The organism is Rhizobium centroccidentale (genome assembly GCF_030182565.1).
Taxonomy (GTDB): domain Bacteria; phylum Pseudomonadota; class Alphaproteobacteria; order Rhizobiales; family Rhizobiaceae; genus Rhizobium.
This window is the reverse complement of sequence record NZ_JAQJCG010000028.1, coordinates 1-57,098: the sequence shown is the minus strand read 5'-3', so window position 1 is coordinate 57,098 and position 57,098 is coordinate 1. Positions and strand designations below refer to the sequence as shown.

Sequence of the window (57,098 nt, the reverse complement as noted above, 5' to 3'; positions counted from 1 at the left end):
CCCTTGTCTGGCAATTCATGGTGATCGACAAGATCGGCGTCGTTGGTCAGACCATGGCGAACCTCGGTCTTCCCGCTATCTCATTTCTCGGCGATCCGAATTTCGCTTTGATCACCGTCGTGCTTGTCAGTGTCTGGTTCCTGATGGGCTTCTATATGCTGATCTTCCTGGGTGGCCTGCAGGATATCCCGAAGGAATATTATGAGGCGGCGATGATCGACGGTGCTGGCCCGGTCAAACGCTTCCGATACATCACGCTGCCGCTGCTGAAACCCACCAGCTTCTTCGTTGTCATGGTCTCGATGGTTGCTGCCGTTGCCGGCGCCCAGGCCTTCGATATCATCTACGTCATGACCAAGGGCGGCCCTGCCAATTCGACGGCGGTGCTGATCGTCTACATCTATCAGCAGGCCTTTTCCTTCGGTGCCTTCGGCTATGCGGCCGCAATGTCGTCGATCCTGGTCGTCGCGCTCATGGCCGTTACCGCGATTTTCTTTGCCGTCACGCGCGGAGGGCGTTTCGATCATGCGGAATGATGCCTCCAACGCCTATTTCGCGCGATCGCAGGTCACGCTGGTGCGCTGCCTGTGGATGTTGATCGCTGCCATCCTGGCACTGATGACGCTGTTTCCGCTGCTCTGGATGGTCTCGATCGCTTTCAAACCAGCGGCCGAATCCTTCTCCTCATCGCTGATACCGGAAGCACCGACGCTCGACAATTTCATATACGTTCTGACCGGCGTGCCCTTCATCCGCTACATGCTCAACAGCTTCTTCGTCTCGGCGACGGTGACGATCGTCGCGCTGTTCTTCCATACCATGGCGGGTTATGCGCTGGCGCGTCTGCGCTTTCCCGGGCGTGAGATCATCTTTCTGGCGATCTTCTCGACCTTTCTCGTCTCACTTCCGGTCGTGATCGTCCCGCTCTTCATCATCGTCAAGGCAATGGGCATGATCAATTCCTATGCGGGGCTCATCATTCCCGCGATCTTCAATGCCTTCGGCATCTTCCTATTGCGGCAATATTATCTCTCTTTGCCGCGCGAGATCGAGGAAGCGGCGGTGATCGACGGCGCCGGCTATTGGCGCATCTATTGGAGCGTCATTCTGCCCCTGAGCCGACCGATCATGTCGGCTCTTGCTATCCTGTTCTTCCTCGCCAACTGGAACTCCTTCCTCTGGCCGTTGACGATTACCTCCAATCCGAACCTTTGGATGGTGCAGGTCGGCATCGCCAACTTCAAAAGCCAGTATTCGGCATCCTGGAACTACATGATGGCGGCCTCCACCATCGTCGCCATTCCCACTCTCATCCTCTTCGTGATTTTCCAGCGGCAGATCATGGATTCGCTGAAGACCAGCGGCCTGAAATAGCCGCCTTCATTCAAGACAGGAGACACTTATGAGCAATCTCGGCCTTTCACCCCTGCGCGGGCTTGCGAAGCTGCGCGAAGCAAGAACGCGCCGCTTTTCGAGCTATGATCGCACCGGTGGCAACGACGATCGCTTCCATATCGAGCCGGGAAAGACGGAGGTGATCGCCGAGCACTCGGGCGCCGGCATTATCACCCATATCTGGGCAACGCTTGCCTGCGAGAGCGAGAATTTCCTGCGCAAGATCATGTTGCGCGCCTATTGGGATGGCGAGACGGAGCCGAGCGTCGAAGCGCCGATTGGCGATTTCTTCGGCATGGGCCATGGCCGCACGGCAAACTACGCCAGCCTGCCGATGCAGGCGAGCCCTGAGGACGGCAAGGCGTTCAACTGCTACTTTCCCATGCCCTTCGGCTCGCACATGACGCTGACGGTGACGAACGAAGCCGAACACGACCTGCTGTTCTACTACTATGTCGATCTCGAGCTTCATCAGACGCTTGAAGAGGACATGGGACGTTTCCACGCGCAGTATCGCCAGTCGCAGCCCCAGGGCATGAGCGATACGGGTCTCACCAACGAGGAATATCTCTTCGGCGGCGAGAATGTCGACGGCAAAGAGAATTATACGATCCTGGAGGCAGAAGGCCGCGGTCATTATGTCGGCGTTCTCTATAGCGTCTATTCGCGCCGTCGCTCTGACGTGTGGGACTGGTACGGCGAAGGCGACGACATGATCTTCATCGACGGCGAGCAGGGGCTTTCCGTGCCTGATACCGTGCGCAAGCCCGATCCGCGCATCGGGCCGAAGGCAGCGCTGATCGAACCTCGGCCGGAATCTGCGCCTGGTGCCAATGACGCCTGGCCGCCAACGCTGCACGGCACCGGCACGGAGGATTATTTCAACACGGCGTGGTGCCCGACACAGGAATATAGCGCGCCCTATCATGGCATTATCGCCGCCGGTGGTCCGAACTGGACCGAGCCCGTCACGCTCTATCGCTGGCATATCGAAGATCCGGCGATCTTCCAGAAGAGCATCCGCGTGACGATCGAGCATGGCCACGCCAACCGCCGTTCCGACGATATTTCCTCGGTCGCCTTCTGGTATCAGGCCGAGCCACACAAGCCGTTCGGCGCTTTTCCTTCTGTTACCGAGCGCGTGCCCACCTTTCGCCGTCCGTTCAAGGAAATGGAGATAGCGGTCAAGAAGGCGAGGGAATGAATGGCGGGCTTCTTTGCTCCGTCGGTGGCAGCGATGTGAACGTCACGGCAACCCATGTTCCTCGCCTTGATTTTATACAAATACGCTCCTAAAAGTAGTCATAAGTGACCTCTTTTAGGAGCTTACCATGACAACGATCAGCTTAAAGGATAGCCAATCTCAAACACTTCCTGCCGTTTGACATTCCCGTCCAATCGCCGGACCAAATCGCGCGCTGATGCTCCGGTTTGAATAGAGCGTCCTGGTGGTTGCGCAAACAGCAAGCTGGAGTACATGGCTTGGTAAGCATGCGCTACCGGCATTTCCCCCTCCTGCATCGATGGGACCCTGTGAATTCAACCTGAAAGCGGGATGCTTTCGTGCGAATGGATGAATTGAAAAGCTGGCGTGTTAGGGCGCTTTATGTATCGGGCGCGAAACGTAAGAGGACGGTTTCTTTCGCTGCGCCTGGTTAATGCCATAGGCGAGTTGCTGTTCTCATGCGTCTCATACTTGTCAATGATGTTTCGACCGTTCGCGGTGGCGCAACCAAGGTGGCGCTGCAATGTCTTGAGGCAAGCAGAGATGCCGGGCTGACATGCGCCGTATTGGTCGGCGACGATGGCGAAGGCCTCAAGCCGCGCTTTGCCGGTATCCGGACGGTTGCCTTGGGCGAGCGTGCCCTTCGAGAGGGGCCGGCGACCGCCGATATCCTTGCGAAGAACTACAATCGGCGAGCCTATGAGGCGATGGAAGGCCTGCTTCGGGAATCGGATGAGGAAACCGTTGTCCATGTGCATGGCTGGTCACAGATCCTCTCGCCCTCGATTTTCTATGCGCTTGCCAGGCATCGGGTCAAAGTCATAGTCACGGCGCATGATTTCTTCCTGACCTGCCCGAATGGCGGCCTTATCAATTTCCGCAGCGGCGAGGTTTGTGACATCAAGCCGCTATCTCTCGCCTGTCTGACGACCAATTGCGACAAGCGCAGTTATCTCCATAAGCTTTGGCGCTTCCGTCGTACCCTGACACAGCAGGGGGTCGGCGAGGGATTTTGGAGCCGGGTGGGCATCGTCCTGGCGCATGAGAGCATGGAAGCGTTTCTGCGCACCGGCCCCTTCCAGCATTTCACGACACTGCGCACGCCGACGCAGCCATTGACGCCGGCGCCTGTCGAGGCGTGGCGCAACCGCCGCACTGTTTTCCTCGGCCGCATGTGCTGGGAAAAAGGGGTTCATACTCTGGCGGATGCGCTCAACAAGACCGGCAGGACGGCAACGCTGATCGGGCGCGGGCCATTGCTTGCCGAGATGCAGCGGCTGTTGCCGCATTGCTATGTGCCTGGCTGGTTAAGCGACGAAGAGGTGACCGAGATCGCCGGCAGCGCGCGCGTTTTCGTCATGCCGTCGCGCATGCCCGAGCCTTACGGCCTGGTCGCCGCCGAAGCATTGATGTCCGGCATCCCGGTCATCGTCAGCAGCAATGCGCTGATTGCGACGGAGGTCGAGGAGAATGGCGCCGGTTTGGTATTCGATAGCGGCGATGCGGATTCGCTGGCCGAGAAATTGGTGGCGACGGATGACGACCACTTGATGCGGCGGCTGAGCGAAGGGGCGTTGGCCCTTGGCCGCCGCATCGCGCCGAGCAGAGCGGAATGGGGGCGCCGCATGGTGGATATCTATCTGGGACGGGGTGATTTTTCTGCATAGTGGTGGGGGGAGACAATGGGACGCGCGTTAGTGACTGGGGGTTGCGGTTTCGTGGGCCGGCATCTTGTCCGGCGGCTTCTCGCCGAGGGCTTGGATGTCGTCTGCGTCGATTCACTGGTCGCGGGAACGGGGGCGCTGCATCCGGAACTGTGGCAGCGGCTTCAGCGTTCCCGCTTCACTTTTTGCGAAGAGGATTGCCGGACGTTCTTCGCGCGCCCTCCCGAGCATTTCGACTATGTCTTCCATCTTGCCGCGCTCGTTGGCGGTCGCTTGACGCTCGAGACGCGCGCGCTCGACGTTGCCGAGGATCTGGCAGTCGATGCGGAACTGTGGCAGTGGGCATCACGCGCCAAACCCGGTTCAGTCATATTCTTCAGTTCCAGTGCGGCCTATCCGGTGTCGTTGCAGACTATCGCCAATCATCGGCTGCTGTCGGAGGACATGATCAATTTCGACGCCGCCGTCGGTGTCCCCGATCTCAGCTATGGCTGGGCAAAATTGACCGGCGAATATCTGATGAAACTCTATGTCGAACGGTACGGCCGGCGGGCCATCGCCTACAGGCCGTTCAGCGGCTATGGCGAGGATCAGGATCTTGCCTATCCTTTTCCGGCGATCTGCCGTCGCTTGCTTGCGGAAAAGGGTGCGCCGGAAGTCTTCGTCTGGGGCTCGGGCCATCAGTGTCGGGACTTTATCCACATCTCGGACTGCATCGACTTCATCTGGCAGACGAAGGAGCTGCTTCCCGACGGGGCAAGCCTCAATCTATCGACCGGCACCGCGACTTCCTTCATCGCGTTGGCCGAGGCGATCAGTCGGCAGATCGGCTGGCAGCCGGCCGTCACCGGGCGATCGAACCATCCGGAAGGTGTCTTTTACCGCTGCGGCGACACGGCCCTGCAACGCTCCTACGGACTGACCCCCTCGGTCGGTCTGGAGGAGGGGATTGCACGGACGCTCGCATATCTTCAGGCCGAGCGGGCGTCATACGCGCTCGCCATGTAACCCATCACCAAACATACCTGTCGCGTCCCGTCGATGAGGTCCGAGGCCGACCGGCTCTGCCCATCTGAATTCGGCGACCCTGCTGCAATCGTTCAGGTCATGAGTTGGCGCGGGTCAATTCAGTATCGAGATCATCCACAGATCCGAGAGTACGAAATAATGCTTGCGCGTCTCCCATAATTAGGTAAGTTACCTAACAAATGGATCGGGACGCATGATTGCTGGAATTGATATTGGCGGAACCAAAACGCAGCTTATCGCCGAGATGAATGGCGAGACGGTTGGCGAAAGGACCGTCCACACGGCCGAATGGCGCGCTCGCGTCGACCATGATGTGGATGCGCAAGCCCTCGTTTCGCTGCTTGTCGCAACGACCGCAGCGGCACCGAAGATCACGGTCGTCGGCGCGCATGGCTGCGACAGCGACGAGGATCGGCTTGCGCTGCAAACAAGGCTTGCCCGGCATTTGCCCGGCGCCGTGCTCGTTCTCAACGACTCCGAGCTGTTGCTGCCGGCGGCGGGCAAGTCGAGCGGCATTTCCGTTATCAGCGGTACCGGTTCGATTGCGGTCTCGCGCGACGCTGCGCGTAGGATGATCGCATCCGGCGGCTGGGGTTGGTATCTGGGCGACGAAGGAAGTGCGAGCGGTCTTGTGCGGGAAGCGGCGCGGACCATCCGCTTTGCGCTTGACCAGGGACAACCGCTTGATCTTCTCGGTCGCAACCTCATAGAAGCGCTTGGCATATCGTCGCCGATCGAGATTGGGCGGGCGTTGGGCGAGATCGGATCGGCAGCCGGCATAGGCCGGCTCGCACCCTTGGTATTCGACGCAGCGAATGCAGGTTCGCGATATGCCGACAAGGTCATCACGGAGGCGGGTGCCTCACTTGCCGTGCTCACAGCGCAATTGCTGGAACGCGGCGCGCCGCGTGGCGATGTCGTCACCGGCGGCGGCGTCATTGCCCGTCAGCCGCGGCTTCTCGCGGCTTTCAAGACCGCCCTCGGCGATCGTCTGCCCGATCTGACGCTGACCCTTCTCAACGAGGCGCCGGTGGCAGGGGCGATGGTGCTCGCCCGCAAGCTCAGCCGTGGTGACCTGCCGGCCACCTTGCCGCCGCCGCATATCGACGGCGAGTTGAAAACTGCCGATGATTGGAGAGCCGCATGACCTCCCAAAAAATCATTCCCGCACGAAACTGGGGGCAGCGCGTGATCGCGGTCGTGCTGATCGCTGTCGTCGTATTGCTGGTGTTCATGGTCGCCGCCAGCCGCCACATCGCCTGGTCGGCCATACCTCAATATATCTTCGACGAGACGATCCTGGATGGGATCAAGCTGACTATCCTGTTCACCGTCTTGTCGATGATCATCAGCATCGTTGCCGGTGCCATCCTTGCCACGATGCGGCTCGCGTCCAATCCGGTGCTGTCCGGTTTCGCAAGCCTCTATATCTGGTTCTTCCGCGGCACGCCGCTGCTGGTCCAGATCATCTTCTGGTTCAATATCCAGCTTTTCATTCCGAGCATCGATATCGGTTCCATCCACATCGACACCAATTCGATCGTCACGGCTTTCGTCGCAGCGCTTCTTGCCCTCAGCCTCAATGAGGCGGCCTATATGGCGGAGATCATTCGCGGCGGACTGCTCGCTGTCGATAGCGGCCAAAATGAAGCCGCCAAGGCGCTCGGTTATACGCCCGCCCAATCGATGCTGCGCATCATCTTTCCCCAGGCGCTACGCGTCATCATCCCGCCGATCGGCAATCAGACGATCTCGATGCTGAAGACGACCTCGCTCGTTTCCGTCGTCGCAGCCCAGGACCTGCTGACGCGCGCGCAGAACATCTACGCCCGGAACTTCCTGATCATCGAACTGCTGATCGTTGCCAGCATCTGGTACCTCGTAATGACCACGATCGCCTCAGCCATCCAGCTCGTCATCGAAAGCCGGCTTGGAAAATCTACGAACCAGGCGCCCGGCCTGCTGCAAGGCGCCCTGCGCCTCATGGGCGCGGAAGGGAGAAACGGATGAGTGCTCCTGCAACATCGTCCTCGGCAAGAGCTCTCGTCCAGGCGATCGACGTCCACAAATCCTTCGGTCCGCTGGAAGTGCTGAAGGGCATCAACCTCTCCGTCGACAAGGGCGAGGTCGTCTGCCTGCTCGGTCCCTCGGGAAGCGGAAAATCGACCTTTCTCAGATGCATCAACCACCTGGAACGAATGACAGCGGGCCGCATTCTCGTCGATGGCCAGTTGATCGGCTATCACGAGCGGGGCGATGCCTTGCATGAGATGAGCGGCAAGGAACTGGCCGTGCAGCGGCGCGACATCGGCATGGTGTTCCAGCGTTTCAATCTTTTCGCCCACCAGGACGTGCTGACGAACATTTCTCAGCCGCCGATCCTCAATCGCGGAAAGTCGCGCGAGGAGGCGGTATCCAGAGCACGAGAGCTCCTGAAGATGGTGGATCTCGAAGGCCGCGGCAGCGCCTATCCCTATCAGCTCTCCGGCGGGCAGCAGCAGCGCGTAGCGATCGCCAGAGCGCTGGCGATGAACCCGAAGCTGATGCTCTTCGACGAGCCGACATCCGCACTCGATCCCGAACTCGTCGGCGAGGTGCTGAACGTGATGCGCAAACTCGCGGCGGACGGAATGACGATGATCGTGGTGACGCACGAACTCGCCTTCGCCCGCGATGTCGCCGATCGGATCGTGTTCATGGATCAGGGCGTCGTCGTCGAGGAAGGGCCGGCACGCGAAGTCCTCGACAATCCGCGACAGGAAAGAACGCAAGCGTTTTTGAGACGGATGCACTGACCGGCAGGCACCGCAATGAGGCCGCACGTCCTTCACGTGCACCAGGAAAAAAGGGGAATGACAATGACAGGGAAGACCAAACTGACAATCACCTTCGCCTTGGCGACGATGCTCGCAACCTCCACGGCCTGGGCCGCGGGCGTCGACCAGAAACTGCACGCCATGCTGCCCGAAAAGATCCAGTCTTCGGGCGAGATCAAGGTGGGCACGGAACCGCAGACACCACCTTACGATTTCTACGGCGAGGACAACAAGACGATTATCGGCCTCGAACGCGAGCTTCGCGACGAAATGGGCGCCCGTCTCGGCGTGAAGTTTACCGACGTGCCGGCGCAGTTCGCCAGCATCATTCCCGGCATTCAGGCTGGCCGTTTCGATATGGGCATGTCCGCCTTCGGCGATTTTGCCGAGCGCGAGAAGATCGTCGATGTCGTCAACTACATGCTCGAGGGCACCAGCATCATCGTGCTGGAGGGCAATCCGAAGGGCGTGCATAGGCTGAAGGACGCCTGCGGGCTCAATGCCGGCGCGGTCCAGGGCTCGATCCCGCTTCAGCTCCTCGACAAGCAGAAGACGCTTTGCCCGGCCGATAAGCCGCTCAATGTCATGCAGTTCCCATCGAACGACCAGATCAAGATCGCCTTGCAGAGCGGTCGCGTCGACCTTTCCATGGACACGACAGGGGTAGCGGCCTACAGCCTCCAGCATCAGCCGGCGGGTAACAAGAAACTGGAGCTCGTGACCGGTACCCAGTATGCGGTAGGCTACCAGGCAATGCTCGTAGGCAAGGATGATCCGAAGCTGCGCGATGCGCTGGCGGCCACCATGCAGTCGATGATCGACGATGGCTCCTATGCCAAGATCTTCGAGAAATGGGGCCTCGGCGAAAACAAGCTCGACAAGGTCACCATCAACGATGCCGCGCGATTCGCCGACTACATGAAGCTGGATTGAGATCGGCCAAACCTCGGGCGGCCGTTATTTGCGCGGCCGCCTTTCCTTGCAAAGATACGGGAATGATCATGACAGACAGAGTGCCTTACCGCGAAGCGATCGCATTGCAGCCCGCTGCCCTCAATACCTGCTTCGGCGCCGTCTCCACGCGGCTGGAAACCCTCGATCTGGAGCCGGTAAGGCGTGGACCGACGGTCCTCGTCGGGATCGGTGCCAGCCTCTATGCGGCCGTCGTCGCCGCGGCGCAGATGCGCGCGCAGGGCCTGCGCGCCTTCGCCCTGCCGGGTACCGATCTCTATGACCCATCGGTCGATGCCGGCGAGGCCTATATCGCCTTTTCCGCCTCCGGCCGCAGCGAAGAGCCGGCGCGCGCGATGGAACTGCGTCCCAACGCCCATTCCTACGGTATCGCTAAGGCGGACGGCACGCCGATTTCGCGGGTCGTGAAGCATATGATCGCAACCGAGAGCGGCGCGGATAGCGGCCCGAACACGACAAGTTATCTCGGATCGCTGCTGAGTGCAGCCTTGCTCATCGATAAGGCCGGTCGCCCGTCCGGCACGAATTGGCAGGAACTTTCAGGTCGCGCCGAGGCTGTATTGACCGAAACGCGCGCTCAGGCCGACAAGGCCGCCAAGTTGCTGGCCGGCAAGACGTCAATCGATTGCGTTGGCGCAGGCGCAGCTCTGGGCACGGCCGGCTACGCGGCGCTCCTGATCCGCGAAGCCGCACGTGTCGCTGCCCAGGATTGGGATACGCTAAACTTTCTCCATGGGCCGATGGAGCCGAACGACCGGGATAGCGGCGTGCTGCTGTTCGGTAATGGCCGCGAGGTGAAGCTGGCGCAGGATCTCGCCGGCTTCGGCATTCCCTCGGTTCTCGTCACCGCGCGGACCGATGTTGTAGATACCGACAATCTCGTCGTCATTCATGTTCCGGCCTTCTCCGAAGGCATCGGCGATGCCATTCTGCAGGCTATTCCCGCACAATTGCTGATTGCGACGCTCTCGGAGGATGCCGGCCTGCCGGTCTGCGAGTTCCGCTACCGCCAGACCGATACCAAGCGCGACATCTGAGCCTTGCTCAGATGCTGATTTGGTTGACGGCGAGCGCGCTCGGATAGAGGAAGGCAGTCTTGCCTTCCTCTCCCAAAAGTCTCGCCATGGCGAAGTCGATGGCGAGACGCACGGCCCCAAGCACGGTCGCCTGGTTCGATAGCTGGCCATTGACCACTTCCACCGGCCAGCACAATTCCTTCACCATATCCCTCACACCTGGCAGCAATTGCGGGTTTTGCCCGACGCCGCCCCCAAGCACGATCAGTTGCGGATCGAGCACGCTGACGCAGGCGGCAGCGAGGTTTCCGACATCGCGGGCATGCTGCTCAACAATGGCGCGCGCCGTCGGAGATTGTTCCACGCGGTCAAAAAGTTCGCTGGCACTCTTCGGTGGGGCGCCCTCACCGGCGGGCCATTTTGCTGCGGCGCGCTCCAGGAGGGCTGCAGATCCCATATAGGTTTCCACCTGTTGCCATTTCGGCCGTTCGTATTCCGACCATGGAAAGGGCAGGTGGCCGATTTCGCCGGCGCCACCCTTGAAGCCCCGGAAAAGCGTGCCGTCCAGCACGATGCCCATGCCGGTCTTCACGCCGATCTGCATGTAGATTACGAAGGAATACTGCTTCGCCGATCCTTCGTGATATTCGGCAAGGGCGGCGCAGTTGACGTTGTTTTCAAGCAATACAGGCGCGCCGTAGGTGGCTTGCAAATGCTCCAGAACGGGTATCAAGGTCTCGCGGCCGAACATTCTCTCCAGCGATGCGGAAATGATGTTCGGCAGGGCGATCGCGATTGCGCGCAACGGCGTCGATCGCGTTTCGAACTGGGAAAGCAACCTTGCGACAACATCTTCTATCAGAAGAAACCGTTCATCGGCGGATTTGTCGACAAGCGGCATTTCGACGGTTCCGAGTGTGGTGCCGTCGAGGCCGCGGGCAATGGCGTTGATATGGGTCGTGCCGCAATCGACGCCGATGACGAAGCCCGCCTTTGGCCCTAGGCCGTAGGTGACGGAGGTTCGTCCGACCGAGCCGCGATTGATGCCGGCCGGCGCGAGCAGGTCGTGCCGTTCAAGTTCGCTGACGGCCGCCGACATGGTGGGTTTCGAAAACATCAGCGACGCGCTCAATTGCGGTCTCGTCGCAGGGCCGCTGCTTGCGATGGTTCGCAGCACTGCCCGCGCACTCTCCGTCAGCGGCGGCGCCTCAATTCCGGTCTGTTGCCAAGCTGTACTCAAAGGACACCCGGGGGCAGTGAAGTCATTCGTAAAGCTCCCTTACCATCGGGGTTACGAAATTGACAGCCATATCCTATTGAAAAATATCGACTTGCTCGGACGATGCACTGCTATTTGCGATCAGATGGCGGTAAAGCCATTGTCCACGAACAGGTGGATGCCGTTGACGAAGTTGGACTCGTCGGAGGCCAGATAAAGGGCGGCGCGGGCCACATCCTCGGGCTCCCCGATCCGCCCTTGCTGGGCCGCGATCGCCGCATCCGAGACATCGACGCCGAGGGCCTGCAGCTCGGCGACCTCGCGCAGCCCGTGTGGCGTGCGGATGAAGCCGGGGCAGACGGCGTTGCAGCGGATATTGCGATCGCGGAACTCGACGGCGATAGCGCGAGCAAACATATGCACCGCCCCCTTCGTCGTGTCATAGAGCACCTCCATCGGGGTTGCCGCGACGGCGGAGATCGACGAGGTGCAGACGATGGAGCCGCCGCCGACAGCGATCATGCCCGGCAGCACCGCCTTGGTCATGAGGAACATCGAGCGGACGTTGACGCCGTGCAGCCACTCCCATTCCTCGAGCGTCGTTTCGAGGAACGGCTTGATGACGATGGTGCCGGCATGGTTGAAGAGCACGGTCACGGCGCCAAAGCGGCCCTCGATGTCCTTGACCGCGGCATTGACGGCCGCTTCATCCGAAACATCGGCAACCCAATGGTCGGCGATGCCGCCGGCATCGCGGATTTCGCGCACGGTCTCAGCCGCCGCATCGCCATTTCTGTCGATGATCGCGACCTTCGCGCCTTCGGCCGCAAACAGGCGCGAGGCCGCACCGCCCATGCCAGTGGCGCCGCCCGAAATGATTGCGATCTTGCCCTTGAGCCTGTCTGTCATGTCTTCCCCCATCCGCCGCATGCCAAAGACCGGCGCCTTGCGACCTTTTGCCGATGCCCTTCAAAATCCTCGAGCCCGTCGAGCTTATCGCGAAAGATGCGCTCGGTTCCATGGTGAGGCAAGGGCAATCAGGGGGCCGATTCCGGATTATCTCATCGTAGATAGTGGATATGCGGCCGGGAGTGGTGAGGAGAGGTTTCGACTCTTGCCTCGACAGCAAAGACGTTTCTCAGCAGATCTTCGGTCAATACGCCTTCCGGGGTGCCGGAGGCGACTATCCTGCCTTGCTGCATGACAATCAATTGATCGCAGAACATGGCGGCGTGATTGAGATCGTGAAGAGCGATGATGCTGGTGACCGGCAGGCCGGCGACTAGCCGCATCAGGCTGATCTGATGCTGGATATCGAGGTGGTTGGTCGGCTCGTCGAGGATCAGTTCCTTCGGCGCCTGTGCGAGGGCTCGCGCGATGTGGGCACGCTGCTTTTCGCCACCCGACAAGCTCTGCCATCGGTCTTTGCGTTTCTCTCTCATGCCGGCGCGTGCGAGAGCATCTTCGACCGCCTCGTCATCTGCCGACGTCCAGCCGGAAAACATCGATCGGTGCGGAAACCGGCCGAGCTTCACGACATCGATGACCTTGAGATTGGCGTTGGTGGTGCTGTGCTGCTCGACGAAGGCGACGCGCCTTGCGATCGAACGGCGGGACATCCGCTGCAGATCCTTCTGTTCGAGCGTGATGCGACCGGAATTCGGCCGTTTCAAGCCGGCAAGCAGACGTAGGAGCGAGGTCTTGCCGGAGCCGTTCGGTCCAAGCAGGCCGAGCATCTTGCCTGCGGGTGCCTCGAACGAGACGCCATCGAGGACGGTCTTTGTGCCGATTTTCCAGGTGATGTTGTCGGCCTTGATGCTCATGATGCGCGCTGGAACCGGTAGAGAATAATGGAGAAGAAGGGAACGCCCACCAGCGCCGTGACCACGCCGATCGGCAGAACCTGCTGCGGGATGAGCGCGCGCGAGGCGATATCCGCCAGCACCATGAAGATCGCTCCGACAATGGCGCAGGCCGGCAGCAGCCGGATGTGGAGCGGGCCGACGAAGAAGCGGGCCGCATGTGGCACGACGAGACCGACGAAGCCGATCGATCCGACCATGCTGACGATCGTCGCAGTCATCATCGCAGTCAGCGCGAAGAGCCAGATCCGCGCCTGCCCGACATTGACGCCGAGAGACGAGGCGGCCTCATCACCAAAGGCGAACGCATCCAGCACGCGCGCATAGAGCAGACAGACCGCGAGTCCGAAGCCGACAATGGTCGCAACCAGCACGAATTCCGGCCAGCGGACGCCACCGAAACTGCCGAGCAGCCAGAACATCACATCCCGCGCCTGCTGTGCGTTTCCCGATGTCGTCACGATATAAGATGTCGCAGCGTTGAACAGTTGGGAGGCGGCAACACCGGCAAGGATCGTGCGGTCGGCGCCGCCTCGCGTGCCGTTTGAAAGCAGAGCGACGAAAAAGAAGGCCGCGAATGCGCCGGCAAAGGCACCAGCCGAGAGGGAAATCGCTCCGGCACCGATGTTGAGTATGACGATAGCGACCGCGCCGGTCGAAGCGCCCGCCGAGATGCCGAGCACATAGGGTTCGGCAAGAGGGTTGCGAAGGAGCGACTGCATGATCGCGCCTGAGAGCGCCAGGCCCGCTCCGCAGAAAGCGGCCACGAGTGCCCGGCTGAGACGATAGTCCCAGATCACCGTTTCGTGGATGCGGTTAAGTTCGATCCCCGTCCATCCTAGCCTGTTGGTGATGGCGTAGAAGGTCGTTGAAAGCGGAATCGGCAGGTCGCCGATGCCGACGCTGACACCGATCGTCAGGCTGATCGCCGCGAGAGAGGCAAAAAGCAGCAGGCCGATGATGGCGAGCTGCCTCAGGGTTCGATATGTGTCGGTCACTTCAGAAGACCAAGCGCCTTAAGCTGCTGGGCGACCTGCTCGGCGCCATAGATCGTCCGGATGGTCGGGTTCATGGCCTGGCCGTCCATGACGAGGATCGCCTTGTTCTTGACCGCGGCTAGCTGGCTGACGGCAGGATCGGTGGTGAGAAACTTGACCTTGGCTTCCGGCTTGTCGAGCTCCCAGCGATTGCGATCGAGGCTGGCAACGACGATGACGTCCGGATTGGCGGCGATGATGCTCTCCCAGCCGAGCGTCGGCCATTCCGCTTCGGTGGTAATGGCATTGCGGCCGCCAAGCAGGTCGGCGATATAACCCGAGGGGCTGTTTTTTCCGCCGACATAGGCATCCGCAGATGGCGAGGGGCTGGAGAACCAGAAGACATAGGAGAGCTTCTTGCCATCCTTCGGCGCATTTGCGCGCAGTGCCTCTTCCCGCTTTTTGAAATCCCCGATCAGCGCCTGGCCCTTGTCGCGGACATCGAAAATCTGCGAGAGTTCGTCGATTTCCTGGTAGAGCGTGCTCATGTTCCAGATCTGGCTACGGGCGGCATTGCCATATTTGTCTTGAGAGGCACCTTGGGCCGGGCAGATACTGGGGGAAACATAGGTGGGAATATTGAGCTTTTCGAAGTCCTCGCGCTTTGCCACCTTGCTGCTCGGTCCCATAAGGGTCGGCAGCGCGGCGGTGACGAAGTCAGGATTTTCCGAGAGGATCGATTCAAAGGTCGGGAACTCGACCGTCAGCAGCTTGACCTTGGAATTGGCTTCCGCAAGCTGCGGCAGAACCTTGTTGGGCCAGAAGGCGGTGCCGACCATTTTGTTTTCGAGGCCAAGCAGTAGAAGAATTTCGGCGCTGTTCTGTCCGAGCCCTACCGCCCGTTCCGGAGCCTTCTGGAATGTGACCTTGGTGCCGCAATTGTCGATGGTCAACGGATAGCTGGTGGAGGCGGCGGAGGCTGTCGCCGTGGCAAATCCGAACGCCGCGCAAAGAGCTGAAACGGTCAAAACTGATTTCAATATGGTCACGAATATATCCCGGTGGCTATTGTCAGCGCGATCGGACGAAAGCGCCCGCGCGATATAGCCTTGTCACTCGGTCAAAAACAAGAGAAAAAAAGTCATATTTCTCTACGCCAAAAGCCTCTCGTCAGGCGATGTCTGGGGCAAGCATGTTGTACAAAGGCATGTAGCGGTTTCGCGGCATTGACATGCGCAAAAGACGATTTTGAAGTCGCGATGCGGTTTGACCGGCGTCCGAAGGGCAGACGCCGGTCATTGCACGCCGAAATGGCGACGAAGAGGGTGGCGAAATGCGATCTCGCGCCTATTTCAGCAATTGGGAAACGGAGAGCAGGAGGATCAGAGTAATGGCGAAGAACACAATTTGCTTGTGGTACGACAAGGATGCGGAGGCCGCGGCCAATTTTTATGTCGGGACTTTTCCCGATAGCGCCATGGGTGCCGTCATCCGCGCGCCGGGAAACTACCCGGAAGGTAAGCAGGGCGACGTGCTGGTCGTCGAGTTTACGGTCGCGGGTGTTTCTTGCGTCGGCTTGAATGGCGGTCCGGTGTTCAAGCACAATGAAGCCTTTTCGTTTCAGATCTACACCGAAGACCAGGAAGAGACGGATCGCTATTGGAACGCCATTGTCGGCAATGGCGGCCAGGAAAGCGAATGCGGCTGGTGCAAGGACAGATGGGGCGTATCCTGGCAGATCACACCGCGTATTCTGATGGAAGCGCTGCGTGAGGGCGGTGATCCGGCAAAGCGGGCTTTCGACGCGATGATGACCATGAAGAAGATCGATGTGGCCGCGATCGAAGCGGCTCGGCGCGGCTGAGGACTGAAACGGCTTGCCCGGCGCGCATCCCATCCCAAGGTCGCCGATGCCATGGTGATTTGGGATGGCTGTCGTGCGCCGGGCCATGATTGCTTTTATTCAAGACTCCATTAAATATGCATTCTCGCATATGAAATCGGCTGTTGTGGATCGGATAATAACAACTTATCCTTGATCGAATGCAGAGGCAGGCCAATGGCGGTTGACTGGTGAGGTTTGCAGAGTATGGCCGCACGGAACGCCGCCAGCTGGAATCATTGCAAGGTCACCGCCGTCCTCAGCGGGCGACGTGCACGATCGCGTTATGAACGCCTTGGCCAAGGAATTTGGCTGATCGAACCTGCCAGTCCCCACAAAAGTCGCTTTCCACGCAAAGATTGGCCGCAGGCTGCCATGTGCTTGCGACTGCCTCGGTGCGGGCGGGTTTCTGATAGAATTGCCGTGAAATCCCGTTGTGCCGACACCGATAGAATTTCTCCCGACCTGTTCCCGAAGAGTAGAGCTGACACTCATGATAAAACGCATGATCATCATGCTGATCGTCATAGGCCTGATCCTTGGCGGGATCTTCGGCTTCCAGGCATTCAAGAACCGCATGATTGCGGCCTACCTGGCTAATCTCAAGTCGCCACCGCAGACCGTCTCGACAATCACCGCGGCAATGAGCCCGTGGCAGACGACGCTGCAGTCGATCGGTAGCTTCAATGCCGTCGAAGGCGCCAATCTTTCGGCGCAGGTCCAGGGTATCGTCCAAAAGATCGGCTTCGAGGATGGTCAGGACGTCAAGAAGGGCGATCTCATCGTGCAGCTGCTTGCCGATCAGCAGATCGCGACGCTGGAACAATACAAGGCGACGATGGCGAATGCGCAGATCGCCTATGATCGCGATTCCAGGTTGATCAAGGCGAACACCATCGCGCAAAGCCAGGTCGATAGCGATCTGGCGACGTGGAAGGCGGCGCAGGCGCAGGTCGCGTCACAGCAGGCGTTGATCGATCAATATTCGATCCGCGCGCCCTTCGATGGCCATCTCGGCATCAGGCTGGTCAGCCTCGGTCAATATCTATCGGCGGGAACCGCCGTCGTGACCTTGCAATCGCTCGATCCGATCCAGTTCGATTTTTCGATGCCGCAACAGGCTCTGTCGCAACTGAAGGTCGGCCAAACGGTAACGGCGACGGTCGATGCCTACGGCAACCAGACTTTCGACGGCAAGATCACGGCGATCAGCCCGCTCGTCGATACACAGAGCCGCAACATCACCATTCGGGCAACCTTCCCCAACCCTGACCGCAAGCTGTTGCCCGGCATGTTCGGCAACATAACGGTGGTGGTCGGGGAGCCGAAGGATTATATCTCCCTGCCTCAGACCGCCGTCACCATCAATCCTTACGGCAATGTCGTCTATGTGGTGACCGACAAGGGCAATGGCGCGGACGGAAAGCCGCAGCTCGTCGCCAATCAGAAGTTCGTCAGCACCGGGCAGGCGCGGGGTGATCAGATCTCCGTGACCAAGGGCTTGAATGCGGGCGAAGTGGTGGTCACGTCAGGCCAGCTGAAACTCAACAACGGCTCGCCCGTCATCATCAACAACGAGGTGCAGCCGTCGAACGATCCTAATGCGAACCCGGCAAACCCCAACTGAGGTGTGGCGATGAATATCACCGATATCTTCATCAAGCGCCCCGTTCTTGCTCTCGTGGTCAGCGCGCTGATCATCGTGATCGGCTACCAGTCGTTCCGTTCGCTTACCGTGCGGCAGTATCCGCAGACCCAGAATGCCGTCGTCACGGTGACGACCACCTATCCCGGTGCGGCGCCCGACGTCATCGCTGGCTTCATCACGACACCGCTTGAAAACGCCATCGCGCAGGCCAACGGCATCGATTACATGACCTCGACGAGCACTAGCGGCACGTCGACCATTACCGTCAACCTGCGGCTCAACTATAGCGCCGATGCGGCGATGACCGAAATCAACGCCAAGGTATCCTCCGTTCTCAATCAGCTGCCTACGGGCACACAGCAGCCGATCATGACGGTTTCCATCGGCCAGTCGATCGACGCCATGTATATCGGCTTCCGAAGCGACGTTCTGGCCAGCAACCAGATCACCGATTATCTGACGCGCGTCGTCCAGCCGAAATTGCAGGCGGTCAACGGCGTTCAGACGGCCGAAATCCTCGGCGCGCGAACCTTTGCCTTGAGAGCCTGGCTGCAGCCGGATAAACTTGCCGCCTATGGCCTGTCGGCCGGCGATGTCTGGACCGCGCTTGGCGCCAACAACTACATCTCCGGCATCGGCACCACGCGCGGCCAGATGACGCAGACGGTGCTGACGGCGCAGACCGACCTGCATTCTGCGGATGAATTCAAGGAAATGGTGGTCAAGCAGATCGGCAGCACGATCGTGCGGCTGAAGGATGTCGCGACCGTTGCCCTCGGATCCCAGAATCCCGACGTCCAGATCGGTTTCGATGGGCAGGACGGCGTATTCATGGGTATCCAGATCGCCCCGACGGCCAACCTGCTCGACGTGATCGCCGGCGTGCGCGCAGTGTTTCCGAGTATTCAGGAGCAATTGCCGCAGGGGCTCGAAGGCTACATCGTCTATGATTCCAGCACCTTCGTTACCACCTCCATCGATGAGGTCGTAAAGAGCCTAGTCGAGGCTCTCGTGATCGTCATTTTCGTGGTCTTCGCCTTTCTCGGTTCGCCACGATCGGTCGCCATTCCCGTCGTCGCCATACCTCTGTCGCTGGTCGGCACTTTCGCGATGATGCTGATCTTCGGCTTCTCGATCAATCTTCTGACGCTGCTTGCCCTGGTTCTGGCGATCGGCCTCGTCGTCGACGATGCCATCATCGTGGTGGAGAACGTCAACCGTCACATCGAAGAGGGATCGACGCCCATGCGGGCCGCGCTCGATGCGGCGCATGAACTGGTGGGGCCGATCCTGGCCATGACGGTGGTGCTGATCGCCGTTTACGTGCCGATCGGTTTCCAGGGCGGCTTGACGGGCGCATTGTTCACGGAGTTCGCCTTCACGCTGGTCGGCGCCGTTACCGTGTCCATGATCATCGCGCTGACGCTGACGCCAATGATGTGCTCGCGCATCCTGAAGCCGCACCTGACCGATCGCAGCGGCTGGGAAGAGCGTATCTCCGACTTCATCGACCGCCGCTTTTCGGAAATCCATCGACCCTATGTGCGCATGCTGCACGGCAGCCTGAACACCGTGCCGGTGGCGTTGGTCTTTGCCGTGATCGTGCTCGGCAGCATCTATTTCCTCTATACCAGCGCCAAGACCGAGCTGGCTCCCAACGAAGACCAGGGCTTCCTGGCCGCCCAGGTGACGAACCCTCCCAATGCAACGCTTCAACAGAAGCTGCTCAATTCCAACCAGGTCACCAAGATCTTCCGCAGTTTCCCCGAAACCGACAAGACCCTGCAGGTCGAGGTGCCGGGCACGTCCTTCGAGGGCATGGTGCTGAAGCCCTGGGACCAGCGCACTAGAACGGCGGACCAGCTGCAGCCACTGGTGCAGGCAGATCTGGCAAAGATCGCCGGCGGACAGTCCGTGGTCTTCCAGATACCACCGCTGCCCGGCGCCAGCGGTCTGCCCGTGCAATTCGCCATCGGCAGCACCAGCGGCTTCGAACAGCTCAACGAGGTTTCCACCGCCTTCCTGCAGGAAGCACAGAAGTCAGGCGAGTTCATCTTCCTGACGAAGGATCTTTACGTCGATAATCCGCAATATTCGATCCAGATCGACCGCAGCAAGGCTTCGGCTCTCGGCCTGTCCATGAACAATGTCGGTTCGGCGCTCGCTTCCATGCTGGGCGGCGGCTATGTCAACTATTTCAGTATCGACAACCGCTCCTATCAGGTCATTCCGCAGGTGGAGCAGCGGTCGCGCCAGACCATCGACCAGATCATGAACTATCCGATCGCAAACGTGAACGGCAACAAGATCCCGCTTTCGGCGATCGCGACGGCGAAACTCCAGGCGACGCCACGCTCGGTTGCGCACTTCCAGCAATTGAATTCGGCCACCATCTCCGGCGTGCCGGCACCGGGCGTGGCGGTCGGCGATGCGCTGAATACGCTGAAGTCGATTGCAGCGCGGACATTGCCGCAGGGCTACTCAGTCGACTACGGCGGGCAGTCGCGTCAATACGTGCAGGAATCGAGCGGCATGGCGACCACTTTCGCGCTCGCCCTGATCATCGTGTTCCTGGCGCTTTCGGCGCAGTTCAACAGCTTCCGAGACCCGTTCATCATCCTCGTGTCCGTGCCGATGTCGATCGCAGGCGCGCTCGCCTTCATCAGCCTCGGCATCGGCGGCGCGTCGATGAACATCTATACGCAGGTGGGATTGGTGACGCTGATGGGGCTGATCAGCAAGCACGGCATTCTGATCGTCGAGGTGGCGAACACGCTGCAGGCCGAAGGAAAGACCAAGCGCGAAGCGATCGAAGGCGCTTGCGCCATCCGCTTGCGGCCGATCCTGATGACGACGGGCGCCATGGTTCTCGGCGTCGCGCCGCTGATCCTGGCGACCGGAGCAGGGGCTGTCGCCCGCTTCAACATGGGCCTGGTGATTGCCGCCGGTCTCGCCATTGGAACGCTGTTCACGCTCTTCGTCGTGCCCGCTGTCTATATGCTGCTCGCAGCCGATCATCACAAGAAGGATGCGCCCGAAACAGAAGCAGAGCCGGCTCCCGCGCACTGAGTGCGCCGGCCGGCGGGCCGCGGGGTTACAATCAAACCCGATCGGGTTCATTGGGAGTTCGTGTCGCCTCTGGTATCTCTTGCGTGAGCGCTACTCTCGGAAAGTGCAGGCAGGCGCGCAAGCCCGGCTTGTTGTCTTCCAGCATGGCGGATGCACCATGGAGATCGGCGATTGCCTTTACGAGACTGAGTCCCAGTCCATTGCCCGGCGTTGTGCGGCTTTTATCCAGGCGGTAAAGGCGCCTGAACACCAGCTCACGTTCTTCCTCGGGAATGCCGCTGCCGTTATCTGCTACGCATGCGCGATAATGTTGTTCTTCAGGCATCAGCGATAGGGTAATGATCGTGCCGGCCGGGCAGTGCGTGATTGCGTTTTCGATGAGATTGACGAAGAGCTGCGTGAGCAATTCCCGATCGCCATTTATCGTGTAGGAGCCCGCCGCCGATGGCTCCAATGAAAGGCTTTGCCCGTTATCTTCGGCGACATCAGCGTAGATTTCAGCGACCGCCGTCATGACGGCTTGGAGATCGACCGATTTGAAACGTGTCTTTCGGGCGCCTGCCTCGATCTGCGAGATGCGTAGCAGGGCTTCGAAGGTTGCGTTGATCCTGGCCGTCTCATCACTGGCGTCAAGAAGCAGGTCTTCTACATTTTCAGACCGCTCCAGACGCTGCAGCGCTCGTTCGATGGTCAATCCGAGCCGATTGAGGGGTGTCTTCAGATCGTGTGCTATATCCGTGCTGACCTGCCGCATGCCTTCGACGAGCGCGGAAAGCCGGGCAAGGGCCTGGTTCATATGCGTGGAAACGACGTCGATATCGTCGCCATTGCCGCGGATCGGAATTCGCCGTGCCAGATTCCCCGCGGAGACGTCGATCAGAGTTCGCTCGATCGCTTCCAGTCGGCGCTGGGTGCGCGTCGCAAGCACGGTTCCGCCCAGGACGATTGCCCCGACGATGATGACCGAGGCCCAGGCGAAGCTCATCAAAGCAATCTGCTCGATCCGATCGGTTTCACGGTAGCTCTGGCCGACGATCAGGCTGTTGCCGCCGACATTGCCGGCGACGAGACGTACCGGATCGTCGTCACCAAGTCCGAACAGCGCTGCGGGAACGGTCGAAAGTCCGGGTTTGACAGTCGCGGCACGAACATTTCCGGCGAGCCTTGCTCCCTTGTCGTCGAGCAAAAGGAAAACCTGGTCTTCCGGGCGCTTGAGGATCGAATAGGTATCGACCGCCGCGATGAGGTCCTCCAGGTCGTTCGAGGAATAGGTCGAGGCTACGACCGAATATGTGTCCTTGATGGATACGTCGAGCGACCTCGCCAGTTCACGCGTCATCAGGCCGTAGGCGACAAAGCCGGCGATGAGAAAGGCGACGATGAAGAAGAGCCCGAAGGATATCGCCAGCCTGAACGGCGTGCTGCGCAACAACCTATCGCGGTGCATGTAGGCAATAGCCGGTGTTGCGGACCGTGTGGAGGAGGGGAACATCGAACGGCTTGTCGATCTTTGCTCGCAGCCGGCTGATATGGGTCTCCACCACGCTCGTCTTCGGATCGAAGTGAAAATCCCATACGCTTTCCAAAAGCATCGTGCGTGTCAGTACGCGGCCTTCGCCCCGCATGAGCGCCTCCAGCAAGGTGAACTCCCGCGGTTGCAGATCGATGGCAATTCCGCGCCTATGTACCTGGCGCTTCACCACATCGAGCTCGAGATCGGCGATCTTGAGTACCGTCTTCCGATCCTGGACCGGCGGCCGGCGCGCCAGGGCGTTGACGCGCGCCAGAAGCTCGGAGAAGGCAAATGGCTTGGTCAGATAGTCGTCTCCGCCGGCTTCAAGCCCTTCGACTCTGTCGTCGACGCCGCTGACCGAAGTCAGGAACATTGCCGGCGTCTTGATCTTTGCCGCTCTTGCAGCCTTCACCAGGGAAAGGCCATCAAGCCCCGGAATCATCCGGTCGACAACCAGCACGTCATATTGCTCCCTGGTGACTTGAAAGAGCGCATCGGTCCCGTCTCTAAGGACGTCACAGATATGGCCGGCTTCGCTGAGCCCGCGCGCGATGTATTCGGCGGTCTTTAGATCATCTTCCACCACTAGGATCTTCATGCCAATCCAGGCTCCGTCAATTCACCACGACTGCCTAGATGCCTCAAGAAGGTGTCTGCAACCTGAACGGCTTCTTACAAATGCGTAAGGATGAGCGGTTGGCAGCGTCGGCATTTCTTACGAAACGGTATTGTTCGGGCAAAGGCCGCGTAAAGGCGGCCGCATAGAACATGGAGGCGTTGGTTGCATGTTCGATGCGGCCGACGACCAACCCAAGCGGCAGTCCGGCCGCCTATCGGAGCCCCTCCCATGACCAAGCGTAACGTGATCCGCCTCTTGAACGCCGCCGTTTTCTCCTGTCTGGTCGCACTTCCCGTTGCCAGCCACGCCGCCGCCGCCCGCCCATGCGAGGACGCGCTCAAGGAGATGCGCACGGCGAAAGCATCCGCAAAATTGACGTCCGATGCCAAGTCGAAGGTCGATGCGCTGGAGGCGAAAGCCGTCGAGCGCTGCAATGCAGACGACGACAAGCGCGCCGATGCCTTTCTCCAAGAGGCAATGACGCTGATGGGCAAGTAAAACGGGGGTATGTCATGAACTCGCTGTCATATGCCATAGGAAGCAATGTCCTCAATCGGGTTCCGCGGGTCACCGGAGACTTCTGGTTGATCAAGCTGCTCGCCGTCACGATGGGAGAAACGGCCGCCGACTATCTTGCCGTCAACATGGGCCTCGGGCTGGTCGCCACATCCGCGATCATGACGGCGGTGCTCATCGGTGCGCTTACCCTGCAGTTTCTGCAGCGGCGCTACGTGCCATGGGCCTATTGGACCGCCGTCGTGATGATCAGCGTTGTCGGAACGCTTTTGACCGATAACCTGACCGACAATCTGGGGGTACCTCTTCAGGTGTCGACCATCGGCTTCACCATTGCGCTCGCGCTCACCTTCTTCATCTGGTGGAAGAAAGAAGGCACGCTGTCCATTCACTCGATCTTCACGGCAAGACGCGAGGGGTTCTACTGGCTCGCGATCCTCTTCACCTTCGCATTGGGCACGGCGGTCGGCGATCTGATCGCGGAAGTCTTTGGCCTGGGATATGTCATGACCGGGTTGATCTTCCTCGGCATCATTGCCGTCATAGCGATCGGCCATTTCAACTTCGGTATGAACGCTATTCTGGCTTTCTGGCTGGCTTATATCTTCACGCGGCCGCTCGGTGCGTCTTTCGGAGACCTTCTTTCCCAGCCGCTGGAATATGGCGGCCTGGGATTCGGAACGATCTATACGAGCGCCTTGTTTCTGGGGGCAATCATACTGACCGTCATGTATATGACGGCCACTTACGAGCCCGAAACCGCGTCGGACGCCGAACAGGATCGTTTCTAGAACGGAGTTCGTGAGGCACACCGTCGAAGGAGGCCGCTCGTATCTTCGCTGCGGCAAACGGCTTCAGGCAGGAAAACCTTTTGACGTTCCCCGGCTCCATTTGCCAGCGGATCGCCGGAGGTTTCCTGCCTGAAATTGCGCTGTTCGGGCAAACTTTGCCAGACGATGACCAAAATCTCTGCCGATGTCCAATTTGTAAGAATCCGGCAAAGTGCAGGGAAAGATCTCTGCTTAGCTTTCCAAGCGGCCGGCGGTGTCGGCCAATGGCCAATCAGGCCCCAAACACGTTTGCAAATCAAAGGAGTGAATTATGCTGAAGAGATATTTGGCGATCGGCGTTCTTGCAACCTCGACCCTGGCGGCGGGTATCGCGCTTGCCCGTGATGAGACCGGAACCATCACCAATATCGATGCGAAGGCGGACCAGATCACGCTGTCCTCGGGAACAACGGTAAACTTGCCGGAAAATATCGAAGTCGAATCTTTCAAGGTCGGCGAACGGGTTGCTGTCCATTACAGTGTCCAGAAGTCCGGCGCGGCGCTCGCATCGAAAGTGAGCCCGGTGAAATAGTATGGCTCACCAGGGCCGTTGCCTCCCGGCATGGCCTCGACGGGACCGGGCGACATTCGCCCGGTCCCGGTCGCGCAAGTCGATCTGCTCCTTATGGTTTTCCAGTGCCGGGTGGTGGCGATCCGGGATTGCTCAGCATCGAGTGGCTCCAATCATCTATGAAGCGACGCCGTTGCGCCTCGTCCTGGGCGGCAAGCAATGCGGGGCCGATGCGGATCGGCTGAACGAAGCTCAGTTCACCGAGGGTCGACGGCCCGTCGACCCCTTCGGGAATATTGCCTTTCTCGGCAAAGAAAAAGGCCTTACGCCGTGCCAGGTCCTGGCCGCGTTTGGAGAGTAGATAATCGAGAAAGCGGCGGGCAAGGTCCGGCCGCCGCGCTGTTTTCGGTATCAGCACGCCACGGCTCAGGATCAGCGCGTAGTCGCGCGGAATGACAACCCTCAGATCGGGATTGGCCTGAGCAGCGGCATAGGAGTAGGACCCGATCATGTTGTAGGCGAGATAGATCCTTCCGCTGGCGATCTCCTGCAGGATGGTCCCGGTGCAACAGCTGACCTTCACATCGGCACGGCTCATGCTTTCGAGAAGACGGCCATAGGTCGCGGTCGCCTGACGGGCATCGCTGAAGGCGAGGAGATAGCCGACGCCTGACGTCCTGATGTCGAAGGTACCCACTCGCCCCTCGTAATAGTCGAGCCTGCGCCGCAGCAGATCGGCAAGCTCGGCGCGGGTGCGCGGTACGTCGCTCGATGGTACGTAGCGCGCGTTGTAGACGAAGACCGCCGGTTCGAAGGTGAAGCCGAAGACCTCGTCGCGCCAATTGGCCCATTTAGGCACCTGGGCGGTTTCCGATGAACTATAGGCCGACGCACAGCCATTATTGGCCAGGCTGACCAGCTGATCGAGCGATGAGGAAAGCCAAAGGTCGCCAAGCGACGTGTTCTGCTCGCAGGCAGCGCTTGCCTTCCGATGCAGCTCATTCGTGACATAGTCGGAATAGTCGATCGTAATATCCGGCGATATCTCCTGAAAATCCCGGATCAACGGCTCCATGGCCTGGAGATCGGCAGCGCCATGGATCGACAGGCGGGCCGTCTCGCCATTAACAGCTGGGAAGAGCTTTGTCGTGCCCTCGACAGCTGTTGCCAGGGTCGGCGTAAAGACGAAGGCCGCAAAGCTCAGCCAGGAGGCGAAGAGGAGCCGCGGTTTCATTTTCCCTCCCTATGAATGCGCGGAAGAGCAAGAATGACGGTGAAGCCATGCGCATCCTCGTCCTTGGCGCGAAACTGCAGTGCACCACCATGCGCGGCCGCGACTTCCGAGGCGATGGCAAAGCCAAGCCCCGCACTTCCTTCGCCGGCTTTCGATGTCTGAAAGCGCTGAGTGACATGCGGCCACTCTTCGGAGGGAATGCCAGGACCATCATCCTCGACTTCGACGTTGGCAAGTGGGCCTGCATCGCGCACGCGTACCTCCAGCCTGGAAAGGGTTCCATGGCGAAGCGCATTGTCGATGACGTTGACGATCGCCTCCCGCAGGCTGACTGGATCGCCGAGAACCACAAGCTCGACATCGGCCTCTTCGAAGGAGACGACGATATCGGGGTCGACCGTGATCGGCACGGCCACGCGGAAGGCACGCCTGGCGATTTCATTGAGATCGACGGGTTCGAGCTGCACGGATTCGGCGCGGTGGATGACCATGGCATGGCTGAGGAGCTGGTTGGTCAATCTCGCCAGCTCGTCGGCGCGTTGCTGGACGCGTCCGAGATGCTGCCTGTCCGCCTCGTCCAGCTTGTCGTTGTTCAAGAGGTCGAGCTGCGCTGTCAGTGCCGTCAGCGGTGTCCGTATCTGGTGAGCCGCATCCGCGATGAAACGCTGCAGCAGCACGACGCGTTCGTTGAGGCGACCCATGAAATGATTTATAGAGCCGACGAAGGGGCGAAGCTCACGCGGCACGGATACGGAAAGAGGCGTGAGATCCTGCGGATCGCGACGGCGAAGAGCTCCGCCCAGCTGGTTGACGGGTCGCAGCGCCTGGCGGATGGAGAGGATCATCACCACCAGCGCCAGGAAACACATGATGACGATGGTGATTGCGGCGCCGAGCGTCAGTTCATGCGTCAGCGCCCGGCGCGCTTCGACGGTCTGGGCGAGGATAACATGCGCCCAGCCCGAGGCCGCCGGGTCGGAGAGGGCTCGCCCGACGACCGCGATCCGCACGGCTTCACCCTTGTAGAGGCCGGAACTCAGGACCGGCTCGCGGCGAACCGTGCCGAGATCGACGTCGGTTTCCAGATCGCGATGACCGGTGAGTGTCTTGCCGGAGGGGTCGAGGATGCGATAGAAGATGCGGTCGCGGTCGGCGAGTCCCAGCATTTCGAATGCGGAAGCCCTCAGATCGATGATCAGCGCGCCTTCCTGAACCGCCAGACCATCGGCGATCTGCAATGCTGCACCGACCAGAACCCGATCATAGGCATCATCGGCCGCGGTGCGTGCCGAATACCAGCTCGCGGTTATGAGTATTCCGGCGCCGGCAGTCAGAAGAACCGACATGACGACCGCCAGGCGGGCAAAAAGCGAGCGATCAAGTGTCATCGGAGACCAGCTGATAGCCGATGCCGTGAAGCGTGACGATGCGCGCCTTCGCCCCTTCCAGCTTCTTGCGCAGTCGCCCGACATAGAGCTCGATCGCGTTGGCGCTGACCGCTTCGTCGAAGCCGTAAAGCTGGTCGAGCAGCTCCTGCTTGCTGAAGACGCGCCCGGGCCGGGAAGCAAAGATTTCCAGTAGCGTCATCTCCCTGCGCTTCAGCTGCACCTCACGCTTGCCGACTTTGACCGAGCGGCTGGTGCGATCGAGCACGATGTCGCCACAGGTGACGAAGTTGGTGGCGTCCCCACTGCGCCTACGTAACAGCACCCGGGCGCGGGCTTCAAGCTCGCGAAAGTCGAAGGGTTTGACGAGATAGTCGTCGGCGCCGAGATCGAGGGCACCGACGCGATCGTCGACCTCGGAGCGTGCCGTCAGCATCAGGACCGGCGTCGTCACCCGGGCGCGCCGCAGCCCTTTGAGGATTTCGAAGCCGTTAAGACCGGGCAGCATCACGTCGAGGATGACGAGATCGTAGTCGGTGAAGGCAAGGATCTCGGCCGCGACGCCGCCATCCGTCTGCCAATCGACGGTGTGGCCGGTCGCCTGGAAGCGCCGGCAGATGGCTTCGCCGACATCCTGCGTATCCTCAACGAGCAGAATGCGCATGGCGCCCGCCTGGCCCGATCCTCATGAATTGCAGATGCAAAGTTCCTCCCTTTCCGGCGCGGTCCGGTTCTTCATGCAAGCTCCGAACCGCTCTCCTATTGCTTTAGGCCGCTTCCGGGTACAGCCAAACGCTCTCGCGCGGTATCTCGGCCCAAACCGTGCCCGCCGCCATCAGCTTCGGACCGAAGGCCTTGGCCTTGAATTCGCCGTAGGACAGGCGGTACTCCCAGCGGTCGCCGAGAAACAAGCATGCCTCCAGCTGCATCTCGATGCGGCCTGGTGCCGGCTGGTCGAAAACGGCCACCTGCTCGACGCGGATGACGGCCTTGCCTTCGCTTTCCGCCCCATCCCCCATCATCACGCCATCGAGCTGCCAGTTGCTACCATGGATGCTGGCGATAGCGCCATCGCGTTTGATGCGCCCGGAGGCAACGTTGTTCGCACCGAGAAAATCGGCAACGTAGAAGCTGGAGGGCTTCGAATAAATATCCTGCGGCGGACCTTCCTGCGCCACCTTTCCGTTGCGCAGCAGCAGGATATTGTCGGAGGCTGCGAGCGCCTCGGCCTGGTCATGGGTGACGAGAACGCCGCAAATGCCGAGATCGAGAACGAGCTTGCGGATCCAGTAGCGGGCCTCTTCGCGCAGTTTCGCATCCAGATTGGACAGCGGCTCGTCCATGAGCAGGATCTTCGGCTCATAGACAAGGGCGCGGCAAATCGCGACGCGTTGCTGCTGACCGCCGGATAACTGATCCGGATAGCGCTCGGCGAGGTGGCCGAGACCTATCTTGCCGAGCGTGTCGAGAACGCGCTTTTCGGCATCCGCCTTGTTGACGCCTCTGAGCTTCAGGCCATAGGCGACATTTTCCGCGACGGAACGATGCGGCCACAGCGCATAGGATTGGAAGACCAGCCCGATATTGCGGTTTTCCGGCGCCATGGTCAGCCGTTTGTCGCCATCGAAAACAACCGATCCCGCGATCTTGATCTGTCCGACCTCGGGTTGTTCGAGACCGGCAATGCAGCGCAGCAGGGTCGTCTTGCCGCTGCCTGAGGCTCCGAGCAGCGAGACGATCGAGCCGCGATTGGCGGTAAAGGAGGCGCCCTGGAGAATATGGAGGCCGCCGAGATATTTATGGACGTTTTGAACGATGAGATCAGTCATGGATCTTGGCTCCGAGACGAAGGGCAAGGGCAAGGCCGCTGCCGGTAAGAAGGATGCTGACAAAGGCGAGGGCTGCGATCGTATCCATGGCGCCGGACTGGAGTTGCGCCATCATGAGGGAGCCGATGACCTCGGTGCCGGCGCTCATCAGATAGATACCGGTGGCGTAATCGCGCAGGAACACGATCATGATCAGCGCCCAGGCGCCGACAAGGCCTGGCCGGATGATCGGGATGACGATGTCGCGCCAGCTCCGGCCGATGGTCGCGCCCGTGGTGCGCGCGGCCTCTTCCAGCTCGGGGCTGACCTGGATCAGCGTACCCTGCAGCAGGCGCAGGCCATAGGAAAGGCCGACGATCACATAGGCGGCGAACAGGCTGATCAGCGTCGTTCTGAGCGGAATGAGGAAGGGCACGAACAGGAACAGCCAGAAGAAGGCAAGGCCGATGATGAGGCTCGGCATGGCGCGGGGCAATAGCACCATATAGTCGAGCACGGTGTTCGAGAGGCCCCTGTGGCGGTGCCCGGCAAGCCCGATCAGGAGATAGATCGCGACCGCCGCCGCGCCACCCACGACGGAAAGGATGACCGTGTTGATGATGCCGCGAAACAGCGTCGGTACTTCCAGGAGCGTGGCGAAATGCGCGACGGTCAGATGCGCCAGCGGATTGACGCCCTGGCCCCAGGCATCGACGAAGGCGCGAAGCACAATGCCGCCGATCGGCAGCAGCACCGAGACGAATAGCCAGAAGCCGATGAAGGAGAGCGCGATGATCTGGCCCGTCGGTCCGAGACGCATCACGGTCGTTCGCGGCCCCTTGCCCCCGAGCGCGGCATAGCGGCGGCTGTGGCGCAGCAGGCGGCGCTGATACCAGACGAGCGGCAGCGTTAACAGCACGAGCAGGACAACGACGACGGCCATCAGCTGATAGGTCGGCACGCCGAACAGCGTCGTGAGCTTGTAGACATAGGTCGTCAGCACGATGATGCCGCTCGGGTCGCCGAGCACATAGGGGACACCGAACATCTCGAAGCCGATCAGCAGGTTGAGGGCAGTCGCAAAGACAAGTGCCGGGAGGACCATCGGCAATGTCACGTCCAGGCAGACCCGCCAGATCGGCGAGCCCATCGACCGTGCCGCCTCTTCCAGATCGGACGGCAGGTTGCGCATGGCGGCTGAGACATAGAGATAGACATGCGGCACATGGGCAAGCCCGGTAACGATGACGATCCCGGTCAGCGAATAGAGGCTCCAAGGTGCTGCCCCGAAGAGATCGCGCGACAGCATGGTGAGGAAGCCCGCCGGGCCGACGGCGACCGTATAGCCGAAGGCAAGCACGATGGCCGAGATGAACATCGGCACGAGGACAACGACTTCGAGCGCCTTGCGGAACTTGACGTCCGTTCTGGTGAGAAGGAAGGCGAGGGCGGCGCCGAGCGGCACCGCGATCGCTACCATGCCCACCGCCATGATGACCGTATTCCAGAGCGCGTCGTAGAACATTTCGTCGGTCAGGATATAGCGATAGGCCTCGATGGAGAGCTTGCTTTTCGGTGCGAAGAATGGTCCGTCGAGCAGGCTCTGGTAGATGATGAGCGCGATCGGCGCCAATACGACAACGGCAAGCAGACCGATGACGATGCGCCTGAAGCCGGGGGCATTGGCCGGCTGCGGGATCGGGGTGAATGTTGGGCTCGCGTGAGCCGCTGGTCGCCCGGCGTGAGACAGGGTCGATACTGGCGTCGACGGTGCCGACATCGGCGCTCCTCCTTCTCGATGATTGCTGTTTGCGAGCATTCCCGCTTCCGCTCGGCCGCGGGAATGCTCTCAGGTGATTAGGCGCCGCGTCAGCTCTTGACCGATCCGCGCCACTTCTTCAGGAAATCGAGGCGCTTCATGGGATCCATGAATTCCAGGCGCGAGTCGTCGAGCGCGATGGGCTTGAGGTTGCCGCCGACCAACGCGTTGATGGTATTGAGGTTGTAGCCCTGGTCGACATCGGTGCGCAGCGACGGCATGCCCTTCGAGGCAATGGCGTTCTGGCCTTCCTGGGACAGCATGAAATCGAGGAAGAGCTGCGAGGCGTTGGGGTGCGGTGCGTTCTTGATGACGGCGGCGACGCGCGAGAAGGCTGGCGTATAATCCTGGCCGAAGGCGACGCCGAGATTGGAGGCGCTCTTCACCCAATCGAGCGCATAGGAGCCGATCAGGTTGAAGGCGATGACGTTCTCGCCGGAGACCACCGTTTCGCGCATGGAGCCGGTCGAGGAATAGGTCTTGCCCTTGGCCGTGCCGAAGGCCGAAACCAGGTCCCAATAGTCGCTGCGCTGCTTTGAGTCGTTCGTCTGGATCATGAAGCCGACGCCGGACTTTTCCGGGTCGAAGGTGGCGACCTTGCCGGCGACATCCGCCTTGCCGAGGAATTCGATCAGCGCCGCGCGGGTGCGGGGAACCTCGTCCTCCTTCAGGGCAAGCTTGTTGTATATCATGCCGATCGGCTCGAGCGTGGTGGCATAGACCGTCTTGTCGTAGACCGCCCAGCTGGGCAGCGCGCCGATTTCCGTCGAGGCGTAGGAAGCGAGATAGCCATCGGCTGCGAGCTTCACGGTCTGGTCCATCGCCGACGTCCAGACAAGATCGCCTCCAACCTGGCTGGCCGCGGCTTCGGAAATGATGCGGTTATAGACGCCGTTGGTGCCGATATCGTTGTAGTCGACGCGAATGCCGGGATACTTCTTGGTGAAGGCGTCGAGCAGGGCTTGAGCCTGCGACAGATCGGTCGCGGCATAGATGGCGATTACGCCTTCCTTCTTTGCGGCTGCGATGAGCTCTTCGCTTGCCGCGAAGGCTGCGCCGTTGATACCAATCGCCATGGCGGCTGCGATGCTGAGTTTCTTGAATAGCAGTGACATTTGAATCCCTCCCGTTGACTGCTGCATGGTTTTGGTTGCCGCCTGCATCCCCGGACTAGGGACGCGTATAGACGGCGCGGCTCTCCTGGCGAAGGCCGGTGAATAGGATGTGATTGGCTGATGGTGGCCGGCACCGATTGCCGGATGGCAGGCGCTAGTCGCGACCGAGTGCGGTTTTCATGATATCTCCTCCCCGATGGCTAGCCGGCTCATGAGCCGACCGTCTCTGTCCTCTACAGATTGCAGCCAAGGTGACATCGATTCCTGTCAGAGAACTGTCACGGCGGAAGAAGATGTATAATCAGGCTGCCGTGTTGGCGGCCGGCTTCCGGCAGAAGTAGCGATCCTTACGCAGGGATCGCCATATTGAGTTCTGCCTGACGTCCGAGATGCGTCATCCAGTCGACAAAGTCAGGCCGCCCCTTGATCTGCCGGCCATAATGACGGGCAAGTGCCACGTTCAAATCTCCCTTCCGGCCGAGCTGTTCGTCTGCAAAGCCGATCATCTGGGAGTTCGGCCAGGCCTGCGGGCGGATGGCTACCAGACGAGCAAACAGGCTCTCGCCGGATGCGTCGGGGTTGGCTTGAGCCATCAATGACAGCATGGCGGCGGTGGAGCGCGATACGCCCATATGGCAATGCACCAGCAGATGGCTCGAGGCCTCGAGATCTTGTTGCGCCTGAAACTCGGAGCCGAATTTCAGGATCGCTTCGACATGTTCCGCCTGGGGCATCACCCGCCCTGGAGCCGTCGCGATGATATCGTGGAAACGAAGCGTCGTGCGATGATGCCTGTCATAGGAGTGGAAGACATCGAGCTCGGGATATCCTGGGTCGAGAAGGGAAAGCACGTGGGTGACGTTTCGCGCGCGTTGATCGGGCAACTCCTCAATGCCACAAACCGTGAGTTCCGGAGAGAGAAGCACGCCCATTGTCATATCCTTCAAATCAGCTGGCGATTCCGCAGTGCTCCGATACGATATTTGTCATAGCCCTGAAGTGAAAGTGCTTTTTCCCCCTGTTGCCGCGAAGTGGCGAGCCAAGACATCCGCGCCGGCTAGGTCTTTGAAAAGAAGACGACCTGCGTTTTGATCTCTTCTTCGTCAATCTCCAGAATACGATAGCCGAATGCCCCGGTGTCGGCCTTCAGACGTTCGGATTGCTTGACGATCTGATAGGAGACCGCTGGCGAGACATATTGCCTGATGTTTGCTTCTCGGGCTTCGTCGATCATGTGATAGTGACCGCAGAACAGCGATATCCGGCAATCCATGCCGATCAGAAGCGACCTGACCTCATCCCGATCGCGCAGGGCTGCACCGGTTCGATCTATCGGCGTCTCGAGCGGCAGGATCGGATGGTGCAGAAAGATTGCGGCCCGCTTCACACCCTTGAGTTCGCGGGCGAGCCACTTGCTCTGGCCGTCGCCGACGGCGTTGTCGGACGTATCGAGGAAAATCCGTTTCAGATGTGGGTCTTGCTGCGAGTAGCACAGCTTCCCTGCCACGGTACTGCCGCCCATGTCGTAGTACGGCGCGACATTGCCGTATGCATCGTGGTTGCCGAGGATGAGCGACACATCGAAGGCATAAGTGCGCAGGAGTTCGAAAAAGCCCGCGACCGAATGTGCCGTGCCGATATCGCCGCCGAAGACGACCTTGGAAATGCCCTTGCGGGCGATGTCGTCGAGAACCACGCGCAGGTGATGTTCGTGCTCTTGCGGCGTCTCCTCATAACCCATCTTGTCGCCGGCAATTTCGCTCTCGGCGACCAACTTCTGGCCGAGATGAGTGTCGGTGAAAAAGGCGAGGATGGTCTTCGTCATGGGTCGGTTCCGTGGCCATTACTTGAGCGTTCAGTCTAAGACGGCCATCTGCCCCAATGCTTCGATACGTGTCGAAGCATGCGAACTATTTCGGTGTTATGATGCAGCTTGATATGAAGAGACCTAGACATGACGACCCAGCCGAACATAGCCGCCGTTGCCTTTCTGATTGCCGATCCTGCGCGCGTTGCCATGCTGTCGGCGCTCCTTGATGGCCGGGCGCGGCCAGCCGGCGAGCTTGCCTACGCGGCCGGCGTGACGGCACAGACGGCCAGTTCCCACCTGGGCAAATTGTTGGCCGGCGGGCTATTGGTCGTGGAAACCGAGGGGCGGCACCGATACTATCGTCTCGCCGGTTCCCATGTCGCGCTGGCGCTCGAGACCCTGGCCTCGATCGGTCCGGCGGAGCCCGTGCGAAGAAAGCCGCTGACCCGGGATGCGCGGAAGCTTCGGTTTGCGCGCTGCTGTTATGATCATCTGGCCGGCCGTGTCGGGATCGCCGTGACCCATGGATTGTTGGAGAAGGGGTTCCTTGTCGCGGCCGAAAAGAAGCGGTTCGAACTCACCCCGGCTGGTGCGGAGTGGTTCGACCGCATGGGCATGAATACGGCCAGTATCAGACCCACGCGCTACGGGCTTGCCCGGCAATGCCTCGATTGGACGGAGAGAGAACATCATCTTGCCGGACCCCTTGGCGTTCATTTGACCAACCTCCTCTTCGCGGAAGGCTGTATACGGCGATCGCCCTCGTCACGTGCCGTTGACGTGACGCCGAAAGGCTGGAAGGTGTTGAAGGAGCATTTCGGCATTCAAGAACAAGCCTTGCTCTGACGGGCGCTCTGCTGCATTGACTTCATTTCGACAATAGATGATTTTGGTAGGCCATATTATGGTATCCGAAGATCGAGGGTGCGGAAATGAATGATGATGCGCAGGGCGCCGCAATTCGCGTGGAGCGTCCGACGAAGACGCTGCGGGAGCTCGCTCTCGACAAGGTGCGAGAGGCGATCATCAACGGCTATTTCCGCCCGGGCGACCGACTGGTCGAACGCGATCTTTGTGCCCAGCTCGGCGTCAGCCGCACGATCGTGCGCGAGGTCCTGCGCCATCTCGAATCCGAAGGCCTCGTCGCCAATCTTCCGAACAAGGGACCGATCGTCGCCCAGCTCAATCATGACGAAGCCAAGCAGATCTACGAGATCCGTGCGGCACTCGAAGGGATGGCGGCACGGCTTTGCGCCGAGCAGAACAATCCCGCGATCGCCGATGCCCTGGACAAGTCGCTCGAGGACATAAGACATAGCTACCGCGAGAAGGACATGGCCGGCGTGCTCGCTCACACATCGTCCTTCTATCAGACGCTGTTCAGTATGGTCGATCGCCATGTGGCCTGGGGCGTCGTCAACCTTCTGACCGTGCGCATCAATCACCTGCGCTCCATGACGATCAAGACGCAAAATCGCGATGTCCAAGGGCCTGCGCAGATGGCGCGTATCGTCGATGCTATCAGGCGCGGTGACGGCGATGGCGCTTATCAGGCGGCGATGGATCATGTCACCAGCGCAAGCGCCATCGCCCAGGCCGTGCTTTCCGGGCGGCAGCCGATCGATTGATTTTTCGCCAAGGCCATGAAGATGACGGCTTCCTCTTCCTTTCTCGGCTTCCCGGACCGCTTTGACGAGGGTCGTCTGCCGCGTGTGGTGATCTTCGGCGCCGGTCACGGCAGCACCTATCCCGGCAAGGACAGCAGCGGCTATGCCCTGTCGGCCGGAGCGATCCGCGCTGCCAGCCAAGACGATGCCGGGCTGGTCGAACACTGGGATTTCGATCTCGGCGGCCCGCTGTTCGCAGGCAAGCCCGCTTGCTGCGTCGACACCGGAAACATCGAGACTGTCATGCACGACAATGCCGGCAACCGGGACCGGATCGAGGCGAAGACGCGCGAGATCCTGGCATTGACGGCCGTGCCGATCCTGCTTGGCGGCGATTGTTCCGTCACGATCCCCTTCATCGCCGGCTTTGCGGATGAGGGGCCGGTCTGGATCTTGCAGATCGATGCCCATATCGACTGGCGCGACGAGTTGCATGGCGAGCGCTACGGTTATTCAAGCCCGATGCGGCGGGCAAGCGAGATGCCGCATGTCGCCGGAATGGTGCAGGTCGGCCTGCGCAGCGTCGGCAGCGCCCGTCCTTCGGATGTCGAGACGGCACTGCGCTATGGCAGCCGCTTTGTCACGGCCCGCGAGATCCACGCCCAAGGGGTCGAAGCCGCTCTTCGGCATATTCCGGAGGGAGCTCGGGTCGTCGTCACCCTGGATTGCGACAGCATCGATCCCGGCATCATGCCGGGCGTGGCGGCGCGGACCCCCGGCGGTCTCACCTATACGCAGGTTATCGACCTGATCGCCGGCCTAGGCCGGCGGGCTGACATTGCGGGCTTCGATCTGGTGGAGCTCTATCCCCCCGCCGATATCGACGGCCTTTCGGCCCTGACCGCCGCGCGCATTGTCGTCAATGCAATCGGCGCTATCGTCCGCCAAGGGTAACGCCGGCGAAATTCCCGCCGTGTGAGGGGCCGACTTGCACGACGCCGGACGATACCGGTGGGCGTCACACCTCATCACATTGTCGTTTGCCTGGTGAAGCGGGTTGACTCTCCCACGCCTTCAGGGTGACGGTATACCATAATAATGAATACAAAAGCGGGACATTGACAGCTGAAGATATGCGACGACAAGCATCGCTTTCGCGAACGCTTATCGCTTCTATCGATAAGGCGTTGATATAACTGGTCATTTCTGATGTGCGGCAGGTTTTTCAGTCCGGTCGCTTAAAGATGCTTGACAGTCTTATATTATGGCATACCATCATACGTAATCCTAGATGGGAGCGAGCCATGAGCCTTCAAATCCGAAAAACCGTCCTGCAGATCGAAACGACGCTTGTCGAAGGGGGGAAGGCGGCAGTAACGCCGTTGAAGCTCTTTTCGGCTTGCGCGATCGTCAAAAATCCCTGGGCCGGCCGCGGCTTCGTTGCGGATCTGAAGCCCGAGATTCATGCCGCTGCGCCTGTTCTCGGTGAATTGCTCACCAGGATCATTATCGATGCGGTCGGATCGGGCGAGGCGGTCGAAGCCTATGGCAAATCGGCCGTCGTCGGTCTCGATGGCGAAATCGAACATGCATCCGCGCTGATCCACACCCTGCGGTTCGGCAATCACTATCGCCATGCCGTCGGCGCCAAATCCTATCTCGCTTTCTGCAACACGCGCGGACCGGCCAATGCACCGATCATGATCCCGCTGATGGACAAGAATGATGAAGGCCGTCGTTCGCATTATCTGACGATCCAGACGTCGGTCCCCGATGCGCCTGCCGCCGATGAGATCGTCGTGGCTCTCGGCGCCTCCGTCGGTGGGCGGCCGCACCATCGCATCGGCGATCGTTACCAAGACCTCAAGGATCTGGGGCAGGACGCCTCCAATCCGGCCGGCGTGTAAGGATCGGATGTCTGGATGCCGGCGATAGAAACCATGGACCAGAGCAAGCCCGATCATCTGAAGACCGAAGGTTTGCTCCGCAAACACACGGCAGGCGGCACGGCCTATCATGAGGTTGGCAAAGGCGAGCCACTGGTTCTGATCCACGGCGTCGGCATGCGGCTTGAAGCTTGGACGCCACAGATCGAGGTTTTTTCCCGTAGCCATCGCGTCATCGCCGTCGATATGCCAGGGCACGGCGAAAGTGCTGCATTGCCGGCGGGAAGTCCGCTTGAAGCCTTCGTCGCCTGGTTCGGTGGTTTTCTTGATGAGATGGAACTCGGCAAAGTCAATGTTGCCGGACACTCGATGGGTGCGCTCGTTGCCGGAGGGGCTGCCGCTACCTTTGATGAGCGGATCAAGCGGGTCGCCTATCTCAATGGCGTCTTTCGGCGCGACCCCGAGGCCAAGGCGGCCGTGCTTGCACGCGCAGCGGCAATACCGCTTTCAGGTGTCGACAAGGAAGGCCCGCTGCTGCGCTGGTTCGGGGATGATGCTCAAAGTAAAATCGCGCGGGAGCTTACGCGGAACTGGCTGAGCCTTGTGGATCCGAAAGGCTATGCCACAGCCTATGCGGCTTTCGCCGGCGGCGATGAGACTTATGCGGATCGCTGGCCGGCTGTCATGGCGCCGGCTCTGTTCCTGACGGGTTCAGACGATCCGAATTCGACGCCGCGGATGGCGGAGCAGATGGCCGCGGCAGCGCCTAATGGCTGGGCGCGCATCGTCGAAGGCCACCGCCATATGGTGAACCTGACGGCGCCTGAAATCGTCAATGAGCTGCTTGCCGAGTGGCTTTCATGCGGGGAGGACGCAAGATGACGACACAAGATTTCGATCCACGGGCGTTGCGTGACGCCTTCGGCGCATTTCCGACCGGTGTCACGGTCGTAACCGCACGCGATCAGGCCGGCCTGCCGCTTGGGTTTACGGCAAATTCCTTCACCTCAGTCTCGCTCGATCCGCCGCTCCTTCTTGTTTGCCTGGCAAAGACCTCGCGTAATTTTGCCGCCATGACGAGCGCCGGACACTTCGCGATCAATGTGCTGTCGGAAACGCAAAAGGCCGTCTCCAACACCTTTGCGCGGCCCGTCGAAGACCGGTTCGCCGCCGTCGAGTGGAATTCGGGCGCCCATGGCTGTCCGATCCTTGCCGATGTCGCCGCCTGGTTCGAATGCGCCATGGAACAGGTCATCGAAGCCGGCGATCATGTCGTCTTGATGGGGCGCATCGTCTCCTTCGACAATAGCGGCCGCAATGGCCTCGGCTATGCGCGCGGCGGCTATTTCACGCCGATCCTGGCAAGCAAGGCGGTTTCTGCCGCTGCGGAAGGCAATATCGAGCTTGGCGCGGTGGTCGAGCGCGATGGTGAAATCCTGCTGCTTGGCGATGATGTTCTTGCTCTTCCGAATTGCGAGGGCAGGGAGGGCAGCCCCGCCGACATTCTCGGCCAGTATCTGCAGGCGCTGACCGGTCTTTCGGTCACGATCGGCTTTCTCTACTCGGTCTATGAAGGCAAGAGCGACGGCAAGCATCACATCGTTTATCGCGCCTTCGCTTCGCAAGGCGAGCCGCGCGAAGGCAAGTTCCTGAAGCGGGATGCCTTGAAGGCGGCGCACTTCAAGACCAGCTCGACGGCCGATATCGTCGCCCGCTTCGCAATGGAAAGCCAGATCGGCAATTTCGGGGTCTATTTTGGTGACGAGACCTCCGGCATGGTGCGACCGGTTTCCGGGAAGGCGGTGCAAGCATGAAATTCTCTCTCTTCGTTCACATGGAGCGCCTCGACGCGAGCCAGACGCATAAGAGCCTCTATGACGAGTTCGTCGCGCTGTGCGAGATCGCCGACAAGGGCGGCATGCACGCGATCTGGACGGGCGAGCATCACGGGATGGATTTCACCATCGCGCCCAATCCCTTCGTGACGATCGCCGATCTGGCGCGCCGGACGTCACGGGCGAGGCTTGGAACGGGAACAGTGATCGCGCCGTTCTGGCATCCGATCAAGCTTGCCGGTGAAGCGGCCATGGCCGACATCATCTGCGACGGCAGGCTCGATATCGGCATTGCCCGCGGCGCCTACTCTTTCGAATATGAACGGCTGCTACCGGGTCTCGACGCTTGGGGTGCCGGCCAGCGCATGCGCGAGCTCATCCCCGCCATCAAAGGCATCTGGCAAGGGGACTACGCCCATGATGGCGAGTTCTTCAAATTCCCATCGACCACTTCGGCGCCGAAGCCGCTGCAAGAGCCGAACCCGCCGATCTGGGTTGCTGCCCGCGACCCGAATTCGCACGAATTTGCCGTTGCCAATGGCTGCAATGTCCAGGTGACGCCACTTTGGCAGGGGGATGACGAGGTCGAGGCGCTGATGGGCCGTTTCAACGATGCCTGCGCCAAGAACACGCATATCGAGCGGCCGAAGATCATGCTCCTGCGCCATACCTATGTCGGCTCGTCGGAGGATGATATCGCACGGGCCGCCCACGAGCTCAGCGTCTACTACAATTACTTCTTCGCCTGGTTCAAGAACGAGAAGCCGGTCCATCAGGGCCTGATCGAGCGCATTCCCGAAGAAGAGATTCTAGCCAACGCCATGCTGTCCGATGCTGTCATGCGCAGCAACAATGTCGTCGGCGATGCGTCGACAGTGATTGCCCGGCTAAAGACCTATGAAGCGATGGGTTACGACGAATATTCCTTCTGGATCGACACAGGCATGTCCTTCGAGCGCAAGAAGGCCTCGCTCGAGCGCTTCATCGCCGAGGTCATGCCGGCATTTGCGGAGTAAACGCCATGCAGCGCTTCCGGTATTATATCGACGGTGAGTTTCTGGAGGGGGAAGCCCGCTTCCAGAGTATCGATCCCGCGACCGGTGACGTCTGGGCAGACATGCCGGAAGCGCGGGAGGCTGATGTCGACCGCGCCGTCGATGCCGCCGAGAGGGCGCTTTATGATGGTCCTTGGGCGAAACTGACGGCGACGCAGCGCGGCAAGCTCCTCTACAAGCTCGCAGATCTCGTTGCGGCCAATGCCCAGAAACTTGCCGAATTGGAAACGCGCGACACCGGCAAGATCATTCGCGAGACCTCAGCGCAGATCGCTTATGTTGCCGACTATTATCGCTACTATGCCGGCATCGCCGACAAGATTGAGGGCTCCTATCTGCCGATCGACAAGCCGGACATGGATGTCTGGCTGCGCCGCGAGCCGGTCGGCGTCGTTGCCATGGTCGTTCCCTGGAATAGCCAGCTGTTCCTGTCGGCCGTCAAGATCGGCCCCGCGCTTGCGGCCGGCTGCACCATGGTCGTCAAGGCATCGGAAGACGGGCCGGCGCCGCTTCTGGAATTCGCGCGCCTGGTTCATGAGGCGGGTTTCCCGCCCGGCGTCGTCAACATCATCACCGGTTTCGGCCCTTCCTGCGGTGCGGCACTCGGGCGGCATCCGAAGGTCGCGCATGTCGCCTTTACCGGCGGGCCGGAGACGGCACGCCATGTCATCCGCAATTCGGCCGAGAACCTTGCGTCGACATCGCTGGAACTAGGCGGCAAATCGCCCTTCATCGTCTTTGCCGATGCCGATCTCGAAAGTGCCGTGAATGCGCAGGTCGCCGGCATTTTCGCGGCGACCGGCCAAAGCTGCGTTGCCGGCTCGCGGCTGATCGTCGAGGCCAGCGTCAAGGAGGCATTTCTGTCGATCCTCAAGCGCAAGGCCGAAGCAATCCACATCGGCTCACCGCTTGACATGGCAACCGAGGTCGGTCCGCTCGCCACCAAGAGACAACAGGATCATGTGGCCGCGCTTGTCGAAAAATCCATCAAGAGCGGCGCTCGGCTCGTCACCGGCGGGCAAAAGCCCGACGGCGCGGGTTACTATTTCCCGCCGACGATCCTCGATTGCGATGGTGTCAGCTCTCCGTCATTGGCCGAGGAATTCTTCGGGCCGGTTCTGTCGGTTGTCTCGTTCGAGACCGAGGCGGCAGCCCTGAGGCTTGCAAACGACACCCGCTACGGTCTGGCATCCGGTGTCTTCACCCAGAACCTCACGCGCGCCCATCGCCTGATGAAGGGCATCCGCGCCGGCGTCGTCTGGGTCAACACTTATCGTGCGGTATCGCCGATCGCGCCCTTCGGCGGCTTCGGTCTTTCCGGCCATGGCAGGGAAGGCGGGCTTGCGGCCGCACTCGATTACACGCGCACCAAGACGATCTGGCTGCGGACATCGGATGATCCGATCCCCGATCCCTTCGTCATGAGGTAGCGCCGATGTTTTACGAGATCCGCACCTACCGGCTGAAGAACGGCACGATCCCGCAATATCTGAAGGTCGTCGAAGAGGAAGGGATTGCCATCCAGAAGGCGCATCTCGGCAATCTTGTCGGCTACTTCCATTCGGAAATAGGTGTCATCAACGAGATCGTGCACATCTGGGCCTATTCAAGCCTCGATGATCGTGAGGCGCGACGCGGGCGGCTGGCGGCGGACCCCGAGTGGCAGACTTTCCTGCCAAAGATACGCGAGCTGATCGAACAAGCGGAAAACAAGATTATGAAGCCCGCCGGTTTCTCCCCCTTGGGATGAACGGGGGGGTGCGTAAGGCATGCCTCTAAGAACTTAAAAACAAGGACAAGGGAACATGAAAGCAAGAATTGCACTCGCGGCCTTTGCCGCAATGATGGCCGCATCCATGCCCGCTAAGGCCGAGACCATGGTCTTTACGAGCTGGGGAGGAACGACGCAGGATGCGCAGAAAGTTGCCTGGGCCAACCAGTTCACGGCAAAAACCAACATCGGCGTCATGCAGGACGGCCCGACTGATTATGGCAAGCTGAAAGCGATGGTCGAAGCCGGCCAGGTGAGCTGGGACGTCGTCGACGTCGAGGGCGATTATGCCGCGCAGGCTGGAAAGGCCGGTCTGCTCGAAAAGCTGGATTTTTCGGTCATCGATAAATCGAAGCTCGATCCGCGTTTCGTCAGCGACTATTCGGTCGGCAGCTTCTATTATTCCTTCGTTATCGGCTGCAACGCGGATGCCGTGAGCGCCTGCCCGAAGACCTGGGCGGATCTCTTCGACACCAAGAAATTTCCCGGCAAGCGCACCTTCTACAAGTGGTCTGCGCCGGGCGTCATCGAGGCGGCGCTCTTGGCCGATGGCGTTCCCGCCGACAAGCTCTATCCCCTCGATCTCGATCGTGCCTTCAAGAAGCTCGATACGATCAAGTCGGATATCGTCTGGTGGTCGAGCGGCGCGCAATCACAGCAGCTGCTGGCGTCGGCCGAAGCGCCTTTCGGCAGTCTCTGGAATGGCCGCATGACCGCGCTTGCCAATAGCGGCGTCAAGACGGAGACCTCCTGGAGCCAGAACATCACGGCAGCGGATTCCCTTGTCATTCCCAAGGGTGCGCCGAACCTCGAAACGGCGATGAAGTTCATCGCACTCGCGACCTCGGCACAGTCGCAGGCCGATCTGGCGAAGGCCACCGGATATGCGCCGACCAATCTCGGCTCGGCGAAACTGATGGACCCTGAGATAGCCAAGACCTTGCCGGACCAGCAGACCGCCAGCCAGGTCAATGCCGACATGAATTATTGGGCTGCAAATCGGGATGCTATCGGCAAGAAGTGGTACGCCTGGCAGGCGCAGTAAGCGGCGGAGATGACCAGACCACCGCGGAAAAATCTCCGCGGTGGGGCAATGCGAGGTCCAGGCCCGCGAGTAGCGATCGCTGCTCATTGGCGCCCATAATGGGAAAGGATTGCCATGTCGACGTACATAGACGTTGCGGACGAGGCCGCACCGGCGCGCAAGGCGGCAAGACCCACCGGATTTGCCCAGGTGGCGCCGGCTTTCGCCTTCGTGGCGATCTTCTTCATATTTCCGGTCATCGCGCTGCTTTTGCGCAGCGTGATGGAGCCGGCATTCGGCTTCGGCAACTATGCAGAGCTGTTGGGCTCCGCGACCTATATCAAGATTTTTGGCAACACCTTCATCGTGTCAGGCCTCGTCACCATCATATCGCTTTTGATCGGCTTTCCCGTCGCCTGGACGCTGGCGATCATGCCGTCACGATGGGCCTCGGTGATCTTTGCGATCCTGCTTCTGTCGATGTGGACCAACCTGCTGGCGCGAACCTATGCCTGGATGGTGCTTTTGCAGCGCACGGGATTGATCAACAAGATGCTGATCGGCGCCGGACTGATTGACAAGCCGCTTGCGCTCGTCAACAACCTCACCGGCGTCACGATCGGCATGACCTATATCATGCTGCCGTTCATCATCCTGCCGCTCTACGGCGTCATGAGGAAGATCGATCCGGCCGTGCTGCAGGCAGCCGCCCTATGCGGCGCGAGCCGATTGCAATGCCTCACCCGCGTTCTGCTGCCCCTTGCCGCTCCCGGCATGATGGCGGGGGCCTTGATGGTGTTCGTCATGTCGCTCGGCTACTACGTGACGCCCTCGCTTTTGGGCGGCACTGCGAACATGATGCTCGCCGAACTCATCGCCCAATTCGTGCAATCCCTCGTCAATTGGGGCATGGGCGGTGCTGCAGCCTTCGTCCTGCTCGTCGTCACGCTGACGCTCTATGCCGTCCAGCTGCGGCTCTTCGGCGTTCAGAGCACGGGAGGGCGTTGAGATGCTGCTGAATTTCGATCGTCTCGGCTGGTGGAAATATGTGCTGCTTGCCATCACCGTCCTGACCGCGGCTTTTCTTCTGCTGCCGATCCTGTTCATCGCCGCCTTGTCGTTCGGCTCGTCGCAATGGCTGATCTTTCCGCCGCCGGGCTGGACCTGGCGCTGGTACGCGGAGCTGCTGTCCGATCCGCAATGGCTGGCTTCGGCCTGGATGAGCTTCAAGATCGCGGCGATCGTCACGGTGCTTTCGGTGCTGCTCGGCCTGGTGACTTCTTTCGGCCTCGTGCGTGGAAAATTCCTGTTCCGCGATGCGCTGAAGGCGCTGTTCCTGACGCCGATGATCCTCCCCGTCGTCGTCTTCGCCGTCGCTCTCTATGCCTTCTTCCTGCGGGTGGGGCTGGGGGGCACCTTGATAGGCTTCGTCCTCTCTCATCTTGTCCTGGCGCTGCCCTTCTCCATTCTGTCCATCTCCGGTGCGCTCGAAGGCTTCGACAAGTCGATCGAGGATGCGGCCGTGCTTTGCGGCGCGTCTCCGCTCGAGGCGAAGATCAGGGTCACGTTGCCCGCCATCAGCCACGGATTGTTCTCGGCCGCCGTCTTCTCGTTCCTGACATCCTGGGATGAGGTGGTTGTTGCGATCTTCATGGCGAGCCCAACGCTGCAGACGCTGCCTGTCAAGGTCTGGGCGACGCTCAGACAGGATCTGACTCCGGTCGTCGCCGCCGCTTCCACACTCCTCATCCTGTTGACGGTCATGTTGATGACGCTGGCCGCGGTCCTACGCAAGGTTCTGAAATCATGAGCGAATCTTTCCTGAAGATCAAAGGCATCCGCAAGGAATACGGCCCCGTCGTCGCAGTCCACGACGTCAATCTCGAGGTCAAGCGCGGCGAGTTTCTGACTTTTCTCGGCCCCTCCGGTTCGGGCAAGAGCACGACGCTTTATATCCTCGCCGGTTTCGAGAACCCGACCAGGGGCGATATCCTGCTGAATGGCGAGACGCTACTGTCGACGCCGTCGCACAAGCGCAATATCGGCATGGTGTTCCAGCGCTATACGCTATTTCCGCATTTGACTGTCGGAGAGAATATCGCCTTTCCGTTGAAGGTTCGCCGCAAGTCGAAGGCAGAGGTCGACAGCCGGGTCAGGGAAATGCTGCGTCTCGTCCGCCTCGAAGGCTTCGAGGACCGCAAGCCCGCGCAAATGTCGGGCGGCCAGCAGCAACGCGTGGCTCTTGCAAGGGCACTCGCTTATGATCCGCCGGTGCTTTTGATGGACGAGCCGCTGTCGGCCCTCGACAAGAAATTGCGCGAAGAGATCCAGCACGAGATCAAAAGGATCCACGAGCAGACCGAAGTAACGATCCTCTATGTGACCCACGACCAGGAAGAGGCGTTGCGGTTGTCCGATCGTATCGCCGTCTTCTCCAAAGGCATCATCGATCAGATCGGTACGGGCCCCGAACTCTACGCCAATCCACGCACCCGCTTTGTCGCCGAATTCATCGGCGACAGCGATTTCATCTCCTGTCATCTGCTTTCATCGGACAATGGCCAGGCGAGGATCTCACTCGGCGATAAGACCGTTTTTGACAGCATCCCGGTTCACGGCCGGCCGATGTCAGGGAGCAAAGCGGCATTGATGTTGCGGCCGGAACGCATTCGGCTCGGGCGCAAAGCAGGCTCAAGCCAAGGCCTCAGCGCGACGGTCAACGATATCACTTTCCTCGGCAACAACGTGCATGTGACGACGCGGATTGCCGCCGGCGAAACCCTGTCGGTGCGCCTTCCCTTCGGCCACGAAGCCATCTCGGGTCTCAGCCGCGGCGATAATGTGCATCTGGAGTTCGATCCCGATGCTGCGCATGTCTTCTGCTAGCGCTGGCCATAGGCCGGCGTTCTCGAAGCACAATGAAGACAAGGGCTCCGAGGACGGGAGTCCTATTTGCGCCAGAGTGCATGCTATGACCATGCAGAGCTTCCTGCGTGTCGCGCAGCCGACAGCCATTTTTCATCTATGAAAAATACCCTGCAGATTTGGTTGTTTCTCACTCAGGCATCCCTCCCTATGTCTGCCTGCAGCGATAGATGATCGTGGAGGACGATATGCTGACCAAACCCGCTAGCACGACCACAATGACACTTTGGAATGACCGGGAAATTCCACGCCTGGGCATGGGATGTTGGGCAATCGGCGGACCGTTTTACGCTGGCGATGTGCCGCTCGGTTGGGGTGAGGTCGATGATGATGAATCGGTCCGCGCTATCGACCGGGCGGTGGATCTCGGCATTCGCTTCTTCGACACCGCCTCGAATTATGGGGCTGGGCACTCCGAAGAGGTGGTCGGCAGGGCGATCGGCAATCGGGACGATATCATCATCGCTACTAAATTCGGCTTCGCGACGGACGAGAAGACCATGCAAGCGACGGGCGCTTTCTCTGATCCCGCCTTTATCCGGCGGTCTGCCGAGACATCCTTGCGCCGCCTGCGCCGCGATCGTCTGGATCTGCTGCAGTTCCATCTTAACGATTTTCCGCTCGAAGCGTCGGACGAGGTATTTGAGACACTCGCAACGCTCAAGGCCGAAGGCAAGATCGACGCTTTCGGCTGGAGCACGGACCATCCGGATCGCGCCGCACGGCACGTGCATCGCGCAGGGTTCGTCTCGGTTCAGCATACGATGAACGTCTTCGAGCCGGTCCCGGCGATGATCGACGTCATCGAGCGCAATGGACTGATTTCCATCAATCGCGGTCCGCTCGCCATGGGGCTGCTCAGCGGCAAGTTCACGCCTGACAAGGCTGTCGGCGAAAAAGATGTGCGTGGTGCAAGCCTCGACTGGATGGTCTATTTCAAGGACGGCAGGATTGCTCCCGAATTTGCTGCGCGCCTGGAGGCCGTCCGCAATCTGCTGACTGAGGACGGCCGCACGCTCACACAGGGTGCGCTTGCCTGGTTGTGGGCGCGTTCGCCGCGCACGCTGCCAATTCCCGGCTTCCGCACGGTTGCCCAAGTCGATGAGAACGCCGGTGCCCTGGTTTACGGACCATTGCCGGCAGATGTGATGGCGGCGGTCGATCAGGCGCTGGCGGGTCTTCAGCCGTCGCTCCACGGATAGGATGGCGGGGCATGATGTGTTAGGACTGTTTGCCGCCGTGTCGCGAGTGCGATAACCCGGCGGCAATGTGTCCTCATTGGAATTTCGTTTTGGCCGCGGCAATTGTAACCGCGAAAGATAACCTCGTGGATTTCAGCGGCTTGGTGATCTCGATGGAAGGGTCGTGCTGTTGCCGCTGCGCTCGAGCTTTAGGATGCGCCCACCGCGACTGCGAACGATCGCCTCCAGAGCCTTCGTGAATTTCGACGAATTGCCGTCTCGCCTGTCGGGCAGAATATCCCGCCGGTGATCAGTTGGCGTGAGCCGAGCAGGGTCGGTTCGCGGCGGACGGTTTCAACGGCATCGGCGGCACGGATCTCCTGACCGTCGCTCTCCAGAAGCCGCATGTTGCGAATGCCGGTTTCGAGGGCCATTTTGTTCCGGTGAAAATAAATGATACCGGACTTTGTGCAGTCACAGACGATTGCTTCACGGGTGACGACATCTTGCATGACCGATTGACATGCGCGGCCACGCACCGGCTACGATGCTGCCCAGTCGTGGCCAACCCAGATTGCAGCCTTGCGACCAAGGTTGTCATGGAGCTCCGCCATGTCCGCCACGATTTCCTCGATGGTATAAGCATCGTTGGCTGCAGGTGCGAAAGAGCTGCCAAAGCCGCGAAGATCAGGAGCGATCAGCGCCACCCGTCGGCGGCGAATGCGTCCGTTTGGGCGCGCCACATCAAACCTATACTCGGCCAGCCGTGGAGGACGATCATAGTATGGTCCCCTGGAGGGAGACGAGTTGCTTGTTTCTTCTCAATCTCTTGATAGACTTCAATCACGGATACCAATCATAAGTCTCTGCAATCAAAAGGCGCCAAGAAGCAATTGAGGTTGGGATGGGGATTGTAACGCTGGATCATTTCGCCCGCTGTGTCGGGGAGGGGTTCGAAATCGATATGGCGGGAGGGGGCCTTGTCTTCACGTTGACAGAGGCGCGGCCCTTGCCGGAACGAGGTTTTGCCGGAATGACGCGTGCGCCGTTCGCGCTGTTGTTTCGCAGCGGATCAAAAGTTGTTTTTCCGCAGCAGATTTATAGGCTGAACAACGCCACGCTTGGAATTCTCGACATCTTCCTGGTGCCGGTCGCCAGAGATAAAGATGGGATCATCTATCAAGCGATCTTCAATTGATGCAGAATGATGAACCCCGTGGATCCGGCGGGAGCTGATGTCCGCCCCACTCCATGCTTATGTGGGTATCGGTGGCGTCAACAACCTTAAATCCCAAGGCCTGATAAAGCTCGTATGCGCGTCTGTTATTTCGATCGACATGCAAAGCGATTCCCGAGCTTTTGCCTGCCGTTGTCGCATCTTGAATAGCTTTCAGCGTCGCTGTGCCTAAGCCCAAAGCACGCCACTCCGGTAGAAATCCGATATCGATGATGTGCCAGATGTCCGTGCTGAGGTTAATGTAAAGGCGGCCGATGGAAATGCCGTCCTTTTCTATGATCAGGAAGTCTGTCTGCGGGAACGCGGCAATATAATAGCGATGTTGGAGATTGAATTGCTGATCTAAAAATGCCTGTTTGTCGTCCGGCGACCACGGCATCAGCGCCAGTTCATTCTCGCGAAACGAATAGTAAAGCTGGCGTAAAAACGGAATATCGTCCCGCCGTGCGGGACGCAGTGTACAGGCAGGAACACGGAGCCGATGATGGCCAGTGTGCGCAGGAAACTCCGGTAGCAGGCCGACCATTACGCCAGACATCAACCGAAGGATGGAAATGTGCCGCTGAGCGCGATGCTGAAGTTGACCGCGAGATAGGGCTGACGGTTTTCGTGCGGCTGGCTCGCGCCAGCAACGCCGATGACGTTCTGCGCGAACTGCGCGTTCGGCTGGGTATTGGGCAGAAACGGACTGCTCGAATTCGGCAGGCTCAAGGCGTTTCCGGTGCTGGGCGTGCCTGCTCGCTTGGACGTGTCGCCTTGATTAAAGAGGGTCAAGGAATGCGCGTGTGCTGGCATTTGCGCCTGCGTCAGAGTTACGCCGTTGCTGCCGAAGGTTTCGCCCTCGATACGCGGCGTCAGGCCCGGCCCCTGGCCCTGATTGCAGCCTGCGCGATTGGCAAAGTTGGGTAGTTGGAATGAGGTGGTGCCGTTGCCGCCATACTGGACGCCAAGCAGGGAAAAAAGCGCGGTGTTCTGTTGGATCGGGATCATCGCGCCATTGCAGAATGCCCAATGGAGCGGTGCAAAATTGAAACCAAACAATTGGATCTCGCCGATAAAAGGTTGTGTCATAGCAATCTCCTTGATGGAAAAGGCGCGATTCAGCCCTGTGAGGGAAAGATACCGGCCCATGCGATGCAATACTGCACCGTCAGCGTCGGCATCGTATTGTCATGCGGGGTCGTCGATCCTGTCATCTGCGTTGCTGCCGGTGATGTCGTGATCGGAGTGGCTCCGCTCGTATCCGTCGCATACATCGTATCGCCGCTCACCGCACCAAGCTCGACCGTTGGTCCCACGGTCATGCTGTTCGCGGCGCCCGTGGTGGCGAGGTATGGATGTGTGTGCGACGGCATTTGCAATGGCAGCAGTGTGACGTTCTCGCTGCCTGCGGATTGGCCGATCACATAGGTCGACAGACCCAGCCCCGTACCTTGATGCATAGGCACGCGCCCGCATAGATTGGGCGTCGCAAACGTTGTGATGCCATCGCCGCCATAGATCGTACCGATCAACGTGTACAGTTCCTGATATATGGAGATGGACTGCAGGGAATTATTGCACGGCAGCCATCCGTAGGGCACTCGGGAAAAGCCGAAAAGCCGGATTTCTCCGACATAGGGGGCGCTCATTGTTGATCCTCCGAGCAAAAGGTTGACAAGAGATGATCAGCTGCGAGACGGAAAAACTCCCTGCAGCGCAATGCAATAATTGATCACGTCGTAGGGCTGCATATTGTCGTGAGGCTGGTTGTTGCCGGCGGGAGTCACTGTCTGGCTCGACAGCACAACCTGGGCGCCATTGGAGGGGCCGTAGATATTGGCGCTATTGGTCCCGTAAAGTGCGTTGCTCGGGCTGCGCACAGTGCCGTTGCTGGTAGTCCCGGTCGCAATGTGAATGTGCTGGGGCAATTCCTGCTGCAGCACGGTCACATTTTCCGTGCCGCCGGTTTCACCTAGCTCGTATGGTTCGGGCTGCCACGCGGGATCGATGGAAGGTCCAAATCCGACCGGCGTGCGGCTCTGCATATCGGGTAGGCGAAAGGTTCGAATTCCATCTCCGCCGTAGTAGGTGGCCAATAGTGAGAACAAGGCTTGGTTCTGCGCGATGGGAAGAATCTGGCCATTGCACAGCGCAAAACCCCTAGGTGCAAACGGAAATCCGGTGAGCATAATCTGGCCAAGAAACACGTCTGACATCTCATACCCCTGAATATTCTAATTATATTAAGTGCTATCATCGCTCAATCAATACGATAGATGCAAGAATAAACTTGACCCTCATAGGTATAAAAATTCAGGAAATTTCTATGCTATTTTTTAAAAATCGAAGGTTGTAGATAAAATGTCAAAAAATAAGAAAGTGGATAATTATCATTATGTTATGCGGTTGTATAAATTAAAAATACAGAGCGCGAATTACACCGATCGCGGTCGAGCAAATCGCGCGATCGGCCTCATCAATGGCCGGGGCATGATCTGCCCAACCGGGCGATTAGAAACCGAACATGGAGCTGCCGCCCATAAGGGGGCCTCACGATTGCCCGACCCTCGCGAAGCCTTGAGGCGCCATCAAAATTTCTTGCTTGCGGCGACCTTGGCGCCGACGGATTTCTGCCCGTCGCCTTCGATGTTGAAGAGCAGGCTGGTGTCGAGCATCCAGAAGTTCATGGTCTGTATGGAGACGCCGGCGGTGACTGCACCGAAAGCACCGGCTCCGTCGAGACCAGAGAAGCCACCGGTCAGCCCGAGCTTCGGCGTCAGCTTGGTACCGCTTTCGAGCGTGAAGGATCTTGCGATCTCGGCGCCAAGACTGATGCGGAACTGGTCCTCGTTGAAGCCTTCGATGGTGATCGCATCGCCGGCACCGTTCTTGACAGTATAGTCGTCGACCTTTTCCGAGAAGTAGATCGCTCTGAGCTTCGGCGACAGCGTCGTGTCCTCGTCGAGATACCATTGGCCCTCGATCGACGTATCTGCCATCCACCGCGTGGTCTTGAAATTGCCATCCCAGAACTGGGTATCGATGGTGTTGTTCGAGCCGCCATAGCGCAGGCTGCCGTTCCAGAATACGCCCTTGCCGAGTTCGATAGAGGCGTAGGGTCCGGCAAGCCAGCCATTGCCCGTCAGTTTCGCATCCTCGTCGGTCGGATCGGTCATGCGGTCATAATGGAAGGACAACCCGATCAGCGCATGTTCTGAGATCAGATAATCCACTCCCATGTTGACCATGGCGAAGCTGCCCCACTTCGAGTTGTTGGTGTTCTTGCTGCCCTTGTCATTATGGGTCAGGAAGGCGCCGCCGATCCAGACGTTGAACGGGGCGGCCGTCGCATCCGGATCGCCGCCTGCCGCCCGCATCTGCGTGAGGCTGGTGGAGAAGCTGAGCGTCATGCCCTCTTCCGATGGCGTCATGCGGGCGCTGATCGGGTCTGTCGCCTTCTCCATCTGCCGGCGCTGGAGAAGCCCCGGCACTTCGATCGTGTTGGCGATCATGTTCTGTCGGGATTGCACGAAGTCATGCACGAGATTGCTGATGTCTTCGGCAACCTTGCCGGCGTCGTAACTGACATTGTAGGTGACGGTGGCTGTGTTGGAGGTTCCAAGCGCGCTGACGAGCTTGTAGCCGACGCGGACCTGACCGGAATAGGCCGGGTTCAGCACATAGTGCAAGTACCAGCCAACGGGAGTGGTGACCGGGCCCGCCTGCGCCAACTGCCCCTGGATGATCGTCGCCGTGCCGGCATTGGCAGGCTCCACGAAAGCGAGGATCGCGGACGTGAACGGGCCGCCGGTTGCACCGCGATTGAGGTAGACGTCGGGAGGCGCGGAGCCTGCCGGTACGTTGACGACCATGTCCAGAACGGTAACCGATCGAGTCTTCACTCTCAGGCTATAGGAGGCGCTCCCGGTCGCGCCGTTGCCATCGCGAACCTGGATGGTGAAATTGTAATCGCCTTCCGTGCCTCCCGCGAGCGGACCGTTGAGCTGGCCGGTGGAGATGTTGAGCACCAGGCCGCTCGGCAGGCTGCCGGAGGCAAGGCTATAGATCTTCGTGCCCGCGCCGCCGGTTGCCGTGATCTGCTGGCTGAAGGCTTCGCCCGCCATCGCATCGGGGAGTACGCCACCTGCCGGACTGAATACGAAGGTCGTTGGTGGCGGCGAGATAGCGATCGTATAGGCTGCAGAGGTCATGGCGCCGTTTGCGTCGGTGGCGGTGATGGAGAAGCTGTAATTGCCGGGCGTCGTCGGCGTGCCGGTAACGGCTCCTGTCGCATGGTTGAGTGCCAGCCCGGCCGGCAGCGTGCCGGTGGCGCTATAGCTATAAGGGCTTGTCCCACCCGAAGCAGTGATAGTCTCGCTGTAGGCAGTCGTGACGATACCGGCCGGCAAGGCGCCACTCGGCGGCGAGAATGTCAGATTTGGCGCCGTGATCGTCATGCTCACGGTTGCCGGTGCAGAGGTGCCGGAGGCGTTGGTTGCGGTATAGGTAAAGCTGTCCAATCCGCTATAGCCTGGTGTCGGCGTATAGGTGATGGACGTTCCCGAGGCAGTTGCTGTCCCATGGCTGGCCCCGGTTGCTACCGTGACCGAGGCCGGCGCGCCGCCTGTGATGGCGAGTGTGATCGGATTGGCCGATGAATTGGCGGCAACGGTCGCCGCAGCGTTGCCGGCGATCGGTGGCTGGACGTTGACCGCCAGACTGTAGGCTCTGGAGCCCGTAAAGGGACCGGCTCCGGTCGAACCGTCCGTTGCGGTGATCGTCACGTTGAAAGTGCCCGATGCCGTCGGAGTGCCGGAGAGAACACCACCGGACGACAGCGTCAGGCCGGCGGGTAGGCTACCAGCCGTTATCGCATAGCTATAGGGGCTGGTGCCGCCTGAAGCCGTGATGGTCTGGTTGTAGGCGGCAGCAACGGTTGCAGCCGGCAACGTGGTCGGCGCGATTGCAATCGTTGGGGCGCCGACAACTAGGCTGTACGCCCTGGAGCCGGTAAACGTAGCGCTATCCGTCGCCGTGATCGTGATATTGAAGGTGCCGCCGGCTGTCGGCGTGCCGGAGAGTATGCCGCCCGACGAGAGGGCGAGACCGGCTGGCAAAGTACCTGCCGTGAGTGCGTAGCTGTAGGAGCCGATGCCGCCAGAGGCGGTAAAGGTCTGGCTATAGGCGGCCCCGATCCCGGCCGGTGGCAGCGTTGCCGGCGCAACCGTGATCGTTGGGGCGCCGATCGTGACGGTATAGGCCTGCGAACCGGTAAAGTGGTTGCCGTCTGTCGCCGTGATGGTGAAGCTGAAAGGCCCGGCGGTCGTCGGCGTACCGGCGAGCGTACCGGCCGACGAAAGCGCTACGCCTGGCGGAAGGCTCCCGCTTGTGAGGCTAAAGGTATAGGAGCCGGTTCCGCCCGAGGCTGTCAATGTTTGGCTATAGGCGGTTCCGGCCATGCCCCCGGGCAGTGTTGCCGGTGTGATGGTGATCGTTGGGGCGCCGATCGTAACGGTATAGGCCTGCGAACCGGTAAAGTGATTGCCGTCTATTGCGGTGATGGTGAAATTGAAAGGCCCTGCGGTCGTCGGCGTACCGGAGAGCACGCCGGTCGACGAAAGCGCTACGCCCGGCGGAAGATTGCCGTTCGCTAGGCTAAAGGTATAGGAACCCGTCCCGCCCGCGGCTGTCAATGTCTGGTTATAGGCGGTTCCGGCCGTGCCTCCCGGCAGTGTTGCAGGCGTGATCGTGATCGTCGGGGCGCCGATCGTGATGCTATAGGCCTGAGAGCCGGTAAAGTGGTTACCGTCTGTTGCGGTGATCGTGAAATTGTAAGGCCCTGCGGTCGTCGGCGTACCGATGAGAGTACCGGTTGAGGATAGCGCCACGCCCGGCGGAAGATTGCCGTTCGCGAGGCTGTAGGTATAGGGACCGGTTCCGCCCGAGGCTGTCAATGTCTGGCTATAGGCAGTCCCGGCTGTGCCCCCCGGCAGGGTTGCCGGGGTGATCGTGATCGCTGGGGCGGCAACCGCCAGTGTGTAGGCCTGTGCGCCTGTAAAGGGACCTGTGCCGGTGGAGCTGTCCCTTGCGACGATAGTGAAGCTGAAGTTCCCGGCGCTGATCGGCGTACCAGAAAGAACGCCAGTCGAGGAAAGCGCCACTCCTATCGGAAGCGAGCCGGTCGACAGCGAATAGGTGTAGGAGCCAGTACCGCCCGAGGCTGTCAGTGTCTGGCTATAGGCCGTTCCCGCCGTTACGGCTGACAGCGACGAAGGATTGATGGTGATCGTCGGCGCAGCAACGCTCAAACTATAGGCTCTTGAGCCGGTGAATGGCCCGGTCCCGGTTGAACTATCGGTCGCGGTAATTGTGAAATTGAACGTGCCGCCTGCCGTTGGCGTGCCAGTGAGTGCACCTCCCGATGAGAGCGTCAGGCCTGCTGGAAGAGCGCCCGCTGTGACGGCAAAACTATAGGAACTGGTACCTCCTGACGCTGTAATGGTTTGACTATAGCTGGCAGCAACGGTTGCGGACGGGAGTGTGGTCGGCGCGACCGTAATCGTTGGCGCTAAAACCGTCAGGGTATAGGGTCTTGAGGTGTTAAAGGGGCCTGTACCTGTGGAACTGTCCGTTGCCGTGACAGTGAAATTGAAGTTGCCTCCTGCCGTCGGCGTGCCGGTGATTACACCTCCCGATGACAGTGTCAGGCCGTTCGGAAGCGAACCGGCCGTAACGGCAAAGCTATAGGAACTGGTGCCGCCGGCTGCGGAGATGGTTTGATTGTAGCTGGCACCGATGGCCGCCGCGGTCAACGTCGCTGGCGCGATCGTAATCGTCGGCGCCGCAATGGTCAGTGTGTATGCCTTCGAACCGGTGAATGGTGCGCCCGTACCGGAGGAACTATCCCGCGCGGTGACCGTGAAGTTGCACGTGCCACCCGCTGTCGGCGTGCCGGAAAGCGTGCCTGAGGAGGAGAGCGTCAAGCCGGCTGGGAGAGCACCCGATGTGACACTGAAACTATAGGAACTGGTGCCGCCCGATGCCGTAATAGTTTGGCTATAGGCGGTTCCGACCGTGCCTCCCGACAAGGAGGCTGGGTTGACCAAAATCGTCGGCGGGGAAATGATCAAAGTATAGGGTCTCGAGCCGGTGAACGGCCCGGTCCCGGTCGAACTATCGGTCGCGGTAACCGTGAAAGTGAAGGAGCCTGCTGCCGTTGGCGTGCCGGAAATCACGCCAGTCGTTGCCGACAGGCTCAGGCCGGCGGGAAGGGCACCTGTTGTAACCGCATAGGTATAAGAGCTGGTGCCGCCGCTGGCGCTGACGGTCTGACTATAAGCCGTTCCGACAGTACCCGAGGTGAGCGTCGCCGGCCCGAGGGTAATCGTCGCTGGATTGACCGTTATGGTCACCGTTGCCGGCGATGATGTGCCGGCCGCATTGGTTGCGGTGTAGGTGAAGCTATCCGGACCGGAATAACTCGCTGTCGGGGTATAGGTGATCGAGGTGCCGCTGGCCGTTGCAGTTCCGTGAGACGCCTGCGTCCCGACGGCCACCGAGGAAGCTGCTCCTCCCGACAGGTTCAGCGTGATCGTATTGGAAGTGCTGCCATGGCTCACCGTAGCGCTGACCGCGCCGGCGACGGGCGGTGCCAATCCGGCTGGCGCGATTGCTATATTTACTGTGAAGGGGTGCGCGCTCGCATCGACCAAGGTAAACGTGTCTTGGGTCGCTCCGTCGCCGTTGTTTGTGTAAATGAACGAGCCGGCAGCTGAGTTGTAGTTCGTTATCGTGCCATGCTGTGGAAGAACTACGTTTGGGTCGCCAATGGGATTGAGACCAACTGGATCGCACAGCGTGCCGATGTTGACATTAAGCGTCCCGCCGGAAGCCATTGGGCTTGTCGATGGCGTCGTGTGGGAATCGGGGAAGTTGAGGGTAGTGCATGCCGCGTAGGCCGTGCCTGGAGTTGCCAGCGATAGACCGCCGCAGAATAGGACAGCGAGCAGCAGTATCCTAAGCAGCAGCGTATAACTGCACGCGCAGAATTCTAGTAGTCGGGTCGGTATCTTAGAGGGCTGCCTCGCGTTCCGCATTAAGCCGCAAGCCTGAATTTTAGCGAGAACACTTTGTGATACGAAACTATTGTCCTCGGGCCTGGGTCCTCTTCCTATGGCTACGGTCGCCAGCTGTTCGACGCTTGTCATTTGCCCAACCCAATGACCGAGCAAACCCCGCCACTAAAAGCTGGAATTGCTCTTGTGCTTGCCCGTCTGCATTGTAGCTGACGCCCCTCTACTCAATCGAAGTAATATATAAAGCAACCTGAAAGGCAATTTCTCATAGAGAAGAATCCTCACGATTGATTTTTCTGGGATCATTATTCAATCAAATGTTGTAGATTAGCAACAATGCAGATTGCCTATAGTGCCGCGCGGCATCCGCTGTTCGATACGACGGCAACCTTCTGAGGTCCCAGCGGGGGAGGCGTGACATTTGAGTGGCATTCGTAAAGCCTAGCAACGCAAATAGTCGAGCACTGGAGACAACTCAACCAATTAGCTCTAGAGCGGTTCAGATTTTGTTTGAATCGTGGATTCCCTTTTGATGTCGAATATGATTCAAGATGCTGGCTGAGAGGAGGTCAGCATTGATGGTCGC

At 60.0% G+C, this 57,098-nt stretch carries 53 protein-coding genes (1 of these 53 running past the window's edge); 31 read left to right on the top strand and 22 right to left on the bottom strand.

Features of this window, described 5'->3' with window-relative positions:
* The 10 genes from PH562_RS27220 to PH562_RS27175 form a co-directional block, all read left to right on the top strand.
* Positions 1–536, top strand: the 3' portion of a protein-coding gene (locus PH562_RS27220) for a carbohydrate ABC transporter permease (protein ID WP_285176817.1). Its footprint begins 409 nt before the window's first position; only the last 536 of its 945 coding nucleotides appear in the window; the start codon falls outside the window, past its left edge; the stop codon is at positions 534–536.
* The gene (locus tag PH562_RS27215; RefSeq protein ID WP_285176816.1) at positions 526–1,374 is read left to right on the top strand and encodes a carbohydrate ABC transporter permease; all 849 of its coding nucleotides are present in this window, start codon (positions 526–528) and stop codon (positions 1,372–1,374) included. The genes PH562_RS27220 and PH562_RS27215 overlap by 11 nt, the downstream gene beginning before the upstream one ends.
* Before the next feature lie 28 nt (positions 1,375–1,402).
* On the top strand, positions 1,403–2,599 hold the full coding sequence (locus tag PH562_RS27210; protein WP_285176813.1) for a glycoside hydrolase family 172 protein: 1,197 nt from the start codon (positions 1,403–1,405) through the stop codon (positions 2,597–2,599).
* Positions 2,600–3,078: 479 nt separating this feature from the next.
* Complete coding sequence (locus PH562_RS27205) at positions 3,079–4,287, top strand: glycosyltransferase family 4 protein (RefSeq protein ID WP_285176811.1); 1,209 nt, start codon at positions 3,079–3,081, stop codon at positions 4,285–4,287.
* Between the two features lie 15 nt (positions 4,288–4,302).
* A complete protein-coding gene (locus PH562_RS27200; protein ID WP_285176810.1) occupies positions 4,303–5,292 on the top strand; it encodes an NAD-dependent epimerase/dehydratase family protein in 990 nt (329 codons plus the stop codon).
* Between the two features lie 214 nt (positions 5,293–5,506).
* The gene (locus tag PH562_RS27195) at positions 5,507–6,460 is read left to right on the top strand and encodes an N-acetylglucosamine kinase (RefSeq protein ID WP_113232238.1); all 954 of its coding nucleotides are present in this window, start codon (positions 5,507–5,509) and stop codon (positions 6,458–6,460) included.
* Complete coding sequence (locus PH562_RS27190; RefSeq protein WP_285176808.1) at positions 6,457–7,323, top strand: amino acid ABC transporter permease; 867 nt, start codon at positions 6,457–6,459, stop codon at positions 7,321–7,323. The genes PH562_RS27195 and PH562_RS27190 overlap by 4 nt, the downstream gene beginning before the upstream one ends.
* On the top strand, positions 7,320–8,108 hold the full coding sequence (locus tag PH562_RS27185) for an amino acid ABC transporter ATP-binding protein (RefSeq protein ID WP_285176807.1): 789 nt from the start codon (positions 7,320–7,322) through the stop codon (positions 8,106–8,108). Before PH562_RS27190 ends, PH562_RS27185 begins: the two co-directional genes overlap by 4 nt.
* A gap of 63 nt (positions 8,109–8,171) precedes the next feature.
* Positions 8,172–9,062: an ABC transporter substrate-binding protein gene (locus PH562_RS27180; protein WP_285176806.1), complete on the top strand. Its 891-nt coding sequence runs from the start codon at positions 8,172–8,174 to the stop codon at positions 9,060–9,062.
* Between the two features lie 68 nt (positions 9,063–9,130).
* A complete protein-coding gene (locus tag PH562_RS27175; protein WP_285176805.1) occupies positions 9,131–10,138 on the top strand; it encodes an SIS domain-containing protein in 1,008 nt (335 codons plus the stop codon).
* 7 nt (positions 10,139–10,145) lie between these two features.
* Here PH562_RS27175 and PH562_RS27170 read toward each other — a convergent pair whose 3' ends face one another.
* The 5 genes from PH562_RS27170 to PH562_RS27150 form a co-directional block, all read right to left on the bottom strand.
* A complete protein-coding gene (locus tag PH562_RS27170; RefSeq protein WP_285176804.1) occupies positions 10,146–11,234 on the bottom strand; it encodes an ROK family protein in 1,089 nt (362 codons plus the stop codon).
* Between the two features lie 243 nt (positions 11,235–11,477).
* Positions 11,478–12,245, bottom strand: a complete 768-nt coding sequence (locus tag PH562_RS27165; protein ID WP_285176803.1) for an SDR family NAD(P)-dependent oxidoreductase — start codon at positions 12,243–12,245, stop codon at positions 11,478–11,480.
* A gap of 152 nt (positions 12,246–12,397) precedes the next feature.
* On the bottom strand, positions 12,398–13,159 hold the full coding sequence (locus PH562_RS27160) for an ABC transporter ATP-binding protein (RefSeq protein WP_113232234.1): 762 nt from the start codon (positions 13,157–13,159) through the stop codon (positions 12,398–12,400).
* Positions 13,156–14,196 (bottom strand): FecCD family ABC transporter permease, encoded by a 1,041-nt coding sequence (locus tag PH562_RS27155; protein WP_285176801.1) that lies wholly within the window; start codon positions 14,194–14,196, stop codon positions 13,156–13,158. Before PH562_RS27155 ends, PH562_RS27160 begins: the two co-directional genes overlap by 4 nt.
* Positions 14,193–15,224 carry an ABC transporter substrate-binding protein gene (locus tag PH562_RS27150; protein WP_483315388.1) on the bottom strand — a complete coding sequence of 344 codons (1,032 nt, stop codon included), beginning with the start codon at positions 15,222–15,224 and terminating at the stop codon, positions 14,193–14,195. Before PH562_RS27150 ends, PH562_RS27155 begins: the two co-directional genes overlap by 4 nt.
* Positions 15,225–15,565: 341 nt before the next feature.
* Here PH562_RS27150 and PH562_RS27145 point away from each other — a divergent pair, with 341 nt between their 5' ends.
* The 3 genes from PH562_RS27145 (at position 15,566) to PH562_RS27135 (ending at position 20,774) form a co-directional block, all read left to right on the top strand.
* On the top strand, positions 15,566–16,039 hold the full coding sequence (locus PH562_RS27145) for a VOC family protein (protein WP_285176800.1): 474 nt from the start codon (positions 15,566–15,568) through the stop codon (positions 16,037–16,039).
* A gap of 511 nt (positions 16,040–16,550) precedes the next feature.
* Positions 16,551–17,684 carry an efflux RND transporter periplasmic adaptor subunit gene (locus PH562_RS27140; RefSeq protein WP_285176799.1) on the top strand — a complete coding sequence of 378 codons (1,134 nt, stop codon included), beginning with the start codon at positions 16,551–16,553 and terminating at the stop codon, positions 17,682–17,684.
* 9 nt (positions 17,685–17,693) lie between these two features.
* Complete coding sequence (locus PH562_RS27135; protein WP_285176798.1) at positions 17,694–20,774, top strand: efflux RND transporter permease subunit; 3,081 nt, start codon at positions 17,694–17,696, stop codon at positions 20,772–20,774.
* A gap of 31 nt (positions 20,775–20,805) precedes the next feature.
* On the opposite strand, the gene PH562_RS27130 is transcribed toward PH562_RS27135, so the two are convergent.
* Positions 20,806–22,203, bottom strand: coding sequence for a HAMP domain-containing sensor histidine kinase (locus PH562_RS27130; protein ID WP_350223788.1), 1,398 nt, complete (start codon positions 22,201–22,203; stop codon positions 20,806–20,808).
* Between the two features lie 4 nt (positions 22,204–22,207).
* Positions 22,208–22,885 carry a winged helix-turn-helix domain-containing protein gene (locus PH562_RS27125; RefSeq protein ID WP_285176796.1) on the bottom strand — a complete coding sequence of 226 codons (678 nt, stop codon included), beginning with the start codon at positions 22,883–22,885 and terminating at the stop codon, positions 22,208–22,210.
* Positions 22,886–23,134: 249 nt separating this feature from the next.
* Between PH562_RS27125 and PH562_RS27120 the strand changes: the two genes are divergently transcribed.
* From PH562_RS27120 to PH562_RS27110, 3 genes are all read left to right on the top strand, one after another.
* Positions 23,135–23,404 (top strand): hypothetical protein, encoded by a 270-nt coding sequence (locus PH562_RS27120; protein WP_285176795.1) that lies wholly within the window; start codon positions 23,135–23,137, stop codon positions 23,402–23,404.
* Between the two features lie 14 nt (positions 23,405–23,418).
* Positions 23,419–24,213, top strand: coding sequence for a COG4705 family protein (locus tag PH562_RS27115; RefSeq protein WP_285176793.1), 795 nt, complete (start codon positions 23,419–23,421; stop codon positions 24,211–24,213).
* Positions 24,214–24,523: 310 nt separating this feature from the next.
* Entirely contained in the window at positions 24,524–24,784 is a 261-nt protein-coding gene (locus PH562_RS27110; protein WP_285176791.1) for a DUF1344 domain-containing protein, read from the top strand.
* Positions 24,785–24,875: 91 nt separating this feature from the next.
* Here PH562_RS27110 and PH562_RS27105 read toward each other — a convergent pair whose 3' ends face one another.
* The 8 genes from PH562_RS27105 to PH562_RS27070 form a co-directional block, all read right to left on the bottom strand.
* The gene (locus PH562_RS27105) at positions 24,876–25,997 is read right to left on the bottom strand and encodes an ABC transporter substrate-binding protein (protein ID WP_113232223.1); all 1,122 of its coding nucleotides are present in this window, start codon (positions 25,995–25,997) and stop codon (positions 24,876–24,878) included.
* On the bottom strand, positions 25,994–27,385 hold the full coding sequence (locus tag PH562_RS27100; RefSeq protein WP_285176790.1) for a sensor histidine kinase: 1,392 nt from the start codon (positions 27,383–27,385) through the stop codon (positions 25,994–25,996). The genes PH562_RS27105 and PH562_RS27100 overlap by 4 nt, the downstream gene beginning before the upstream one ends.
* Entirely contained in the window at positions 27,375–28,046 is a 672-nt protein-coding gene (locus PH562_RS27095; RefSeq protein WP_285176789.1) for a response regulator transcription factor, read from the bottom strand. Before PH562_RS27095 ends, PH562_RS27100 begins: the two co-directional genes overlap by 11 nt.
* A gap of 103 nt (positions 28,047–28,149) precedes the next feature.
* The gene (locus PH562_RS27090) at positions 28,150–29,211 is read right to left on the bottom strand and encodes an ABC transporter ATP-binding protein (RefSeq protein ID WP_285176788.1); all 1,062 of its coding nucleotides are present in this window, start codon (positions 29,209–29,211) and stop codon (positions 28,150–28,152) included.
* Positions 29,204–30,970 carry an ABC transporter permease gene (locus tag PH562_RS27085; RefSeq protein ID WP_285176786.1) on the bottom strand — a complete coding sequence of 589 codons (1,767 nt, stop codon included), beginning with the start codon at positions 30,968–30,970 and terminating at the stop codon, positions 29,204–29,206. Before PH562_RS27085 ends, PH562_RS27090 begins: the two co-directional genes overlap by 8 nt.
* Before the next feature lie 89 nt (positions 30,971–31,059).
* Entirely contained in the window at positions 31,060–32,124 is a 1,065-nt protein-coding gene (locus tag PH562_RS27080) for an ABC transporter substrate-binding protein (protein WP_285176784.1), read from the bottom strand.
* A gap of 347 nt (positions 32,125–32,471) precedes the next feature.
* Entirely contained in the window at positions 32,472–33,056 is a 585-nt protein-coding gene (locus tag PH562_RS27075; RefSeq protein ID WP_285176783.1) for a tyrosine phosphatase family protein, read from the bottom strand.
* A 125-nt stretch (positions 33,057–33,181) separates the two neighbouring features.
* A complete protein-coding gene (locus PH562_RS27070; protein ID WP_285176782.1) occupies positions 33,182–33,949 on the bottom strand; it encodes a metallophosphoesterase family protein in 768 nt (255 codons plus the stop codon).
* Between the two features lie 129 nt (positions 33,950–34,078).
* Between PH562_RS27070 and PH562_RS27065 the strand changes: the two genes are divergently transcribed.
* The 14 genes from PH562_RS27065 to PH562_RS27000 all read left to right on the top strand — a co-directional run bounded on the left by PH562_RS27065 (position 34,079) and on the right by PH562_RS27000 (position 47,239).
* Positions 34,079–34,780 (top strand): ArsR/SmtB family transcription factor, encoded by a 702-nt coding sequence (locus PH562_RS27065; RefSeq protein ID WP_113232215.1) that lies wholly within the window; start codon positions 34,079–34,081, stop codon positions 34,778–34,780.
* 86 nt (positions 34,781–34,866) lie between these two features.
* Complete coding sequence (locus PH562_RS27060; protein WP_095438506.1) at positions 34,867–35,562, top strand: GntR family transcriptional regulator; 696 nt, start codon at positions 34,867–34,869, stop codon at positions 35,560–35,562.
* 21 nt (positions 35,563–35,583) lie between these two features.
* The gene (locus PH562_RS27055; RefSeq protein ID WP_285176780.1) at positions 35,584–36,495 is read left to right on the top strand and encodes an agmatinase; all 912 of its coding nucleotides are present in this window, start codon (positions 35,584–35,586) and stop codon (positions 36,493–36,495) included.
* Positions 36,496–36,845: 350 nt separating this feature from the next.
* Positions 36,846–37,448, top strand: coding sequence for an amino acid synthesis family protein (locus PH562_RS27050; protein ID WP_113232213.1), 603 nt, complete (start codon positions 36,846–36,848; stop codon positions 37,446–37,448).
* Positions 37,449–37,463: 15 nt separating this feature from the next.
* Complete coding sequence (locus PH562_RS27045; protein ID WP_483315387.1) at positions 37,464–38,309, top strand: alpha/beta fold hydrolase; 846 nt, start codon at positions 37,464–37,466, stop codon at positions 38,307–38,309.
* Positions 38,306–39,241, top strand: coding sequence for a flavin reductase family protein (locus PH562_RS27040; RefSeq protein WP_285176779.1), 936 nt, complete (start codon positions 38,306–38,308; stop codon positions 39,239–39,241). The genes PH562_RS27045 and PH562_RS27040 overlap by 4 nt, the downstream gene beginning before the upstream one ends.
* Positions 39,238–40,278: an LLM class flavin-dependent oxidoreductase gene (locus PH562_RS27035; protein ID WP_285176778.1), complete on the top strand. Its 1,041-nt coding sequence runs from the start codon at positions 39,238–39,240 to the stop codon at positions 40,276–40,278. Before PH562_RS27040 ends, PH562_RS27035 begins: the two co-directional genes overlap by 4 nt.
* 5 nt (positions 40,279–40,283) lie before the next feature.
* On the top strand, positions 40,284–41,747 hold the full coding sequence (locus tag PH562_RS27030; RefSeq protein ID WP_285176777.1) for an aldehyde dehydrogenase: 1,464 nt from the start codon (positions 40,284–40,286) through the stop codon (positions 41,745–41,747).
* 5 nt (positions 41,748–41,752) lie between these two features.
* A complete protein-coding gene (locus tag PH562_RS27025) occupies positions 41,753–42,067 on the top strand; it encodes an NIPSNAP family protein (protein ID WP_285176776.1) in 315 nt (104 codons plus the stop codon).
* Positions 42,068–42,122: 55 nt separating this feature from the next.
* Positions 42,123–43,133, top strand: coding sequence for an ABC transporter substrate-binding protein (locus PH562_RS27020; RefSeq protein ID WP_285176775.1), 1,011 nt, complete (start codon positions 42,123–42,125; stop codon positions 43,131–43,133).
* Positions 43,134–43,247: 114 nt separating this feature from the next.
* Positions 43,248–44,120 (top strand): ABC transporter permease, encoded by an 873-nt coding sequence (locus tag PH562_RS27015; protein WP_113232206.1) that lies wholly within the window; start codon positions 43,248–43,250, stop codon positions 44,118–44,120.
* A gap of 1 nt (position 44,121) precedes the next feature.
* Entirely contained in the window at positions 44,122–44,922 is an 801-nt protein-coding gene (locus PH562_RS27010) for an ABC transporter permease (RefSeq protein ID WP_285176773.1), read from the top strand.
* On the top strand, positions 44,919–45,998 hold the full coding sequence (locus PH562_RS27005) for an ABC transporter ATP-binding protein (RefSeq protein ID WP_285176771.1): 1,080 nt from the start codon (positions 44,919–44,921) through the stop codon (positions 45,996–45,998). Before PH562_RS27010 ends, PH562_RS27005 begins: the two co-directional genes overlap by 4 nt.
* Before the next feature lie 227 nt (positions 45,999–46,225).
* Entirely contained in the window at positions 46,226–47,239 is a 1,014-nt protein-coding gene (locus PH562_RS27000) for an aldo/keto reductase (RefSeq protein WP_285176770.1), read from the top strand.
* Between the two features lie 188 nt (positions 47,240–47,427).
* On the opposite strand, the gene PH562_RS26995 is transcribed toward PH562_RS27000, so the two are convergent.
* Together PH562_RS26995 and PH562_RS26990 are read right to left on the bottom strand one after the other, a co-directional pair.
* Positions 47,428–47,730 (bottom strand): hypothetical protein, encoded by a 303-nt coding sequence (locus PH562_RS26995; RefSeq protein ID WP_285176769.1) that lies wholly within the window; start codon positions 47,728–47,730, stop codon positions 47,428–47,430.
* Positions 47,731–47,760: 30 nt separating this feature from the next.
* On the bottom strand, positions 47,761–47,961 hold the full coding sequence (locus PH562_RS26990) for an alpha/beta fold hydrolase (protein WP_285176768.1): 201 nt from the start codon (positions 47,959–47,961) through the stop codon (positions 47,761–47,763).
* A 161-nt stretch (positions 47,962–48,122) separates the two neighbouring features.
* On the opposite strand from PH562_RS26990, the gene PH562_RS26985 reads away from it, so the two are divergent.
* Positions 48,123–48,416, top strand: a complete 294-nt coding sequence (locus tag PH562_RS26985; protein ID WP_285176767.1) for a DUF6916 family protein — start codon at positions 48,123–48,125, stop codon at positions 48,414–48,416.
* Here PH562_RS26985 and PH562_RS26980 read toward each other — a convergent pair.
* The 5 genes from PH562_RS26980 to PH562_RS26960 all read right to left on the bottom strand — a co-directional run bounded on the left by PH562_RS26980 (position 48,409) and on the right by PH562_RS26960 (position 56,092).
* Positions 48,409–48,981: a GNAT family N-acetyltransferase gene (locus PH562_RS26980; RefSeq protein ID WP_285176765.1), complete on the bottom strand. Its 573-nt coding sequence runs from the start codon at positions 48,979–48,981 to the stop codon at positions 48,409–48,411. The two genes, PH562_RS26985 and PH562_RS26980, sit on opposite strands and share 8 nt — an antisense overlap.
* An 11-nt stretch (positions 48,982–48,992) precedes the next feature.
* Positions 48,993–49,586 (bottom strand): phage tail protein, encoded by a 594-nt coding sequence (locus PH562_RS26975; protein ID WP_285176764.1) that lies wholly within the window; start codon positions 49,584–49,586, stop codon positions 48,993–48,995.
* Entirely contained in the window at positions 49,556–50,086 is a 531-nt protein-coding gene (locus tag PH562_RS26970; RefSeq protein WP_285176761.1) for a phage tail protein, read from the bottom strand. Before PH562_RS26970 ends, PH562_RS26975 begins: the two co-directional genes overlap by 31 nt.
* Positions 50,087–50,122: 36 nt before the next feature.
* Complete coding sequence (locus tag PH562_RS26965; RefSeq protein WP_285176759.1) at positions 50,123–50,653, bottom strand: phage tail protein; 531 nt, start codon at positions 50,651–50,653, stop codon at positions 50,123–50,125.
* A 372-nt stretch (positions 50,654–51,025) separates the two neighbouring features.
* Complete coding sequence (locus PH562_RS26960; protein WP_483315386.1) at positions 51,026–56,092, bottom strand: putative Ig domain-containing protein; 5,067 nt, start codon at positions 56,090–56,092, stop codon at positions 51,026–51,028.
* Between the last annotated feature and the right edge of the window lie 1,006 nt (positions 56,093–57,098).

Excerpts from the sequence above, each read along its gene's own strand:
- PH562_RS27215 (WP_285176816.1), top strand. The coding sequence starts at position 526 with ATGCGGAATGATGCCTCCAACGCCTATTTCGCGCGATCGCAGGTCACG.
- PH562_RS27210 (WP_285176813.1), top strand. The coding sequence starts at position 1,403 with ATGAGCAATCTCGGCCTTTCACCCCTGCGCGGGCTTGCGAAGCTGCGC.
- PH562_RS27205 (WP_285176811.1), top strand. The coding sequence starts at position 3,079 with ATGCGTCTCATACTTGTCAATGATGTTTCGACCGTTCGCGGTGGCGCA.
- PH562_RS27200 (WP_285176810.1), top strand. The coding sequence starts at position 4,303 with ATGGGACGCGCGTTAGTGACTGGGGGTTGCGGTTTCGTGGGCCGGCAT.
- PH562_RS27195 (WP_113232238.1), top strand. The coding sequence starts at position 5,507 with ATGATTGCTGGAATTGATATTGGCGGAACCAAAACGCAGCTTATCGCC.
- PH562_RS27190 (WP_285176808.1), top strand. The coding sequence starts at position 6,457 with ATGACCTCCCAAAAAATCATTCCCGCACGAAACTGGGGGCAGCGCGTG.
- PH562_RS27185 (WP_285176807.1), top strand. The coding sequence starts at position 7,320 with ATGAGTGCTCCTGCAACATCGTCCTCGGCAAGAGCTCTCGTCCAGGCG.
- PH562_RS27180 (WP_285176806.1), top strand. The coding sequence starts at position 8,172 with ATGACAGGGAAGACCAAACTGACAATCACCTTCGCCTTGGCGACGATG.
- PH562_RS27175 (WP_285176805.1), top strand. The coding sequence starts at position 9,131 with ATGACAGACAGAGTGCCTTACCGCGAAGCGATCGCATTGCAGCCCGCT.
- PH562_RS27170 (WP_285176804.1), bottom strand. The coding sequence starts at position 11,234 with ATGTTTTCGAAACCCACCATGTCGGCGGCCGTCAGCGAACTTGAACGG.
- PH562_RS27165 (WP_285176803.1), bottom strand. The coding sequence starts at position 12,245 with ATGACAGACAGGCTCAAGGGCAAGATCGCAATCATTTCGGGCGGCGCC.
- PH562_RS27160 (WP_113232234.1), bottom strand. The coding sequence starts at position 13,159 with ATGAGCATCAAGGCCGACAACATCACCTGGAAAATCGGCACAAAGACC.
- PH562_RS27145 (WP_285176800.1), top strand. The coding sequence starts at position 15,566 with ATGGCGAAGAACACAATTTGCTTGTGGTACGACAAGGATGCGGAGGCC.
- PH562_RS27140 (WP_285176799.1), top strand. The coding sequence starts at position 16,551 with ATGATAAAACGCATGATCATCATGCTGATCGTCATAGGCCTGATCCTT.
- PH562_RS27135 (WP_285176798.1), top strand. The coding sequence starts at position 17,694 with ATGAATATCACCGATATCTTCATCAAGCGCCCCGTTCTTGCTCTCGTG.
- PH562_RS27125 (WP_285176796.1), bottom strand. The coding sequence starts at position 22,885 with ATGAAGATCCTAGTGGTGGAAGATGATCTAAAGACCGCCGAATACATC.
- PH562_RS27120 (WP_285176795.1), top strand. The coding sequence starts at position 23,135 with ATGACCAAGCGTAACGTGATCCGCCTCTTGAACGCCGCCGTTTTCTCC.
- PH562_RS27115 (WP_285176793.1), top strand. The coding sequence starts at position 23,419 with ATGAACTCGCTGTCATATGCCATAGGAAGCAATGTCCTCAATCGGGTT.
- PH562_RS27110 (WP_285176791.1), top strand. The coding sequence starts at position 24,524 with ATGCTGAAGAGATATTTGGCGATCGGCGTTCTTGCAACCTCGACCCTG.
- PH562_RS27105 (WP_113232223.1), bottom strand. The coding sequence starts at position 25,997 with ATGAAACCGCGGCTCCTCTTCGCCTCCTGGCTGAGCTTTGCGGCCTTC.
- PH562_RS27100 (WP_285176790.1), bottom strand. The coding sequence starts at position 27,385 with ATGACACTTGATCGCTCGCTTTTTGCCCGCCTGGCGGTCGTCATGTCG.
- PH562_RS27095 (WP_285176789.1), bottom strand. The coding sequence starts at position 28,046 with ATGCGCATTCTGCTCGTTGAGGATACGCAGGATGTCGGCGAAGCCATC.
- PH562_RS27090 (WP_285176788.1), bottom strand. The coding sequence starts at position 29,211 with ATGACTGATCTCATCGTTCAAAACGTCCATAAATATCTCGGCGGCCTC.
- PH562_RS27085 (WP_285176786.1), bottom strand. The coding sequence starts at position 30,970 with ATGTCGGCACCGTCGACGCCAGTATCGACCCTGTCTCACGCCGGGCGA.
- PH562_RS27080 (WP_285176784.1), bottom strand. The coding sequence starts at position 32,124 with ATGTCACTGCTATTCAAGAAACTCAGCATCGCAGCCGCCATGGCGATT.
- PH562_RS27075 (WP_285176783.1), bottom strand. The coding sequence starts at position 33,056 with ATGGGCGTGCTTCTCTCTCCGGAACTCACGGTTTGTGGCATTGAGGAG.
- PH562_RS27070 (WP_285176782.1), bottom strand. The coding sequence starts at position 33,949 with ATGACGAAGACCATCCTCGCCTTTTTCACCGACACTCATCTCGGCCAG.
- PH562_RS27065 (WP_113232215.1), top strand. The coding sequence starts at position 34,079 with ATGACGACCCAGCCGAACATAGCCGCCGTTGCCTTTCTGATTGCCGAT.
- PH562_RS27060 (WP_095438506.1), top strand. The coding sequence starts at position 34,867 with ATGAATGATGATGCGCAGGGCGCCGCAATTCGCGTGGAGCGTCCGACG.
- PH562_RS27055 (WP_285176780.1), top strand. The coding sequence starts at position 35,584 with ATGACGGCTTCCTCTTCCTTTCTCGGCTTCCCGGACCGCTTTGACGAG.
- PH562_RS27050 (WP_113232213.1), top strand. The coding sequence starts at position 36,846 with ATGAGCCTTCAAATCCGAAAAACCGTCCTGCAGATCGAAACGACGCTT.
- PH562_RS27045 (WP_483315387.1), top strand. The coding sequence starts at position 37,464 with ATGCCGGCGATAGAAACCATGGACCAGAGCAAGCCCGATCATCTGAAG.
- PH562_RS27040 (WP_285176779.1), top strand. The coding sequence starts at position 38,306 with ATGACGACACAAGATTTCGATCCACGGGCGTTGCGTGACGCCTTCGGC.
- PH562_RS27035 (WP_285176778.1), top strand. The coding sequence starts at position 39,238 with ATGAAATTCTCTCTCTTCGTTCACATGGAGCGCCTCGACGCGAGCCAG.
- PH562_RS27030 (WP_285176777.1), top strand. The coding sequence starts at position 40,284 with ATGCAGCGCTTCCGGTATTATATCGACGGTGAGTTTCTGGAGGGGGAA.
- PH562_RS27025 (WP_285176776.1), top strand. The coding sequence starts at position 41,753 with ATGTTTTACGAGATCCGCACCTACCGGCTGAAGAACGGCACGATCCCG.
- PH562_RS27020 (WP_285176775.1), top strand. The coding sequence starts at position 42,123 with ATGAAAGCAAGAATTGCACTCGCGGCCTTTGCCGCAATGATGGCCGCA.
- PH562_RS27015 (WP_113232206.1), top strand. The coding sequence starts at position 43,248 with ATGTCGACGTACATAGACGTTGCGGACGAGGCCGCACCGGCGCGCAAG.
- PH562_RS27010 (WP_285176773.1), top strand. The coding sequence starts at position 44,122 with ATGCTGCTGAATTTCGATCGTCTCGGCTGGTGGAAATATGTGCTGCTT.
- PH562_RS27005 (WP_285176771.1), top strand. The coding sequence starts at position 44,919 with ATGAGCGAATCTTTCCTGAAGATCAAAGGCATCCGCAAGGAATACGGC.
- PH562_RS27000 (WP_285176770.1), top strand. The coding sequence starts at position 46,226 with ATGCTGACCAAACCCGCTAGCACGACCACAATGACACTTTGGAATGAC.
- PH562_RS26995 (WP_285176769.1), bottom strand. The coding sequence starts at position 47,730 with ATGCAAGATGTCGTCACCCGTGAAGCAATCGTCTGTGACTGCACAAAG.
- PH562_RS26985 (WP_285176767.1), top strand. The coding sequence starts at position 48,123 with ATGGGGATTGTAACGCTGGATCATTTCGCCCGCTGTGTCGGGGAGGGG.
- PH562_RS26980 (WP_285176765.1), bottom strand. The coding sequence starts at position 48,981 with ATGGTCGGCCTGCTACCGGAGTTTCCTGCGCACACTGGCCATCATCGG.
- PH562_RS26975 (WP_285176764.1), bottom strand. The coding sequence starts at position 49,586 with ATGGGCCGGTATCTTTCCCTCACAGGGCTGAATCGCGCCTTTTCCATC.
- PH562_RS26970 (WP_285176761.1), bottom strand. The coding sequence starts at position 50,086 with ATGAGCGCCCCCTATGTCGGAGAAATCCGGCTTTTCGGCTTTTCCCGA.
- PH562_RS26965 (WP_285176759.1), bottom strand. The coding sequence starts at position 50,653 with ATGTCAGACGTGTTTCTTGGCCAGATTATGCTCACCGGATTTCCGTTT.